Genomic DNA, 55,976 nt, shown 5'->3' on the forward strand with positions numbered 1-55,976 from the left:
CACCTTGTGCGCGATGCTTTCCGTCACGTGACGAAGAGCATCGCGCACAAGGTGCGCTCCTACACGAACACAGGACACACACATGAGCGTTTTGGTCAACAAAAACACCAAGGTGATCGTGCAGGGCTTCACCGGCCAGCAGGGCACCTTCCATGCACAGCAGTGCCTCGACTACGGCACCCAGGTGGTCGGCGGCGTCACCCCGGGTAAGGGCGGCTCCCAGCACATCGGCCTGCCGGTGTTCAACTCGGTCGATGAAGCGGTGCTCGAAACCGGCGCCGACGCGTCGGTGATCTTCGTACCGCCGCCGTTTGCGGCCGACTCGATCCTCGAAGCGATCGACGCCGGCATCAAGGTCATTGTGGCGATCACCGAAGGCATCCCGGTGCTGGACATGCTGCGCGTGAAGAACGTGCTGGCGCAGCACCCGGAAACCATCCTGATCGGGCCGAACTGCCCCGGCATCATCACCCCCGGCGAATGCAAGATCGGCATCATGCCCGGCCAGATCCACAGCAAGGGCAAGGTCGGCGTGGTCTCACGCTCCGGCACGCTCACCTATGAAGCGGTGTTCCAGACCACCAACGAAGGCCTCGGCCAGAGCACGGTGATCGGCATCGGCGGCGACCCGATCAACGGCCTGAATTTCATCGACTGCCTGAAGCTGTTCCAGGACGACGCGCAGACCGAGGGCATCATCATGGTCGGCGAGATCGGCGGCAGCGCCGAGGAAGACGCCGCCGAGTTCATCGGCGAGTACGTGACCAAGCCGGTGGTGTCGTTCATCGCTGGCGCCTCGGCTCCGGCCGGCAAGCGCATGGGTCATGCCGGTGCGATCATCTCCGGCGGCAAGGGCACCGCCGCGGCGAAGTTCGCCGCGCTGGAGAAGGCTGGCGTCACCACGGTGAAGTCGCCGGCCGACCTGGGCAAGGCGCTCGCCAAGCTGATGAAGTAGCAGTCGGTCCGGCGTAAGTCGGCTCCATAGTGCTCTAAAATGCGCAGGCCGCGACTCGTGTCGCGGCCTTCGTCATTCTGGGAGCACGCTGCATGGCAAGGCTGCGTCTGGCACTGGCCCAATACGATTTTCCGGTCGGTGCGGTGGCGGCGAATGCCGCCAAGGCCGGCGACCTGATCGCGCGGGCACGCAACGGCGGCGCCGCACTGGTGGCGTTTCCCGAACTGACCCTCTCCGGCTACCCGCCAGAGGACCTGCTGCTGCGGCCGAGCTTCCTGGCCGCCTGCGCCGGCGAACTGGCCGTGCTGGCGGCGGCGACCGACGGTGTCGCGGCCCTGGTCGGCCATCCGCACAGCGAGGGCGAGGTATTCAACGCGGCCAGCCTGCTGCGCGATGGCCGGGTGGATTGCACCGCGCACAAGCAGGTGTTGCCGAATTATGGCGTGTTCGACGACAAGCGCTATTTCCGCCCCGGTCACGAGTCGACCACCGCGGTGGTCGACGGGGTGCGGGTGGGGTTTCTGATCTGTGAGGACGTGTGGCAGCCGGAGCCCGCCGCGCAGGCCGCGGCCGAGGGTGCCGAGCTGCTGCTGGTGATCAACGCCTCGCCGTGGGACGGCGCGAAACAGGCCGGGCGCGAGGCCGTGCTGCAGACGCGCGCGCGGGAAACCGGTTGCGCCATCGCCTACCTCAACCTGGTCGGCGGCCAGGACGAGGTGGTCTACGACGGCGGCTCGTTGCTGGTGGACGGCGACGGCACGGTCGCCGCACGCGCGCCGGCGTTCGTCGACGCGCTGCTGTGGGCCGAGTTCGACCCGGCCACGCGCCGCTGGTCGGCGGACGGCTGGCCGGTGGCCGCCGACGCATCGCCGGAGGCGACGCTGTACGCCGCCTTGGTGCGCGGCACCCGCGACTACATCGACAAGAACGGCTTCGGCGGCGTGCTGCTGGGCCTGTCCGGCGGTATCGACTCGGCGCTGGTACTGGCGCTGGCGGTCGACGCGCTGGGTGCCGAACGAGTCACCGCCGTGATGATGCCCACGCGCTACACCTCGCAACTGTCGCTGGACGGCGCGCGAGCCCAGGCGCAGGGGCTGAGCGTGGATTACCACGTGATCGACATCGAACCGACCTACCGGTCGTTCATCGCGGCGCTGACCCCGGCGTTCGCCGGCAAGGCCGCCGACACCACCGAGGAGAACCTGCAGTCGCGCATCCGCGGCGCCCTGCTGATGGCACTGTCCAACAAGCACGGCCGGCTGCTGCTGGCGACCGGCAACAAGAGCGAGATGGCGGTCGGCTACGCCACCTTGTACGGCGACATGTGCGGCGCCTATGCACCGCTGAAGGACGTGTACAAGACGGTGGTGTACCGGCTGGCGCGCTGGCGCAATGGGGCCGGGAATCGGGATTCGGGATTCGGGATTCGGCCAAGCGCATCGGCGCGCGACGGCGGCTTTTCACGAATCCCGAATCACGAATCCCCAATCCCGGATGAGGTGATCGCCCGCCCGCCCTCGGCCGAGCTGCGTGACAACCAGACCGACCAGGATTCGCTGCCGTCGTACGAGGTACTGGATGCGATCCTGGCGCGCTTCATCGAGGGCGAGCAGTCGCAGGCGGAGATCGTCGCCGCCGGTTTCGCCGCCGACGTGGTGCATCGGGTGGTACGGCTGGTGCTGGTCAACGAGTTCAAGCGGCGGCAGGCGGCACCCGGCCCCCGCGTGACCACCCGTGCGTTCGGCCGCGAGCGCCGCTATCCCATCACTTCCGGCTGGAGATGACGGGATACGGGATACGGGATACGGAAGAGCGACGGTCGTGCAGGCTTCGGCTTTTGCGAATCCCGAATCCCGTCCCCGAATCCCGCGGGGCGCTGCGCGCCCTGCCTCAATGATGCCCCGAGAACGGCACCATCTTGCGCAGCGTGGACGGCGCGTGCGGCCATTTGGCGTCGGTCAGGTACGGATGGCCCGGGTAGTTCAGCGCCAGCACCTGCCGGCTCTGGTCGGCCAGGGTCTTCTGGTCCAGCGCCAGGTAGCTGCGGCTGAGGATGGCTAGTGCGTCGCCGGTCTGCGGCGCCTGCTGGTAGTGCTCGATCACGTACTGCGCCCGGTCGGCGGCGGCGATGTAGGCCTTGTTGCGCAGGTAGAACTCGGCCACGTTGATCTCGTACTGGGCCAGGATGTTGCGCAGGTAGATCATGCGCTGGCGCGCGTCGGCGGTGTACGCGCTGTCCGGGAAGCGCCGCGACAGCTCGGAGAAGTCGTCGAACGACTGCAGGTTGTAGCCCTGGTCGCGGCGCGCCTGCGAGCCTTTGCGGTTGATGTAGCGATCGATCATGCCGCTGGTACGATCGAAATTGATCAGGCCGCGCAGGTAATAGGCATAATCGACGTGCTTGTTGGCCGGATAGGTCTTGATGAAGCGGTTCACGGTCGACGAGGCATCATCCGGCTGGTTGTCCTTGTATTGCGCGTAGGCCATCTCCAGCTGTGCCTGCTCGTTGTACTCGCCCGACGGGAAACGCGCGATCAGGCGCTGGTAGGCCTTGGTGGCGGCCGCATAGTCGGTGTTCTGCAGCGAGGCATGCGCATTGTCGTACAGCGCGACCAGCGGCATCGTGTCGATGGTGTCCCTTTTCGACTTGAACATCGAACATGCGCTCATCGAGACGACGAGCGCGAGCACCACAAGCACTTTGAGTACAGGCAATTTGGGCATCGGCAGCGTGGGCGAGTCGATCGTTGGGCGCATAAGGAAAGAATTCGGATGTTTGAGCGAAAAGGCATGATAGCCGAAACCGGCCACAGCCCGCGGAAGCCGGCATGACCACGATCCGGCACGAAGCGGAGGTACCACTGGGCGCGGCGGGACGCAGGTTCGACCAGGCGCTGGCCGAGATGTTCCCCGACTACTCGCGCTCACGGCTCAGCGGCTGGATCAAATCCGGTGCGGTGACCCTGGACGGCGCGCCCGCGCCACCGCGGCAGCTGCTGCGCGGCGGCGAGCGGGTGCAGCTGCGGGTGGAGCTGGAAAACGAGGTGGCCAGCGCGGCGGAGGACATCGCGCTGGCCATCGTGCACGAGGACGAGCACCTGCTGGTGCTGGACAAGCCGGCCGGGCTGGTGGTCCACCCCGGCGCCGGCAACCCGGCCGGCACCCTGCTCAACGCGCTGCTGCACCACGACCCGCGGCTGGCCGAGCTGCCGCGCGCCGGCATCGTGCACCGGCTGGACAAGGACACTTCCGGCCTGATGGTGGTGGCGCGGACCCTGCCGACCTACACCGCGCTGGTCGACCTGCTGTCGCGCCACGAGGTGGAGCGCCAGTACGAGGCGGTGGTGCTGGGCACGCTGGTGGCCGGCGGCACGGTGGATACGCCGATCGGGCGCAGCCTGGGCGACCGCCTGCGCCAGGCGGTGCGCGACGAGGAAGACGGCAAGCGCGCGGTGACCCACTACCGCGTGCGCGAACGTTTCCGCGCGCACAGCCTGCTGCAGTGCCGGCTGGAAACCGGCCGCACCCACCAGATCCGCGTGCACCTGGCGCACATCGGCCACCCGCTGGTCGGCGACCCGCTGTACGGCGGCGGCCTGAAGCTGCCCAAGGGCGCCAGCGCGGAGCTGGCCGCCGCCCTGCGTGGCTTCCGTCGGCAGGCGCTGCACGCCGAGCAACTGGCGTTCATCCACCCGGCCACCGGCGAGGCGATGTCGTTCGGCGCGGAGCGGCCGGCCGACCAGCAGCGGCTGATCGAGGCGCTGCGTGCCGATCTGGCCGAACACGGTTCGGATCACTACTGAAGCAAGGGGGAACGGATGACCGGCATTGCGGGTGTGCGATGCTTCTCGAATCCCGAATCCCGAATCCCGAATCCCGAATCCCGAAAAAATGACCGATACCTGGATTTTTCCCGACTGGCCGGCTCCATCGCGCATCCACGCGGCGGTCACCACCCGTCTGGGGCCGGGCATCTCGGCGCCGCCGTTCGAGCGTTTCAATCTCGGCCTGCGCAGCGGTGACGACCCCGACGCCGTGCAAGCCAATCGCAGCGCGCTGCAGCAGGCCTTGCGGCTGCCGTCGGCGCCGCGCTGGCTGCGCCAGGTGCACGGCGTCAACGTGGCCCAGCTGGGGCCGCTGCTCGGTGCGGACGAGCCGCAGGCGGATGCGGCGGCCTCGCATGTCCCCGGCACGGTGCTGGCCATCCTCACCGCCGACTGCCTGCCGGTGCTGTTCTGCGCCGACGACGGCCGCGAGATCGGCGCGGCCCATGCCGGCTGGCGCGGCCTGGCTGCCGGCGTGCTGGAGGCCACCCTGACCCAGCTGGAAACCCCGCCGGCGCGGCTGCTGGCCTGGCTGGGGCCGTGCATCGGCGCGGCTTCCTACGAGGTGGGCGAGGAGGTGCGCAGCGCCTTCGTGGCATCCGATGCCGGCGCCGCGGACTGCTTCGCGGCCACCCGTGCCGGACACTGGCTGTGCGACCTCGCCGCCCTGGCGCGGCGCCGGCTGCAGGCCGCCGGCGTCCAGCGCATCCACGGCGGCGGCTTCGACACGCTGGCCGATCCGCGCTTCTACTCCTACCGCCGCGAAGGCGCTCGCAGCGGCCGCTTCGCCAGCCTGGTCTGGTTCGCCGACAGCTGAGTCGTGGCCGGCTGTTGACGCCACGTCGTCATGCCGTTTGCTTGAATCGCTACCCGTTGTCCGCATCTAGCTGGGCAGTGGCGACGACGTCTGCCAGAACCTCTCACCTCTTGCGGGGGATTACTCATGCGAATGGACAAACTCACCTCGCGCTTCCAGCAGGCGCTGGCCGACGCGCAGTCGCTGGCCGTGGGCCGCGACCACAACATGCTCGAACCGGTGCACGTGATGGCCGCGCTGCTCGGCCAGCAGGGCGGCTCGACCGCGCCGCTGCTGACCCAGGCCCAGGTCAACGTGCCGCTGCTGACCCAGCGCGTCAACGACCTGCTGGAACGGCTGCCGAAGGTCAGCGGGCAGGAAGGCAACATCAACCTGGGCAACGACCTCAACCGGCTGCTCAACCTCACCGACAAGCTGGCGCAGCAGCGCGGCGACCAGTTCATCGCCAGCGAGCTGTTCGTGCTGGCGGCGCTGGAGGACAAGGGCGAACTGGGCGCGGCGCTGAAGGCGGCGGGCGCGACCAAGGCGAACCTTGAGGCGGCGATCGAGAAACTGCGCGGCGGCGAGAAGGTGCAGAGCGAGAATGCCGAGGAGCAGCGCCAGGCGCTGGAGAAATACTGCATCGACCTCACCGCGCGCGCCGAGTCGGGCAAGCTCGATCCGGTGATCGGCCGCGACGAGGAGATCCGCCGCACCATCCAGGTGCTGCAGCGGCGCACCAAGAACAACCCGGTGCTGATCGGCGAACCCGGCGTGGGCAAGACCGCGATCGTCGAGGGCCTGGCCCAGCGCATCATCAAGGGCGAGGTGCCCGAAGGGTTGCGCGACCGCCGCGTGCTGGCGCTGGACATGGGCGCGCTGATCGCCGGCGCGAAGTTTCGCGGCGAGTTCGAGGAGCGCCTGAAGGCGGTGCTGAACGACCTGGCCAAGAACGAAGGCCAGATCATCCTGTTCATCGACGAGCTGCACACCATGGTCGGCGCCGGCAAGGCCGAAGGCTCGATGGACGCCGGCAACATGCTGAAGCCGGCGCTGGCGCGCGGTGAGCTGCACTGCATCGGCGCCACCACGCTGGACGAGTACCGCAAGTACATCGAGAAGGACGCCGCGCTGGAGCGCCGCTTCCAGAAGGTGTTCGTGGGCGAGCCGTCGGTGGAGGACACCATCGCGATCCTGCGCGGCCTGAAGGAGCGCTACGCGGTGCACCACGGGGTGGAGATCACCGACCCGGCGATCGTCGCCGCGGCCACGTTGTCGCACCGCTACATCGCCGACCGCCAGCTGCCGGACAAGGCGATCGACCTGATGGACGAGGCGGCTTCGCGCATCCGCATGGAGATCGACTCCAAGCCGGAGGAACTGGATCGCCTCGAGCGCCGACTGATCCAGCTGAAGATCCAGCGCGAAATGCTGAAGAAGGAGAAGGACAGCGAGTCGAAGCAGCGCCTGGCCGATCTCGAAACCGACATCGGCAAGCTCGAGCGCGAGTTCTCCGACTTGAACGAGATCTGGAAATCCGAAAAGGCCGCGCTGCAGGGCACGACCAGGGTGAAGGAGCAGATCGAGCAGGCGCGGCAGGAACTCGACGCCGCGCAGCGCCGGCAGGACTACGCCAAGATGAGCGAGATCCAGTACGGCAAGCTGCCGGCGCTGGAGAAGCAGCTGGCCGCGGCACAGGCTGCCGAAACGCAGGATTTCAAGTTGGTGCAGACCCGCGTTACCGCCGAGGAAATCGCCGAGGTGGTCAGCCGCTGGACCGGCATCCCGGTCAGCAAGATGCTGGAGGGCGAGCGCGACAAGCTGCTGCACATGGAGGACGAGCTGCACAAACGCGTGGTCGGCCAGGATGAGGCGGTGCACGCGGTGTCCGATGCGATCCGTCGTTCCCGTGCGGGCCTGTCCGACCCGAACCGGCCGAACGGCTCGTTCCTGTTCCTCGGCCCCACCGGCGTGGGCAAGACCGAGCTGTGCAAGGCGCTGGCCGAGTTCATGTTCGACACCACCGACGCGATGGTGCGCATCGACATGAGCGAGTTCATGGAGAAGCACTCCGTCTCGCGCCTGGTCGGTGCCCCGCCGGGCTACGTCGGCTACGAAGAGGGCGGCTACCTCACCGAGGCGGTGCGCCGCCGGCCGTACAGCGTGATCCTGCTGGACGAGGTGGAGAAGGCGCACCCGGACGTGTTCAACATCCTGCTGCAGGTGCTCGACGACGGCCGCCTCACCGACGGTCAGGGCCGCACGGTGGATTTCCGCAACACGGTGATCGTGATGACCTCGAACCTCGGTTCGCAGATGATCCAGGACGAGGTCGAGAGCAACGGCAGCGACGACGCCGAGGCGCAGTACACGCGCATGAAGGCGTCGGTGCTGGGCGTGGTGCAGGCGCACTTCCGCCCGGAGTTCATCAACCGGCTCGACGAGATCGTGGTGTTCCGCCCGCTGGACAAGAGCCAGATCCGCGCGATCGCGAAGATCCAGCTCGAATACCTGGAGAAGCGCCTGGCCGAGCGCCAGCTGAAGCTGGACGTCGGCGACGACGCACTGGCCTTGCTCGGCAACGTCGGCTTCGATCCGGTGTACGGCGCGCGGCCGCTGAAGCGGGCGATCCAGCAGCAGCTGGAGAATCCGCTGGCGAAGCAGATCCTCGAAGGCCGCTTCCAGTCGGGCGACACGGTGAAGGTCGCCGCCGAGGGCAGGCAGCTGGTGTTCCGCAAGGCATGAGTCGGGCCGCGGGCATGCCCGCGGCAGCGTGCGGCGGCCGGGAAGGTCCGGCCTGCCGCACAGTGCGCCCGGCGGTCAGTCGAGGTCCAGCGTCTTCTTGCCGTCGTCGCGGCGGCGCCGTTCCTTCTGCCGATAGCGGGCTTCGCCACCGTCACGCTTGACCATGGTGCAGTCCAGGTAGTCGGTGGCTTCGATCAGCGCTGCGCGCACCGCCTTGCTGGCCGGGGTCTTCTTCGCATGGGCGAAGTCGCCGCCGACGCCGCTGACGTAGCCGTGCAGGTCGACGCCGCCACTGCAGCTGCGTCCTTCGACCAGGCTGACCCAGCTGCCACCGTGTTGTGCCGCCAAGGTCTGCAAGGCGACCAGGGTGCTCTGCTTGTCGCCGTTGAGGCTGGCGCCATTGACGAAGCCGCCGGATACCTTGCCCTGCCAACCGCCAGCGTGTTCCAGTCCGCCTCCTACAAATTGCCTTCCTGGTCGATGGCTATCCGTTCCGCGTCAGCACCTTCCGGCTCAGGGCATCAGAGCGCGTAATCCAGGCCGATTTTTCCGAAATGGCCTCCGGCCTGTTGCAACCGGAACGCATCGGCCATATCGCGCAGTGCGAAACTGCGGTCGATTACCGGGCGGATGCCGGTGGCCTCAATGGCGCGCACCAGTGCGATCTGGTGCTGGCGGTTCCCGACACCGATGCCGCTGACGCGCTGTTGGCGCAGCATCAGTTCGACCGTCGGCACCACATCGGCAACGCCCGTGAGAGCACCGATCAGTGCGATGTGCCCGCCGACACGCGCGGAACGCATCGACTGCGTCAGCGTGCCGGGGCCGCCCACTTCGATGACGTGATCGACGCCACGCCCGCCGGTGATCTCCAGCACCTGCTTCGACCATTCGGGGTGCTGGCGGTAGTTGATGCCGTAATCGGCACCCAGCGCAGCGGCGCGGGCAAGCTTTTCCTCTGAGGATGAGGTCACGATCACTGTCGCGCCTGCGGCCTTCGCCAGTTGCAGCGCAAAAATCGACACGCCGCCAGTGCCCAGCGCCAGCACGGTGTCGCCGACTTTCAGGCCGCCTTCGACCACCAGTGCGCGCCAGGCGGTCAGCCCGGCGGTGGTCAGCGTGGCCGCCTCCACATGGCTGTACCCGCGCGGCGCATGGGTGAAGGCCGTAGCTGGTCGCACCACCGCCTCGCGGGCATAACCGTCGATGCCGTCGCCGGGGGTTGCAGCGAAACCGGCCGCGACCGGGCCTCCGGCCAGCCATTGCGGATAGAAAGTAGAAACGACGTGATCGCCGACGGCGAACTCATGCACATCGGCACCGACTGCTTCGACCACGCCGGCACCATCGGACAAGGGGATACGACCGTCCTCTACCGGCATCCGCCCCAGCACCACGTCCAGGTCATGAAAATTGAGGGAACTGGCGTGCAGCCGCACGCGGATTTTACCGGCACCAGGTGCGCCGGGATCCGCGCTGTCGGTGTATTCGAGATGCTCCAACCCGAAAGGGCGACGAAGATGGATGGCTTTCATGTGCGGACGGACTTCCGGATCGACTAGCATGCAGAGCATGAAATGTATGACCGTTCTTGCGAATGTGGAAGTACGCACCTTCAGGTTAGTGATATGAGCCGCTCTGTGAGTGAAAAGGCACCTGTCCCGGTCGACCAGGCGAACGAATCGAGTGGCAACCTCACACTGACTGCGCGTGTCAGACGCGGAGATCTGTTCACCGGAAATTGCGAGTCGCGCGAGGTGTTCGCCCACATCACCAGCCTGTGGGGCGTGCTGTGCCTGATCGCCTTGCGCGAGGGCACCCTGCGTTACGGCGAACTGCGCCGAAAGGCCTCTGGGATCAGTGAAAAAATGCTGGCCCAGACCCTTCAGCGCCTTGAGGGGGATGGATTGGTTCGCCGCACGTCCTATCCGGTCATTCCTCCGCATGTCGAATATGACCTCACCCCATTGGGCGAGGAAGCGGCTGCGCATGTGGCCGCGCTGGCGGACTGGCTCGAAGTCAATTTTCCCCGCATACGGGAAGCGACTGGGCAAAACAAGAATCCAGATTGATTTTCTGCTGGAGCGCCCCCGATCACCGCAGCGTGGGTCATTACCCTACTGATGACCCACACCGCCGCTGCACATCGTCGCGGCGGGTTGCTGGCCTAACCGCTGTTCGATCACCGGCCGCCACGGCACTGGGCTGAATCCATGCCATCATCGAGCAGCGCATAGCGCCCGCTGGTGAGCATCACGGAACGCCGGTAGATGCCGGCCACGCGCTGCCCGCGCCGTTGCGTGTCGGGCGTGTTGCGCAGCTTGGAGCAGTCCTCCATGGACTTCGTGCATAGCTCCTTGACCGTGGGAGCTTTGCGCGATGCCGCCTGGTCAGCGGATGGGTCGCCACCCCGGCGAACCTGAGCCAGCCGAGCTTCGGTGTAGTCCAGCAAAGTTCGGTGCTGGAGTCATGGCGAAATGAAAAAGCCCCGGACTTGCCGGGGCTCTGTTCCGCCTGCGTGGCACAGGCCTACCAGCGGTACGCTACCTTGCCGTAGACGTAGGCGCCGTTGAAGCCGAACGGCGAGCTCGAGCTGTACGGCAGGATGCCCGAGATGCTGTTGGCGGCGATCACCTTGTCCGGGTATTCGTTGAACACGTTGTCCGCGCCGAGGGTGAAGGTCCACTGGTCCAGCGTGTAGTCGCCGGCCAGGTCCAGCACCCACTTCGCGGCGAAGGTCTGGTCGTTGGCCGGCTTGTTGTTCAGCACGGTGAACTTGCCGTAGCGCGACAGCGTGGAGCGCAGGCCCCAGTGGCCGAGTGTCCAGTCGCCGCCGAGGGTCAGCTTGTCGCGGGGCGCGCCGACCGTGATGCGGCCTTTCTCCGTGCGTCCGATGCGCTGCAGGTTCAGCCCGTTCTGCGCCAGGATCGCCGGGTTCGGCCGCGTGTTGAGGATGTCGGTCTTGTTGTAGTTGTAGCCCAGCGTGAGGTTGAGCCCGCCGCCGGCCAGCTCGGTGCGCCAGCTGCCCACGATGTCCACGCCGCGGGTACGCGTGTCCACCGCATTGGTGAAGTAGCGCCCGCCGGTGACGCCGGGGAAGCCGTGCGCGGTGAGGTAGTTGGTGACGGCGGTGCCGGTGAGGTTTTCCGACAGCACGATGCGGTCGCCGATGCGGATCTGGTAGGCATCGACGGTCAGCGCGGTGCGGTCGGTGGGCTGCAGCACCAGGCCCAGGCTGTAGTTCACCGACTTCTCCGCCTTCAGCGGTTCGGCGCCGAAGGCGCGCCCGACCGGGCTGTTCACCGGGAACGTGCGCACCTCGTAGGGCACGCTGCTGATGAACACGGTCGAGGTGGTGGAGTAGTCCTGCTGGGCCAGCGATGGCGCGCGGAAGCCGTTCGAGGCGGTGGCGCGCAGCGCGACCTTGTCGGTGAACGCGTAGCGGGCCGACAGCTTGCCCGAGGTGGTGTTGCCGAAGTCGCTGTATTTCTCGTGGCGTACGGCCAGCGAGCCGCTCAGCTGCTGGGTGAGGTCTGCGTCCAGCTCGCCGTACACGGCGTAGCTGTGACGGCTGTTGGAGTTGGCGTCGGACGGACGGAAGCCGGGGAATACCTGCGAGCCGCCGCCGAAATACGAGCTGGGGTCGCCGGCGTCGATGGTGTAGTTCTCGTGGCGGTATTCCCCGCCGAACGCCAGGGTCAGCGGGCCGGCCAGACCGCCCACCTCGAAGTCGCGCGAGAAATCCGCGTTGAGCAGTTTCTCGGTGTTGTTCAGCCGGCCGGCGTAGAAATGGGTGGGGCTGGTGGGGCCGAGCTGGGTGTTGAGGCTGTGGTTGACGTCGAACTGCAGGCTGTTCTTGCCGTAGTTGCCGCTGAGGTCCCAGTGCCAGTAGTTCGCCGTGGTGCCGCGGATGCCGGCGACGAAGGCGCGGTCCTTGGAGGTGGTGGCGATCAGCGGCAGGAAGCCGTCGGGGTAGATCGCGCGGATGTTGCGGCGGTCCAGGCCCGGACGGTAGAAGCCGGCGGATTCCGCGTCGCGGTTGTTGGCGTTGGCGAACGCGTAGACGTTGACGTTCGGCGACAGGTCGTACTGGCTGTTGAGGAACACCGACTGGTGGGTGACCTCGGGATCGCCGAAGCGCTGGTTGACGCGGGCGTAGCTGGGGTCGGCCGGGTTGCGCAGGTCCGGCCCGGCACGGTCGGTGTAGCCGTCCTTGCCCACCGCGGCGGCCACGCGCAGCCAGCCGTTCTGGCCGAGGTGGAAGCCGATGTCGCCGCTGCCTTCGCGCTGCAGGCCGTCGCCGGCGCTGTACTGGCCCACGCTGGCAGCCACGCTGCCGCCGTCGGCGCCGTCCTTCAGCATGATGTTGATCACCCCGGCGATCGCGTCGGAACCATACTGCGCGGCGGCGCCGTCGCGCAGCACCTCGATGCGCTTCACCGCGGTGATCGGGATCGCGTTGAGGTCCACCGGCGAGGAGCCGCGGCCCTGGGTGCCGTTGAGGTTCACGATGGCGCCGGTATGGCGGCGCTTGCCGTTCACCAGCACCAGCACCTGGTCGGGCGACAGGCCGCGCAGCTGCGCCGGGCGCGAGCCGTCGGTGCCGTCGGTGAGCGAAGGGCGCGGGAAGTTCAGCGAGGGCAGCAGGCGCGACAGCGCGGTGGCCAGCTCGGTGGTGCCGGTGCCCTGCAGGTCGGCCGGGTTCAGCACGTCGATCGGCGCCAGCGACTCGCCGGCGGTGCGGTTGGACACGCGCGTGCCGGTGACCACCACGGCATCCAGGCTCTTGGCCTTGGTCGGGGCGGGCTGGGCGACGTCCTGTGCGGCGACGTTGCCGGCCAGGGCCAGCAGCACCGCGGCGGGCAGCCACGCCAGGGCGATCGGGTTGGAACGTTTGCTCATGGAAACTCTCCGGTTCGTGATTTGCCGCGGCGCAGCAAATGCAGACTAGTGACGCACCATCGCTTCGTCAATAGACGTATAGACGTCTATCAGTCCAAATGCCTCAACGACCCCTTCGCATGCAATCGGGCGAACCCGCAGCGGCAGGCTGCCGCCGGCGCTCGGCACGGATCTGCAGGCTACTCCGGTGCGCAGAACGCCCGCCATGTGCCGCCTGCTGCATTGAAATCCGGCCGCACACCCCGATAATGGTCCATTGCCGGCCGCGCGATGGCCGGCGTGCCCGGAGTTCCCATGCCCATCTACGAGTTCGAATGCAGCCATTGCGGTCACCGTTTCGACCGGCTGCAGAAGTTGTCCGACGCCGATCCCACCATCTGCCCCGCCTGCGATGCGCCGCACTTGCGGCGGATGGTCAGCGCGCCGTCGTTCCGTCTTGCCGGCAGCGGCTGGTACGAGACCGACTTCAAGAAGAACGGCGAGAAGAAACACAACCTCGCCGGCGACGCCGGCCAGCCCAGCACGGCGGCGGCCCCTGCCGCGGCGCCGGCGACGGCCTCCAGCGACACCGCCGGCAGCGCCAGCTGAACCGGCGAAACCTCCGCCCGGTTGGCGTATTCCGACGCGGGATATGCTGATTCCGCAAGACCCCGGCGGGGTGCCGGCGTCGGAGCGGGCGAGGAGGCGGCAATGCGTGCAATCGGCGGGTGGATGGTCGGGGTCGTCGCGGCTGCGCTGACGGGTGGACTGCTGGGCATGGCGACGCCGGTCCGGGCGCACTCGGACGCACCGGTGCGCTGCGTGAGCAACGACGGCCACTACGCGCGCTGCGCCGTGCCATGGCGATACGTCGAGCTGTACAGGCAGGAGTCGAAGGCCGCCTGCATTCGCGGCGAGAGCTGGGGCATGGACTACGACACGCTGTGGGTCGACCGCGGCTGCCGCGGCCTGTTCGGTCCGGCCGACCGCGGTGGCTACGGCTACGGCGACCGAGGCCGCTACAACGATCCTGATGATCATTACGCCCCGGGCGATCGCTACGACGACCGCTACGACGACGACCGTGGCGGCTGGCGTCCCGGTCCCGGCTGGGATCGCCGGATCAGCCTGCAGTGCGACAGCAACCAGAAGAAGTACCAGCTGTGCCAGGTCGACGTGGGCTACGGCCGCGTGCGGCTGGGGCGGCAGCTTTCCGACGCGAATTGCGTGGAGGGCTACAGCTGGGGCTGGAACCGCGCCGGGGTGTGGGTGGCGCACGGCTGCCGCGGCCAGTTTCTGGTCGACCGGCGCTGGTAGCGCGGCGCGCCGCATTGCGCGGCAGTGGTAGACTTCGCGGTCTTTTCCCTCTGCCTGAAGTCGCCGCGGCGACGCCGGAGTTCCAACGCATGCGCACGCATTACTGCGGCCTCATCGACGAGGCGCTGATCGGCCAGACCGTCACCCTGTGCGGCTGGGTCAACAAGATCCGCCTGCAGGCGCATGTGGCGTTCGTCGACCTGCGCGACCACGAGGGGCTGGCGCAGGTGGTGGTCGATCGCGACAACGCCGCGGCGTTCGCCGTCGCCGGCGAGCTGGGCTACGAGTACTGCCTGCGTGTCACCGGCACGATCCGTCCGCGGGTGTCGATCAACGACAAGCTGAAGACCGGTACGGTCGAGCTGCTGGCCGACAGCGTCGAGGTGCTCAATGCCGCCAAGGACCTGCCGTTCGCGCTGCACGAGAGCCCGAACGAGGACCTGCGGATGACCTACCGCTACCTCGACCTGCGCCGCCCCGAGATGCAGGCGATGATGCGCAAGCGGATCAAGCTGGTGCAGGCGCTGCGCCGCTACCTCGACGCACGCGGCTTCCAGGACATCGAGACGCCGATCCTGACCAAGGCCACGCCCGAGGGCGCACGCGACTACCTGGTGCCCAGCCGCGTGCATCCGGGCCAGTTCTACGCTTTGCCGCAGTCGCCGCAGCTGTTCAAGCAGATCCTGATGGTGGCCGGCTTCGACCGCTACTACCAGATCGCCCGCTGCTTCCGCGACGAGGACTTGCGCGCCGACCGCCAGCCGGAGTTCACCCAGCTCGACCTGGAGTTCGCCTTCGTCGAAGAGAAGGACGTGCAGGATTTCGTGGAGGAGCTGATCCGCCACGTGTTCAAGGAAGTGCAGGGCGTCGAACTCGATGCCGCGTTCCCGCGCATGACCTGGGCCGAGGCGATGCGTCGCTTCGGCTCGGACAAGCCGGACCTGCGCATCGCGCTGGAGCTGGTCGACGTGGCCGACGTGCTGAAGCACGTCGAGTTCAAGGTGTTCGCCGAGCCGGCCAACGATCCCGCCGGCCGTGTCGCCGCGTTGCGCGTGCCCGGCGGCAGCACGTTGTCGCGCAAGGACATTGACGGTCTGGCCGAATACGCCGCGCGCTACGGCGCGAAGGGGCTGGCCTGGCTCAAGGTCGAGGATCTGGCCAAGGGCCGCGAGGGGATCAATTCGCCGGTGGCGAAGTTCCTCGACGACGCGGCGCTGGACGGCGTGCTGAAAGCCACCGGCGCGCAGAGCGGCGACATCGTGTTCTTCGGCGCCGGTGCGTGGAAGACCGTCAGCGACTTCATGGGCGCGCTGCGGCTGAAGCTAGGCAAGGACCGCAGCCTGGTCGAGGACAGCTGGAAGCCGCTGTGGGTCACCGACTTCCCGATGTTCGAGTACGACGCCGAGGAGCAGCGCTTCGTGGCCCTGCATCATCCGTTCACCGCGCCGAAGGTGGATGACGCCGCCCAGCTGCGCGCCGATCCGCACAACGCGGTGAGCCGCGGTTACGACATGGTGTTGAACGGCAATGAGATCGGCGGCGGCTCGATCCGCATCCACCGGCCGGAGATGCAAAGCACGGTGTTCGAGTTGCTCGGCATCGGCGCGGAGGAGGCCGAGATGAAGTTCGGCTTCCTGCTCAAGGCGCTGAAGTTCGGCGCGCCGCCGCATGGTGGTCTGGCGTTCGGCATCGACCGCATCGCCGCGCTGATGGCCGGCACCGAGTCGATCCGCGACGTGATCGCGTTCCCCAAGACCACCAGCGCCCAGGACCTGATGACCGACGCGCCGTCGCCAGTATCCGACGCGCAACTGAAGGAGCTGTCGATAGCGACCGTCGAGAACAAGCCCTGAGGCTGGGGGCGCGCATCCTTGTCGGCGGCCGATGGTGGCGAGGCGCGTGATGACCGAATCCCGAATCCCGTATCCCGAATCCCGGCTCCCCGCGCACGTGATCCTGCTGCACGGCCTGTGGATGCGCGGCTTCGCGCTGTCCATGCTGCACCGGCGGCTGATCGAGGCGGGCTTCCGCGTGCACCGCTTCGATTACCTGAGCGTGGCGGCCACCCAGCAGCGCATCCTGGACCGGTTGCAGGCGCGTATGGCCGCGCTGGCGGGGGAGGCCGACGCGGTGCACCTGGTCGGTCACAGTCTCGGCGGCCTGCTGGCCCTGCGCGCGTGCCTGGACGGCAACCCGCCGCCCGGCCGCATCGTCTGCCTGGGCTCGCCGCTGAAGGGCAGCGCCGCCGCGCGCGGTTTCGCTGCCTGGGGCCGCGGTGGCGAGGTGCTGCTGGGGCACAACCGCGAACTGCTGCAACAGGGCTTCGAACGCTGGGACGGGCCACGTGAGGTCGGCGTGATCGCTGGGCGCCTGCCGCTGGGCCTGGGCGCCATGCTCGGCCACTTCGCTGGCGCGCACGACGGCACGGTGGCAGTGGAGGAAACCCGCCTGGCGGGGGTGACCGCGCACCGCGTGGTCGAGGCGAATCATATCGGCCTGCTGTTCTCGCAGGAGGTGGCGCGGCTGGTGGCGGAGTTCCTCCGGGATGGGCGGTTCACGGCGGTTCCCGGCTGAGGCGTCATGTCGCGGCACGGCGCGGCGGCGCGGCCGGCACGCGGGCCGAATTCGGGTAAAATTGGCCGCTTGTCCAATCGCTTCGTGCAGGAATCGCCATGGGTAGGGGACCGTCCATCGAAGGCCGCAAGAACGCCGAGGATGCCAGGCGCGCCAAGGTGTTCACCAAGCTGATCCGCGAAATTACCGTCGCCACCCGTTCCGGCGTGGCCGACCCTGGCGGCAACCCGCGCCTGCGTGCGGCGATCGACAAGGCCCTGTCGGCGAACATGACCAAGGACACCATCGAGCGCGCGGTCAAGCGTGGCTCCGGCGCCGAGGGCGGCGCCGACATGCAGGAGCTGCGCTACGAAGGCTACGGCCCGGCCGGCATCGCGCTGATCATCGAGAGCTTCACCGACAACCCCACCCGCACCGTGGCCGACGTGCGCTACGCGCTGACCAAGCACGGCGGCAACCTCGGCACCTCCGGTTCGGTGGCGTTCCAGTTCACCCGCTGCGGCGAGCTGGTGTTCGCCACCGGCGGCGACGCGGCGGCCGAGGAAAAGGTGCTGGAGGCGGCGCTGGAAGCTGGCGCCGACGACGTGCTCAACGAGCACGGCGAGAGCATCGTGCTGTGCACGCCGGAGCATTTCGAGGCGGTACAGCAGGGGCTGATTGCTGCCGGACTGAACGCCCAGCACGCCGGCGTGGTGATGCGCCCGAACAACCGCGTCGAAGTGCCGGAGGAAGCGCTGGAACAGCTGCTCGACCTGCTGGAGAGGCTCGACGCGTTGGACGACGTGAGCGAGGTGTCGCACAACGCCGCCTTGCCGGCGGCGTCGTGACGGGAACCGTGAACTGGGTTCCGGGGTTCGGTGCGAGCAAAGAGTCGACGGGTTCCGCTCGGCTCCGTTCACCATAGAAGTGAAGGCGCCAGCTGTGGCTTTTCCCGAATCCCGAATCCCGAATCCCGAATCCCGGCATGTGCGGATCATCGGCATCGACCCCGGCAGCCAGCGTACCGGCGTAGGCATCATCGACGTCGATGACGCCGGCCGGCTCGCGCACGTCTTTCACGGCGCGCTGGCCGTGGCCGGCGAGGCCACGTTTCCGCTGCGCCTGAAACGCATCTTTGACGAACTGTGTGACATCATCGCCGCCCATCGACCGACCGAGTGCGGGATCGAGCGCGTGTTCATGGCGCGCAATCCGGACTCGGCACTGAAGCTGGGGCAGGCACGCGGCGCCGCCATTTGCGCGGTGGTCAGCCAGGGGATCGTGGTGCACGAATACGCAGCAACCGAAGTGAAGCAGTCCGTGGTCGGCAGCGGCCGCGGCGACAAGACTCAGGTACAGCACATGATCGGCGTGCTGCTCGGCCTCAAGGGGCCGCTGCAGGCCGATGCCGCCGATGCGCTGGCGGTCGCGGTGGCGCATGCGCATACCCGCGCCAGCCTGGCCCGCGTCGGCATTCCGCGCACGGCCTGGAGGCGGCGCCGGTGAAGGCGACACCGAACCGGGCAGGGAGACGGCGCCGATGATCGGGCGTCTGCGCGGCATCCTGATAAGCAAGCAGCCACCCTCCCTGCTGGTCGAGGTGGGCGGCGTCGGCTACGAGGTCGAGGCGCCGATGTCGACGATCTACGACCTGCCTGGCCTCGGCAAGGAAGTGGTGCTGCTGATCCATCATGCGGTGAAGGAGGACAGCATCACGCTGTACGGCTTCCTGCACGAGGCCGAGCGCGTGCTGTTCCGCAACCTGCTGAAGGTCAGCGGGATCGGTGCGAAGATCGCGCTGGCGGTGCTGTCGGGCGTGTCCACCGACCACTTTGCGCGGCTGGTGCAGGCCGGCGACGTGGTCGCGCTGACCAAGATCCCCGGCATCGGCAAGAAGACCGCCGAGCGCATCGTGGTGGAGTTGCGCGACCGCGTGGACGGCCTGTCCGGCATGCCGGGCGCCGCGCTGCGCACGGCTGGTGCGCCGCTGGACGCCGCGGGCGAAGCCGCCGTGGCCTTGCAGCAGCTGGGTTACAAGCCGGCCGAGGTGGCGCGGCTGGTGCAGAAGGTTGCTGCCGATGGCGACGGCGCCGAGGCCATCATCCGCAAGGCGCTGCGCGCCGCGCTCGGAGCTTGATCGTGAGCCATCACCATCAGACTGTTCAACTCCTCACCCCCGCGGAGAACCGGCGCCGATTGCGGGCGCTGGCGCTCGGCGCGATCGGCGTGGTGTTCGGCGACATCGGTACCAGCCCGCTGTACACCATGAAGGAAACCCTCGGCACGCACGGCATGACGCCGACCGAGCCGGCGGTGCTGGGCGTGCTGTCGCTGGTGTTCTGGGCACTGATCATGGTGGTGTCGCTGAAGTACGTCACCTTCGTGATGCGCGCGGACAACAAGGGCGAAGGCGGCATCATGGCGCTGATGGCGCTGGCGCAGCGCTCGATGAGCGGCTCGGCGCGAGCACGCTGGGTGCTGGCCGGCATCGGCATCTTCGGCGCGGCGCTGTTCTATGGCGACGGCGTGATCACTCCGGCGATCTCGGTGCTCGGCGCGGTCGAGGGGCTGCAGGTCGCCGCGCCCGGTCTGGGCAGGTACGTGGTGTGGATCGCACTGGCGATTCTGCTGGGCATGTTTGCGGTGCAGCGGTATGGCACGCACAAGGTCGGCAAGGCGTTCGCGCCGGTGATGACGCTGTGGTTCGTGGTGCTGGCGGTGCTCGGCGGGCGCCAGATCATCGCCAATCCGCAGGTGCTGTACGCGGTCAATCCGCTGCATGCGGTGCGCTTCTTCCTCAGCCACGGCGATACCTCGTTCATCGCGCTCGGCGGCGTGGTGCTGGCGCTGACCGGCGCTGAGGCGTTGTACGCGGACATGGGCCACTTCGGCAAGAAGCCCATCCGGCTGGCCTGGTTCGGCTTCGTGCTGCCGGCGCTGCTGCTCAACTATTTCGGCCAGGGTGCGCTGCTGCTGGGCGACCCGCTGGCGATCTCCAGCCCGTTCTACCTGATGGTGCCCGAGTCGCTGCTGTACCCGATGATCGTGCTGTCGGCCGCCGCGGCGGTGATCGCGTCGCAGGCGGTGATCTCCGGCGCGTTCTCGATGACCCGCGAGGCGATGTCGCTGGGCTATTCGCCGCGGCTGGCGGTAGTGCATACCTCGCGCGAGATGTCCGGGCAAATTTTTGTACCGTGGGTCAACCGCATGCTGATGGTGCTGGTGATCCTGGCGGTGCTCGGCTTCCGCAGCTCCGACAACCTGGGCGCGGCCTATGGCATCGCGGTGACTGGCACGATGACCGTGACCACGGCGCTGGCGCTGGTAGTGGCGCGCAAGCGCTGGCACTGGAGCTGGTTCACGGTGGTGCTGGTCGGCGTGCTGTTCCTGATCATCGACCTGGCGTTCTTCGGCGCCAACCTGCTGAAGGTGGCGCACGGCGGCTGGTTTCCGCTGGTGCTGGGTGTGGTGGTGTTCAGCGTGATGACCACCTGGCGCCGCGGCCGCGAGCTGGTGGTGCGCGAGATCAAGCAGGGCGGCCTGGCGCTGGCGCCGTTCATCGAGAACATCGCCGAGTACCCGCCGTTGCGCGTGCCGGGCACGGCGATCTTCCTCACTGCGAACCAGCATGCCGTGCCGCATGCGCTGCTGCACAACCTCAAGCACAACAAGGTGCTGCACGAACGCAACGTGCTGCTGACGGTGGATACGCTGGAAACGCCGGTGGCCGAGGCCCACGAGCGCATCGCGATTACCCCGATGGGCGGCAACTTCTTCGGGCTGGAGCTGCGTTTCGGCTTCGCCGAGGACCCGAACATCCCGCTGGCGCTGACCCAGTGCTCGCGCGAGGGGCTTGGCTTCGACATGATGGACACCACCTTCTTCCTGTCGCGCGAAACCATCGTGGCCGACGCGCGCCGCCCCGGCATGGCGCTGTGGCGCGACAAACTGTTCGCGTTCCTGTCGCGCAACGCGATGCCGGCCACCGCGTTCTTCCAGATCCCCGGCAACCGGCTGATCGAGCTGGGGGCGCAGGTGGAGATCTGATTCGCGAAGCGAATCAGATCTCCACCGCGGCCCACGGATGGGCCGCACGCAGGCCGATCGCGGATGCGATCGACCTGCGGAGCCCCGGTCGGGCGTAGCCCGACCGGGGCGAGCCAAAGAAGTGCAGGAAAGCACTTCTTTGGCTCATGGGAACGGCTGCTCCTGCTCTTGATTCCCACTCCATTTCACCCACGCAAGTCGCCATAATGCCGGCATGACCGACCACCGCATCATCACCGCCGCCGCCCAGCTCGACGACGAGGCGCTGGAAGCCACCATCCGGCCGAAGCGGCTGGCCGAGTACCTGGGCCAGCAGGCGGTGCGCGAGCAGCTGTCGATCTACATCGAGGCGGCGAAGAAGCGCGGCGGGGCGCTGGACCACGTGTTGGTGTTCGGCCCGCCGGGACTGGGCAAGACCACGCTCAGCCATGTGATCGCGAACGAACTGGGCGTCAACCTGCGCTCCACCTCCGGCCCGGTGCTGGAACGCGCGGGCGACCTGGCCGCGCTGCTGACCAACCTGGAGGCGAACGACGTGCTGTTCGTCGACGAAATCCATCGCCTGTCGCCGCTGGTCGAGGAGGTGCTGTACCCGGCGATGGAGGATTTCCAGATCGACATCATGATCGGCGAAGGACCGGCCGCGCGCTCGATCAAGCTGGACCTGCCGCCGTTCACCCTGATCGGCGCCACCACCCGCGCCGGCATGCTGACCGCGCCGCTGCGCGACCGCTTCGGCATCGTGCAGCGGCTGGAGTTCTATACCGCCGACGAGCTCACCGCGATCGTGCGCCGTGCCGCGCGCATCCTGGGCATCGTCTGCGCGCCGGAAGGGGCGCAGGAGATCGCCCGCCGCTCGCGCGGCACGCCGCGCATCGCAAACCGCCTGCTGCGCCGGGTGCGCGACTATGCCGAGGTACGCGCCGGCGGCGAAATCACCCTGGCCGCGGCGCAGGCCGCGCTGGACATGCTGAAGATCGACCCGCAGGGTTTCGACGAACTGGACCGGCGCCTGCTCGGCCTGATCATCGAGAACTTCGACGGCGGCCCGGTCGGGGTGGAGTCGCTGGCCGCCGCGCTGAGCGAGGACCGCGGCACGCTGGAGGACGTGGTCGAGCCGTACCTGATCCAGCAGGGCTACCTGATCCGCACCGCCCGCGGCCGCATGGTCAGCGCCAGGGGCTGGCGCCACCTGGGGCTGGTTCCGCCGCCGCGGCAGGCGCAGCCCGCCGACCTGTTCGAGAGCGGAGCCGACGATGCCTGAGCTTGCCGCGAAGCCGTCCTTCCGCTGGAACGTACGGGTCTACTGGGAAGACACCGACGCCGGCGGAGTGGTCTATCACGCCGGCTACCTGCGTTTCATGGAGCGCGCCCGCAGCGAGTGGATGCGCGCGCTCGGTGTCGACCAGATGGCCTTCAAGCAGGCCACCGGGCTGGCCTTCATGGTGCGCGACATGCACATCGACTTCCTCAAGCCCGCCCTGCTGGATGATGAACTGTCGGTAACGGTCGACGTCGAAGAACGGCGCGCAGCCAGTATCCTGTTCGCCCAGACGATTACGGGAAAGGACGGCAGCTGCCTGGTCCGCGCCAGCGTGCGGGTGGCCTGCGTCGACCTCCAGCGCATGCGGCCGGCGCCGATTCCTGCCGACCTGATCCCGCAAGCCGCACCTCAAGACAACCCAAGCCGATAGGCGGAGCACCTGCAAGCAATGAACAGTGGACTGAATGTTTTCACGCTGATCGCGGATTCGAGCGTGCCAGTAAAACTGGTGCTGCTGATCCTGCTGGTGTTCTCGTTCCTGTCCTGGGTCATCATCATCCGCAAGTATTCGCAGACCAAGGCGGCGATGGAGAACGCCGAGGAATTCGAGGAGCGCTTCTGGTCCGGCGGTGACCTGGCCCAGCTGTTCCGCGAGGTCAGCAACCGCAACGGCGGCACCGGCGGCATCGAGAACATCTTCGAGTCGGGCTTCCGCGAATTTGCCCGCCAGCGCCAGCGCAAGACCCACGATTCGCGCAGCGCGATCGAGGGCTCCGAGCGCGCCATGCAGGTGGCCGGCACGCGCGAGATCGGCCGGCTCGAGCGCAACCTGGAATTCCTCGCCAACGTCGGCTCGATCAGCCCGTACGTGGGCCTGTTCGGCACCGTGTGGGGCATCATGGGTGCGTTCCAGGGCCTGGGCGACATGAAGGACGTGACCATCGCGGTGGTTGCGCCGCACATCTCCGAGGCCCTGATCGCCACCGCGATGGGCCTGTTCGCGGCGATCCCGGCGCAGTGGGCGTACAACCGCTACGCCACCAAGGTCGAGCGTATCGCTTCGCGCTACGACGTATTCCAGGAAGAGTTCTCCTCGGTGCTGCAGCGGCAGATCCAGACCGACGACGTCGCCTGAGCGGAGAGCGGCCATGCGAACCTCCGGGCGCCAGCGGCGCTACAAGCTCAAATCCGAGATCAACGTGGTGCCGTACATCGACGTGATGCTGGTGCTGCTGATCATCTTCATGGTCACCACGCCGATGATGAACTCCAGCGTCGACGTGCAGTTGCCGCAAGCCAACGCCAAGTCGCTGCAGCAGAAGAAGGACCCGGTGCTGGTCTCGGTGCTGCAGGACGGCCAGCTCTACCTGACCCTGAGCGGGGCGAAGAAGGAGCTGGTTGACGCCGACACGCTCAAGCTCAAGGTGGGCGCGTTCGTGCGCGAGAACCCCGAAGTCAGCGTGCTGGTCGGCGGCGACGAGCGCGGCAGCTACGGCGGCGTGTTCAAGGTGCTGGCCGACCTGCAGCAGGCTGGCGTGGCCAAGGTCGGCCTGATGGGTCAGCCGGGTCAGCCGGGCGGCCAGGGCAAGAGCGCCTCCGATGGACGAAAGTAAGGCGACGCCGAAGGCGGTCGTACTTTCCGCCGTCCTGCACATCGGCATCGTGGGGTTCCTGTTCCTCGCGGTGCTGCCGTGTTCCACCTACGAGAACGTGTTCGACGCGCTGCACCTGCCGACGTGGATGAACCCGATCACCTGCTCGAAGCCGCTGGAGCTGCAGGGGCCGATCATCGAGGCCACCCTGATCGGCCCCACCGGCAGCCCGCCGCCGAATGCGGTCAAGGTCAAGCCGGTACCCGATTCGACGCCGCCGCCACCGACGGTGCCGCCGCCGACCCCGCCCAAGATCGAGGCGCCGGAGGTGAAGACCCTGCCGCCGCCGCCCAAGCAGCCGGACCTCAAGGACCAGGAGCGGGTAGTGGAGGAGGCGGCGCTGAAGGCCGAGGAAGCCAAGCAGCTGCAGGAGGAAAAGCAGCGCCAGCGCCAGGCCGAGCTGGATGCGCAGGCGGCCAAGCAGAAACAGCAGAAACAGAAGCAGATCGACGACCTGATCGCCAAGATGGATGCCGCCGCGCAGCAGACCCGCAAGCTCGACAACCGGGCCAAGCAGGCCAAGCAGCAGCTGGAGGATCTGAAGAACGCCCAGGACAACGGCGCTCCCGACCTGCCCAACGCGGCACAGCGCCAGACCGGCAACAACAGCCTGAACAGCAACCTCGCCGACGAATATGCAGCGGCCATTCAGAATGCGGTCACGCCGAACTGGTTAAGGCCGGATAACATACCGTCTGTTCCGTGTCAGGTTCATATCGTGCAGTCGCCCGGCGGTGACGTGATGAGCGCCACCGTGGATTCCAGCTGCCCGTACGACGATGCTGGCCGGCGTTCGGTCGAGAATGCGGTGCTGCGTACCAAGACCTTGCCCTACAAGGGCTTTGAAAGCGTGTTCCAGCGCAACCTCACCTTCACCTTCAGGCCGCAATGATCAAGCCCATGCGCAAATCCAGCCCCAGCTTCGCCGCCATCCTGCTGGCCGTGGTGGCGTTGTTCGTTGCCGGCCCGGCCGCCGCCCAGTCGCTGAATGTCGACATCGTCGGCGGCGTCAAGACCGCCACCCCGATCGTGGTGGTGCCGTTCGCCCAGGCCGGCGGCGCGCCGCTGTCGACCGACGTGGCCGACGTGATGCGCAACGACTTCAACCGCTCCGGCAAGTTCCGCTCGCTGGCCAAGAGTGACATCGTGGAGTTCCCGTCCAAGGGCTCGGACATCAAGTTCGCCACCTGGCGGTTGCTCAAGCAGGACTACATCGTGGTCGGCAACGTCGCCGACGTCGGCAACGGCATGGTCCAGGTCGAGTACGAGCTGTGGGACGTCAACAAGCAGCAGAGCCTGCTGCACCAGCAGATGCCGCCGGCCCCGGCGGGCGACCTGCGTGGCGTGGCGCACCAGATCGCGGACATCATCTACCAGAAGATCACCGGCGTGCGCGGCGCGTTCTGGACCCGCATCGCCTACATCACCGCGGTGGGCCTGGGCAACCACACCACCTATTCGCTGATCGTGGCCGATTCGGACGGCTACAACCCGCAGGTGGTGGCGCGCTCGAAGGAGTCGCTGCTGACGCCGGCGTGGTCGCCCGACGGGCGCAAGCTTGCCTACGTCTCGTTCGAGAGCGGCAATTCGTCGATCTACGTGCAGGACATCACCACCGGCTCGCGCCAGCTGGTGGAATCCCACCCGCGGGGGATCAACGGCGCGCCGGCCTGGTCGCCCGACGGCAGCAAGCTGGCGGTGGCGCTGTCCTATGTCGGCAACCTGGAATTGTTCGTGCTGGATCTGGCCAGCCGGCGCGAAACCCGCCTGACCAACAGCCTGTCGATCGACACCGAGCCGGTCTGGGCGCCCGACGGCCAGAGCATCTATTTCACCTCCGATCGTTCCGGCCGGCCGCAGATCTACCAGGTGCCGGCCAGCGGCGGTACGCCGCAGCGGATCAGCTTCCAGGGCCAGAGCAATCTGAATGCCGATGTGAGCTACGACGGCAAGCAGATCGCCATGGTGCAGGGCAACGGGAACGTGTATCGTATTACCATCATGGATCGCAGCCTGGGTGACCAGGTGCGTTTCCTCTCGCCGGGTCCGATCGACGAGTCCCCGAGTTTTGCTCCGAATGCCAGCATGCTGCTTTACGCCGCTACCGAAGGACGTCGCGGCGTGTTGTATGCCGTATCGGCTGACGGTCTGGTTCGCCAGCGCCTCGTGCTTTCCGATGGCGACGTGCGCGAGCCCGCCTGGGGGCCCTTCCGGCAACGTTGATTTTCCAGGCTGCCGCGCGCGAGTGCGGCGGCCTGATGCCCAGGGAGTGGGCCCGAACGGCGCTGCGAGGCGCGTTTCGGTTTCCGGCCATGGCGCTTTGCCGCGCCAGCAGCCAGTCAGGGCGACCGTGCAGAACCATGCACAATCGACCTCTCAAGTGTCAAAATAACAGCCGGACAACCGGCGTCAGCTGTCCCGTAACCCAGTCGTCATCGTTTGTCGGAACTCAACCCGTAAGGAACGTCACCATGAATAAGACCGTTCGCGTCGCCCTGGTCGCCCTGCTCTGCGTGGGCGCGGCCGCTTGCTCCAAAAAGCAGGAAGTCAAACCCCAGCCCGCCCCGGAGCAGGCTGCTCCGGTTCAGGCTCCCGTCTCCGACGGCAAGTACACCCCCGCCGACCTCGATACCGATGCCTGCCTGCGTCAGCGCGTCGTGTACTTCGATTTCGACAAGACCGAGATCAAGCCGGAGTTCCAGCAGATCATGGCTTGCCACGCCAAGTACCTGCAGGATCGCCCGACCTCGCACGTCCGTCTCGAAGGCAATGCCGACGAGCGCGGTTCGCGCGAGTACAACCTCGGCCTCGGCGAGCGTCGCGGCAATGCCGTCTCCGACGCGCTGCAGGCCAACGGTGGCTCGGCCAGCCAGCTGGAAGTGATCAGCTACGGCAAAGAAAAGCCGGTGTGCCGTGAGCACAACGAGGATTGCTGGAGCAAGAACCGCCGCGTCGAGATCGTCTACACGGCGCGGTAATGACGAAGCGACTGGCTAACAGCTTTGCAGCCAGGTTCAGCATGGCGGGCGCGGTCGCGTCCGCCATGCTGTTCGCGTTCCCGGCATTCGCGCAGGATTCGCGGTTGAGTCTCGCCGATCGCGTCGCGCGGCTGGAACAGCAGGCACAGAACAAGGACCAGTCCGGCACCGGCATGGTCAACCAGATGCAGCAGTTGCAAGCACAGGTGCAGCAGTTGCAGGGGCAGGTCGAGGAGCTGCAGCACCAGCTGCAGACGCTCGACGACAAGAACAAGGCCCAGTACACCGATCTCGACGCCCGCTTCGGGAGGCTCGAGGGCGGGGCGACGGGCGCTGCCGCGGCGGCGGGCAACAACCCGCAGGCGCAGGCGCAGGCGCAGGCCGGCGGCCAGGCTGCGGCGGCGACTGCCGCTGCCACCGGCAACCCCGCGGCCGCCCAGCCCGCCGCGAAGGCCGGCAACAATGGCGCCGCCGCCGCCGATCCGGCAGCGGCCCAGGCCGCCTACGACGTGGCCTTCAAGGCGATTCGTGCGGGCAATTACGTGGAAGCCTCGCGCGAGTTCCGCAGCTTCATCCAGCAGTATCCGAACCATGCGCTGGCGCCGAACGCCTGGTACTGGCTCGGCGAGTCGTACTACGCCACCACCAATTATCCGGTCGCGCTGGAATCGTTCCAGCAGTTGCTCAGCCAGTTTCCGCAGAGCGACAAGGCGGCCGACGCGCTGCTCAAGGTCGGCTACAGCCAGCTGGAACTCAAGCAGACCGCGGCGGCGAAGGCCACGCTGGCTCAGGTCACCGCCAAATATCCGGGCTCCAAGGCGGCCAGCCTGGCCCAGGAGCGCCTGCAGCGCCTGCAACTGCAGTCGGGCAACTGAGCGGGTAACGATATGAGCGGCCATGACGCGCGCGAGGCGTCCGGCACGCCTGCCGCGGTGGTTGCCGAGCGCCTGCGCATCACCGAGATCTTCCACTCGATCCAGGGCGAAGCCGACGCGATCGGCTGGCGTACCGTGTTTGTGCGTCTCACCGGCTGCCCGTTGCGTTGCGTCTGGTGCGATACCGAGTATGCGTTCCACGGCGGCAACTGGCGCGCGATCGACGACATCCTCGCCGAGGTCGCCACGCATGGTGCAAAGCATGTGTGCGTGAGCGGCGGCGAGCCGCTGGCGCAGAAGCGCTGCCTGATCCTGCTGCGCAAGCTGTGCGATGCCGGTTACCAGGTCTCGCTGGAAACGTCCGGCGCGCTGGATGTTTCCGCAGTCGATCCGCGCGTGCACAAGGTGATGGACCTGAAGGCGCCGGGCTCGGGCGAGAGCGCGCGCAACCTGTGGTCGAACCTCGACCACCTGCTGCCGCACGACCAGGTCAAGATCGTCATCGCCAGTCGCGCCGACTACGAGTGGGCGTGCGCGGTGCTGGCCGAGCGTACGCTGGCGGCTCGCTGCATGGTGTTGTTCTCGCCGGTGTGGGGCAAGGTCGAGCCGCGCGAACTGGCCGAATGGATCATCGCCGACAAGTTGCCCGTGCGTTTCCAGCTGCAGCTGCACAAGCTGCTGTGGAACGACGCGCGAGGAAAATAGGCGAGTGGAGAGGAGTGGGAAGGGAGGTGCGCAGCGCACTTTCCACTCACTTTTCGTTCCTCTTCACGCACTCCTGTTCTACGCGCTGTGGCCTGTGTCGCCGCGTGCGCTTTCCGGCCGGTGACCGGCCGTACCCCAATGGATGAAACCCATGTCTGAAACACTTCCCCGCAAGGCCGTCGTGCTCGTCTCCGGCGGCATGGATTCGGCCGTCACCATCGCCATCGCGCGCGAGCAGGGTTACCAGGTGCATGCGCTCAGCGTGGCCTATGGCCAGCGCCACAGCTCGGAGCTGGCGGCGTCCGACCGCGTGGCGACGATGCTGGGCGCGGTCGAGCACAAGACGGTCGGCATCGACCTGCGCAGCATCGGCGGCTCTGCGCTCACCGCCGACATCGACGTGCCGCTGGATGCTGCCGACAGCAGCGCCATCCCGGTGACCTACGTGCCGGCGCGCAACACCATCATGCTGTCGATCGCGCTGGGCTGGGCCGAGGTGCTCGGCTCAAGCGACATCTGGTGCGGAGTCAATGCGGTCGACTACTCCGGCTATCCGGATTGCCGCCCCGCCTTCATCGAGGCCTTCGAGAAATTGGCCAACGTCGCCACCAAGGCCGGCGTGGAAGGCGCCGGCATCCGCATCCATGCGCCGCTGATGCGCATGAGCAAGGCCGACATCGCGCGCGAGGGCCAGCGCCTCGGTGTGGATTTCTCGGCCACGGTCAGTTGCTACCAGGCCGACCAGGAAGGCCGTGCCTGTGGCCATTGCGATGCCTGCCGATTGCGCGCACAAGGCTTCCGCGAAGCGGGGCTGGCCGATCCCACCCGCTACGTCTGAAGCGGGTCGATGCGTTTGCTTGTACGGCTGTCGCCCAGCCCGTAAAATTGCCCGCTTGAGTTTTGCAATGATGGGTCGTTAGCTCAGTTGGTAGAGCAGTAGACTTTTAATCTATTGGTCCCGGGTTCGAGTCCCGGACGACCCACCAGTTTCCAGAGCGTCCGGACGGGCGCTCTTTTTTTGTTCGTGCGTTAGCCGGCATGGCTTCGAATGCTCGTGTCGCCGTCCGCGATCAGCAGGTGTTTGCCCTTGGGCTCGGTGGCCAGTTGCCGTCGAGCCCGGGCAAATCCGTGTGTGCCTTGGTGCAGGCGCGGCGTGGCGGCCGCGCCTGCAAGGTTTATTTCAGACCTTCGGTGAACCAGTAGGTACGCTTGCGCTTGCCGGTATTGGGCGGAGTGACCCTCTGGGCGCCCAACGCCGAGCTGTTGTTGCCGCCGCCAGTGCCGGTCTGGTTGCCGCCGCCGATGAGTACCGGGGTGTAGATGCCGCTGCCGGGATTGACTTCGACCAGGCCGAATACCGGCGAGGGCGGCAGGCCGCCGCCGTCGAACACGATGTAGCCGTTGCTGTTCTGGCCCTCACCGGTCCGGAAGTTGATGGCGTAGCCGCGCGCAATGCCCAGGTTCGGGTAGCACATGCCGGGGTTCAGCTTGGGATCGGCCGGGGTGTTGGTGCCGAAGTAGGTGTAGCCAGCCACCGTCAGCGGCGCATTCACCGCCTTCTCGCCCGAGTGGGTCAGGGTGACATAGAACCCCGACGTGGTGCTGGTGGAGGAGTAAGGCGGGGTCGTTCCCGCGGCGGCGCCGGTTTCGTCGGTGAGCATGGATTGGGTGATCGTGGTCCAGCTGGTGGCTACGCTGGTGCCGGTGTTGGTGTCCTTCAGCATGTAGAAGCGGTTGACCACGCAGGAGGATGCGTTCGACGCCAGAGGATGCTCGCGATCGCCGCTGGCCGCGACCACGGCGTCGAAGCTGGTGGTCGGCGTGACGTCGGGCGGGTAGAAGAACTTGCGCGCGCCAGTGGGGTTGGTGGCGCAGCTGGCGCCGGTACCGGTACCGGTGGTGCCCAGGCTGGCAAGCTTGGTCACCTTCCAGTTGGCAGGGGAGCTGTCGTCGACGTCGACGCGCCAGATGTTGCCGCCGAGGTCGCCGGTGTAGAGGCGGTCGGCGTAGCCGTCGCCGTTGCGGTCGAGCAGGGTGATGTCGGACGGGATCGCATAGGTCATCCCGGAAACCGACGCTGTGCAACCGGAAGCACAGGCGGTCCACACCGTGCTGCCATTGAAGGCATCCAGCACCACGATCGCGCGGCCCATGGTATCGGCGGTGGCGACCGGGTCCGTATCCTCGGCGGGATCGTAGCCGCCGCCCATGACCAGCACGGGAATGGGATTGCCGCTGAGGTCGGTGTGGCCCTTGACCAGGGCCAGCTTGGGTTGCGACCAGGTCTGACCGAGTTCGGGGATGTTGGCGTTGGTCTTGCTCCACAGGAAGAGCGGCGGCTTGGTTGGATCGCTCACGTCGAACGCATAGATCAACCGGCCGCCGCGGCGCGCCGTGACGTAGATGTAGGTCTTCGGACTGCCGGCCACGCGCAGATCCTGGTAGACCGTGGTGGTGCCATCAAAGAAGTAGGGCTTGCCGCTGCCGCTGGTGGAGCCCAGCGTCAGCAGCGGGCTGTTGTTGTACAGGCGCTGGAACCTGTTGAAGAAATCAGGTGCGATGAACGACCACAGTTCGCCACCGGGGCGTACCAGTCGCCCGCTGGCCATCGAGATGACGCCGGGAGAGGTGGCATTCTTGTTGCCGTTGACAGCACGGAGGAGGCCGTCGTTGGAGCCGTAGAACGCCACGATGCCGATGGAACCGCCATAGTTGACCACCGCTGGCCGCGAATGCAGCACGTCGCCATGGATGGAGGGGCGTACGGTGACCGGAGTGCCGGGCCCTGCCGGGCTTTCGGCGCCGGGGGTGGTGGTGTTGTTGTCGGTGCCGCGGATCCAGTTGATGAGGTTGGTGGTGGTGGGCGTGGTGGTCGAGCTGGTGCCGAACAGGCTGCTGCCGGCCAACGTGGTGTCATCGAAGGTGGGCAGCGTGCCGGAGCTGGGGCAGCCGCCGACGCTGGTGCAGGTGTAGATCACCCGCTTCGACTGGTCGGTGAGGTAGTCCGCGCGGATCATTTCGGCCACGCCACCCTTGTCGACCACCTCGCCGTCGGGGGCATCGAAGGCGCCACCGGAACCGGTCGGGCGATTGACCCAGAAGCCGCTGGCCGGCCAGTTGGCGACGATGCTGCTGCTGTAGCCGCTGGCGGTGACGGTGAACGGGCCGTCGCCCGGGGTGCCGGTCTGGTGGTCCGCGGTCCAGTAGCTGAGTGCGGTGGGCGAAATGAAGCCGGTGCCCGCGTTGCTGATCGCCGGGTTGCCCAGCGAGTCATCCAGCACCACGTTGTTGCTGGAGTCATAGCCGATCTGATACTGCTTGAGGTTGCCCGCCCAGCGCGGCGCGGCGGTGGCATCCGGGCGGAACATGCCCACGTAGACCTGGTTGAGCGAGGTACCTTGGGCGTTCACGCTGACCGGCAGGCTCACCGAGGCGAACACGCTGTTGGTCGCCTGCACTTCGGTGAGGATCGTGATCAGCGCCTTGACCAGGGCGCTCACGTCGCCCGCCCTGACGTAGAAGTACTTGCCGCCGCCATTGGCGGCCATGCTCTTGACCAGGTTGATGTGATCGACGCATTTCTGCTGCGTGGCGTCGCAGCCATCCGAAACGGCGATGGTGTAGGTGATGATGTTCTGCGGGTTGTGCGCGACCGAGGCGGGGATGCCGGACAGGTCGGACTGATACATGAACTTCGCCCATTCGTCGCCCCAGTTCTGCTGGTAGCCCGCGGGGTTCAGCGGGATCATCGGCGGCGACATGGGTTTGGTACTGGCGGGGACGCCCATGGCCGTGGCCAGGGTCGATTGCGGCAGCGTGACGCTGTTGGAGGTCTTTGGCGCGTTGCTGCCGCTGACATTGGCCAGGTAGATGATGAAGTTCTTCTGGCACGTGTCGTTGATCGGCGTGGTGTAGGTGGTCCCGGACAGGCCCTTGGTACCGCTGAAGAAAGCCCAGGCCTCCTCCATCGAATCGTCGAGATTGTTCGAGTTGGTGCTGACGGCCGCCGTGCCGGGGCCGGTTCCGCCGCCGGGTGTGCCCGCGATCGCGCTCTGGAACGTGGTAGCGCCCGCGGTATTCAGCAAAGGCAGGGGGCCGGGCGGGGTCGGCGAGGGGTTCGGGTAGAAGAACAAGCCGCCATCGGCCGGATTGAACATCATCAGGCCCATCTTGACCTGGCCGTTCAGCGAGCTGCTTGGTGCCCCGATGGAACCGATCATGTTGTAGAGCGCGCATGCCTCGAAGTCATGCGACTTGGGGTTGGAGGTGATCCAGGTGGGGCAGTTGCTGCCGGGAAGGATCGACGTGGCCGAGTTGCCGTTCGACGCGTTGTCCATGATCAGCAGCACGTTCGGCTGCCCGCCATTGACCGGGTTGCCGGTGTACAGGTCGATGTCCTCGCCGCTGGCCATGCCTGGCAGCGTCAGCGCCGCGGCGATCAGGGCGAGGATGCGCAGCCGGTGATTCAGGTGGGTGCGTGGGTGTGACATGGCGGCTACTCCGCGGCGACGGATGCAAGGTTATTAGGGGCAGGGCGTGCCGATCGGCACCTGCACGGAGGCACCCTGGTGCATGGTGACCGCGACGGCGGTGTTGCTTGGATCGGTGACGGTGGACTGGATGTCCCAATCCGTCGCCGAGCACATCGAAGGCGCAGTCGGCGGCGGGGATACCGAGGAAGACGGGCCGGGCAGGATCAGGTTGCCGTTGGGGTTGTTCGGCACCTTGCAGACGTCGCCCACCGGCAGGGACGCGTTTGGGATGATCTTGCTGTCGAGGCAGGCCGGGGGCGCGACTTGTGCAGTGAAATCGGTGGTGCCATCGCCGTTGACGTCGACCGGCACGGGGGTGATGGCGGTGATCGGCACCCGGATGAACGGCTGGCTCATCACCTGCTCGATACCCTTCTGCGCCACGGTGCCGGCTTCCAGCCGGTACTGCTGGTTGGCGGCGACCCGGGTGTTGATCATGCTCGAGCTGACCATGGAGATGGCGAACAGCATGAAGATGACCAGGAAGATCAGCGTCATCACCAGGGTGAAACCGCGTTGCGGTGCGCGGGACGGGGAGGTCTTCATCACTGGTTCTCCCTCTGGCCGCCGGTGTTCCAGACGCGGGCGACGGTGCCGTAGACATGCCGCTTGTAGTGGTCGCCGTACGGGCCGTTCACTGCGGTGCGGCCCAGGTCGTAGCTGCGGGTGTCGGTCCAGCCGGCGGTGTTGTCCAGGTTGCGCGAAAGCAGGTTGACGCGTACGGCGGTGACGTTGGCCCAGTTGGCGGTGGCCGACGCGGTCCATGGGTAGGCGGCAGCCGTCACCGCGGTGGCGCAGGTTGCCGGCACGGCGCTGGTGTCGGATGGATTGTCGACGTAGCAGTCGGGCGAGCCGTTGTTGTCGAGATCCACGCCATAGCTGTAGTGCACGTCCTCGATGCCGGTGACCAGCGACGAGACATTGATCGCTCCGTTCACGAACTCGGCTATCTTCAGCGTCGGCGTGGTGTCGGCACCGGTGCCGCTGCATACGTCGCAGGTGGCCACGTAGTAGCTGCGCTCGACGTACTTGCGCAGCTCGGCGCTGCTGCTGGTGCTGCAGGTGCCGCCGGCAACGGCTGCCTTGTTGTGCAGCGTGAAGGCGCTGGCGGTGTTGCTGTAGACCATCGGCACGGTGTCGGTTTCGCAACCGGAACGCTGCAGGTAGTATTCCGCGCCGCTCGGCGTGGCGGTGACGCTGCCGGAGACGTAGCTGACGGTCATGACTTCCGCGCCCGTCCGCATGTTCGGAAGCGTGGTCGCCAGGCAGGGGAGAACGGTGGTGGCCAGCGATGGCGCATAAACCGGGAGCGGGAAAGTGAGCGCCGGAGTGGTGCTGAAACCCATCGAGGCCGGCGCCGTGGCGCAGGGATCGGGCAGCGCGTAGCTGGAGGTAGTGAGCGGTTGGCTGGTGCGGCCGTAGAAGCCGGCCATTTCGATGTCGCGGGTGATGGACTGCAGGGCGAAGCGGCCGTTCTCGACCTGTTCGGAAGTCTTGTTGAACTCCGCCCGCGCCTTGCTGGTGGAGACGTACAGCGAACTGAGCCCGGCCAGCAGCGCCAGGCCGATGGCGATGGCGATCATCAGCTCGATCAGGGACATGCCCGCCTGCAGGCGGGCATGCGACAGGGGCTGGCCGTGGGCGCGAGGAGTCATCATGTCGTCGTGAGGTTGGCGATCTGGATCTGGACGCTGATCACGCGTCGCAGGTTGGTGTTGCCGATCGAGGCCTGCCCGCACGTCAGGACGGGCGCCGCGGTGGGCATCAGGCCCTGCCAGGCGACGCTCACGCGATAGATCTGGTTGGCCGCGTCGATCTGGTCGATGCAGCCCACGGCGCCGATCATGGCGCCGACCTTGGAGGTGCCGGAAACTTCGCTGGAGCCGAGCAGCGCGTTCTTCCACGCGGCGAGATCGGCGTTGGCGTTGGCGATCTGGACGGCCGAGCCGGTGGCGCAGACCGGCAGCGGGGCGGTGGTTGTGCTGAGCCCGGTGGCGCCGTTCGAGTAGCACGAGGCCACCTGCCGGTTGGCGTTGATGCGCGAGGCCATGTCCTGCACCAGGGTCAGCGCCTGCACCCGCTGGTAGGACTCCATCTCGCTGCGCGTGGATTTCGCCATCAGGGTGACGGTGCCAAGCAGGGCGATGGCCGCGATGACCAGCGACACCAGCGCTTCGATCAACATCATGCCGGTCTGGTTTTTCATGGGCAGCTGACCTTGGTGGACTCGGTGCGGCCGGTGGCGCCCACGATGACGCTGAGGCACAGCGGCTGCGAGCCGGTCTTGTTGACCGGCGCGATGGCGAACGTGGCCCCCGTGCTGGTCATCCGGCCGTTGCCGTCGAAGCTGAAACTCCCAGTGGACGGCGTGATGGCGATGTTGCCGAGGGAGCCCTGCTTGCGGATCACGTTGGTGCCCTGGCTGATCACCCAACCCAAGCTCCAGTCGGCGACGTTGGTGGCCTTCACGTCGACCGTGGTATTGCGTTTGATCGCCTCGCTGCGCGCCAGCGCCACCGTGGAGACCAGGTCCATCGAGGCGTTCTTGACGCTTTGCGATTGCAGGAACGGTCGCATCGAGGGAATGGCGATCATCAGCAGCACGGCGAAGATGGCCAGGGTGACCAGCATCTCGACCAGCGTGAAGCCGTGGCTACGCGATGTGCGCATGGTCACTTCCAGCAGTTCGTGGCACCGCCGCTGGCCAGCTTGCTGCCGTCGCCGTTGAGGGTGAGGGCGGCGCAAGCGGTATCGCGGACCTGGCTGCCTTTCGGCGTGGCGGTGATGGTGTAGCCCGGTGGGGTGCCGCCGGAGGCGGAGGCGGCGGTGGCCACCATCGCGATGGTGTAGTTGGGTTCCACCGTGTTCGGCAGCGTGCCGTAGCCGAGTACTGTTCGGCTGCCGGCGAACGCCCGGCTGTCGACCATGTAGCGCTCCTGCGCGCTGGCCATTTCCTGCATGAGGCTTTCGGCCGCCGAGCGGTTGGAACGCAGGGTGTACTGGAAGTAGCTGGGCACGGCGATGGCGGCCAGGATGGCGATGACCGCCACTGTGATCATCAGCTCGATCAGGGTGAAACCCCGCATGCGCGATACGTCGTGCGCCTGACGCAGATAACTGCGCCGCGGTGCCGCAAGCCGTCGGCCGGTGTGGATCGCAACTGGCATATTTCCCCCTAGGGTCACCAGTATTGTTTCAGTTGGTCGACAGGCACATCCGTGTACTGGGTCACGACCTGGCGCCATGCCTGGATGGGAATATGAAGTGCTGCTAAATCAAAGTTAATTTGCCCGACGCCGTGCATCCGGCGGTGCGGCAAGGCCGGCGCATGAACTTTCGGCCGACCTGGCAACGGCAGTCCCCATGCTCTCCGCCGAGCCATGCGGAGCGGGTACCTGTGGGCGACCGGGACCGGCCGTGCGCCGGGCCGGGTCGCGGTTCAGTCGCTATGCCGGGATGGCTGCCGGCGTCGCCGGGTGAGGCGTTCGAGCAGCAGCGGCAGCAGGGCGAGCAGGGCGATCGCGCCCAGCGGCAGCAGCACTTCGCGGTGCAGGAACAGGCCGATGCCGAGAGGGCCGCCATGGCTGGTGGCGATGGCGTCGCCAAGGCCGGCGCCGATCGAGGTTTCGAAGATCAGCGAGACGGTGCCGCCGAGCCAGCTGGCGCCGAGGAACAGCCACAGCGGACAGCGCAGCCAGGCCAGGCTGATGGTGACCAGGCCGAACGGCGCCACCGGCACGAAGCGCAGGAACAGGGTGTAGCTCGCCGGGTGGCGTTCGAAGCCGTGGCGCAGCCTGGCCACCATCGCTGGCGGCTGGCGGCTGCCGGCACCGAACGCGTAGCGGCTGGCCAGGTACAGCACCAGCGAGCCCAGGGTCAGGCCGATCGACGAGAACACGGTGGCGTCCACTACGCCAAAGGCGAAGCCGCCGGCCAGGATCACCACGATGGTGCCGGGGATGCCGGTGGCCACGGTCAGCGTCAGCAGCCCGATGTAGGCCAGCCGGGTCAGCCACGGGTGGCTGGCGATCTGCGCGTGCAACTCGGCCTGGTGCGCCACCAGCCGCTGCGGGGCCAGCTGGTGCAGCGAACCGGAGGCGAACAGCAAGAGGCCGGCCAGCACCAGCAGGATCAGCGGCAGCGCGGCGCGCCAGCGGCTCAATACGGCGCGCCGCCGCTGCCGTAGGCGGCCAGTACCTCGCGCGCCTGTTCGCGCAGGATGTCGCGGCGCACGGCGATGTTGCGGCGGGCCAGTTCGCCGATCCAGTCGGCCGGCAACGGGCCCTCGTCGAATTCGGTGAGTTCCTCCACGTCCTCCGAGCGCGCGCCGATCAGCAGCTCGTCGATGCCGGCCCACACGGTGGCGCCGTAGCACTGGCAGCAGGGCTGCGAGCTGGTCGCCAGCACGTAATGCCCGCCGTCCTCGTTCATCCGGTGCCGGCTCAGGCGCTGCTGCGCGATCATGACCGCCATCATCTCGGCATGCGCGACCGAGCAGCTTTGCGGTACCACCCGGTTGACGCCGACGGCGACCAGCCGGCCGCTGTGGCTGTTGAACACGGCCGCGCCGAACGGACCGCCGCCGCCGCGCTCCACGTTCTGCCGCGACAGCCCGATCGCCAGGCTCACGCGCTCCTCGTCGCTGTGGTAGCGCCGGTTGGTGTCGGCGACGTCGCCGATCCACGGCGGCAAGGTGAGGTGGATTTGCAGCGGCAGCATGCCTTCGCTCCGTGTGTGTCCGGTTTGCTTACTGGCCGGCCGGCCGGGTCCAGACGTCGCGCAGGGTCACCGTGCGGTTGAACACCGGCGCGTCGGCGCGGTGGTCGACACGGTCGGCCACGAAGTAGCCGAGCCGTTCGAACTGGAAGCGCTGCTCCGGCTCGACACTGGCGGCGGCCGGTTCCAGCCACGCCTGCACCACGCGCTTGGCCTCGGGGTTGAGGTGGTCGAGCCAGCTCTTGCCGTCCTCCTCGCTGTCCGGCGCGGGCACGCTGAACAGGCGGTCGTACAGGCGCACCTCGGCGGCCACCGCATGCCTCGCGCTGACCCAATGGATGGTGCCCTTCACCTTGCGCTCGGCGCCGGGCAGGCCGTGGCGGGTTTCCGGGTCGAGCGTGCAATGCAGCTCGACGACGTTGCCGCTGGCGTCCTTGACGACCTGCCCGCACTTCACGATGCCGACGCCGCGCAGGCGCACCTCACCGTCGGGCTTCAGCCGGTGGAAACCCTTCGGCGGCACTTCGGCGAAGTCGTCGCGCTCGATCCATACCTCGCGCGCGAACGGCACCTCGCGCGTGCCGAAACTTTCGTCCTTCGGGTGGTTCGGGAAGACCAGCGTTTCCTCGTGGTCCTCGGGCAGGTTGGTGATCACCAGCTTCAGCGGGTCGAGCACGGCCATGCGGCGCGGCGCGGTAGCGTCCAGATCCTCGCGGATGCAGTTTTCCAGCACCGCGTAGTCGATCACGCTGTTCTGCTTGGAGACGCCCACGCGCTCGATCAGCAGGCGCAGCCCGGCCGGGGTGAAGCCGCGCCGGCGCAGGCCGCGCAGGGTGTTCATGCGCGGGTCGTCCCAGCCGTCCACGAAGTGCTCGTTCACCAGCTGCGCCAGCTTGCGCTTGCTGGTAATGCAGTAGGAAAGATTCAGCCGCGAGAACTCGATCTGCCGCGGCTTGGCCGGTTTCGCCTCCAGACCCGCGGCGACCACCGACTGCCACAGCTCGGGATGGTTCGGCAGATCCACCTTGTCCACGCACCAGTCGTACAGCGGGCGGTGGTCCTCGAACTCCAGCGTGCACAGCGAATGGGTGATGCCTTCCATCGCGTCGCTGAGCGCGTGTGCGAAGTCGTACATCGGGTAGATCGGCCAGGCGTCGCCGGTGTTCTGGTGGGCGACCTTGCGGATGCGGTACAGCGCCGGGTCGCGCAGGTTGATGTTGCCGGAGGCCATGTCGATCTTCGCGCGCAACGTGCGGCTGCCGTCGGCGAACTCGCCTTCGCGCATGCGGCGGAACAGGTCGAGGTTCTCCTCCACGCTGCGCTCGCGGTACGGCGAGTGGCGACCCGACTCGGTCAGCGTGCCGCGATACTCGCGCATCTCGTCGGCGGAAAGGTCGTCCACGTAGGCCAGGCCGTCCTCGATCAGCTTGAGCGCGCCGCGATAGAACACGTCGAAGTAGTCCGAGGCGTGGCGCAGCTCATGCCAGTCGTAGCCCAGCCAGCGCACGTCGTCCTTGATGCCCTGCACGAACTCGGGGTCTTCCTTGCCCGGGTTGGTGTCGTCCAGGCGCAGGTTGCACCAGCCGCCGAACTCCTGCGCGATGCCGAAGCTCAGGCAGATCGCCTTGGCATGGCCGATGTGCAGGTAGCCGTTCGGCTCCGGCGGGAAGCGGGTGTGGATCGCGCTGTGCCTGCCCGCGGCGAGGTCGTCACGCACGATCTGCCGAATGAAGTCCTGATGTGGGGCCGCCTGCTGCACGGCGGCCGCCGGATGGGCGGGTGCGTTGGCGGGATTCTCGGTCGACATCGGCTCGGGCTCGCAAGCGGTGGCGGAAACGCGCAAGTTTACCCTGTCGCCGTCATTGCCGCCGGGCGCCTTGCCCCGCGTGCCGGGGCGGGTTAGCGTGCGAGGCATGCATACCGTCTACCGCGCCGAGAACCTGTTCGATGCCCATCTGGTCAAGGACGCGCTGGAGGCGGGCGGCATCCCGGCGTTCATCGCCGGCGAGTACCTCACCGGCGGCGTCGGCCAGTTGCCGGCGATGGATTACATCGCAGTGATGGTGCCCGCATCGAGTCTGGCCGAAGCCGGCGGCATCGTGGCCGAGGTCGAGGCGCGGCTGGTCGAGGCGCGGCAGGCCATCGGCGACGAGCTGCCGGACGATCCGCTGGCCGCGCCCTGCTGAGTCGTGCAGCTGCGTGCGCTCAAGGAAACCTCATGCAAGACCTCGCTGCACTGATCCGCGCCGTACCCGATTTCCCCCGTCCCGGCGTGATGTTTCGTGATGTCACCCCGCTGCTTGCCGACGCCGGCAGCTTCGCTCGCTGTATCGACGCACTGGCCGAGCCATGGCAGGGCAGCGGCGTGCAGGCGGTGTGCGGCATCGAGGCGCGCGGCTTCATCTTCGGTGCCGCGCTGGCGCAGAAACTGCACGCCGGCTTCGTGCCGCTGCGCAAGCCGGGCAAGCTGCCGCCGCCGGTGGCAACGGTGGACTACCAGCTGGAATACGGCAGCGACCAGTTGCAGGTGCAGCGCGATGCGTTCCGCCCCGGCGAGCGCGTGCTGCTGGCCGATGACGTGCTGGCCACCGGCGGCACGCTGGCGGCGGCCGCGGCCCTGGTCGACGGCCTGGGGGCCGAGCTGCTCGGCGCCAGCGTGGTGATCGAGCTGCCCGCCTTGCAGGGGCGCAGCCGCTGGCCCGCGGACAGGCCGCTGCACAGCCTGCTGCGCTATTGAGTCGGCCGCTCACGGCGCTGTGAGGTCGATCCGTTCGACGTAGATCAGCTCGTCCGCCCGGTGGCGTCGCGATTCACGGGGGCTTGCGCATGCTCAGCTGAAGTCCGCCGCCAGCGCGTGCAACTGTCCGGAAGTGAGATTGGCTTCAACCGCCATCGCCGGCAGCGCCGAGGCCAGCGTGACCGCCGCGCCGGCGCGCCAGTCGGCGATCGTCGCCGCGTCCAGCTCGAAGCGCAGGAAGTGCACCGCGGCGGTCTTCTCCGCGTTGCTGCGCTCCATGTCCTCGTCGGCGATGGCGGTGACCGGGAGGTGGCCGTGCACGGTCAGCGCGATCGCGTGCTCGATGAGGCGCAGGCGCACCAGTTCGCGCTTGCGCTGTTCGACGTCGGCGTATTCGATCAGCAGGGTGGCCTTGAGGTTGCTGCCGTCGGGGATCAGCGGATTGTACGCATCGAGCTCGTCCTGGATGCCGGCGGCCTCGAAGATGCGCTCGATGCGCAGCATTTCCTGCACCTGGTACTGGATGCTCAGGCGGTCCTCGAAGACCAGCGTGAGGTGCTCGCCCAGGTGCACCGTGCGCTGCCGCTTGTGCGCCATCACGCGGGTGCGAAATTCTGCGCGTTGCTGCGCGTAGTGCTCTAGGCTGAGTAGGTCGCCGCGTTCGAGCTTGTCCATAGACTTCCCTGGTTTGCTTTGACCCCTCTCCCTTTGGGAGAGGGTGCCCGTAGGGCGGGTGAGGGTGCTGGCGGAGCGTGGCGTTGCCGGTTTCGCCGAACCCTCACCCCCACCCCTCACTCCCACCCCTCTCTCCCACAAGGGGACTTCCTTCGGTCGCCAGCGGGAGAGGGGCTTCAAATGCCATAGGCCTTGCGCAGCAAGCTGAGCGGATGTTCCGCCGCCGGCTGATCGCCGAGGCCGTGGGCGATGTGGCCGCCGGCCATCGGGCAGTCGCTGGTGAAATGGTCGGGTGCGGCCTGCTGCACGCGGCTCTCCACCGGTTTGGCCAGCTTGCGCGAGAGCGCGTAGGTCTTGCGCTTCACGCCGTAGGTGCCGTCGTGGCCGGAGCAGCGCTCGATGGTGACGATTTCGGTGCCCGGCACCAATTGCAGGATCTCGCGCGTCTTCGGGCCAATCTTCTGCACGCGCTGGTGGCACGGCACCTGCCAGGCGACCTTGCCCAGCGATTGCCTGAAATCAGTCTTGAGCAGGCCGGCCCTGTGCCGTTCGGCGAGGTATTCGAACGGGTCGAAGAAGCGCTCGCGGACCAGCGCCACCTCGGGGTCATCCGGGAACATCAGCGGCAGCTCCTGCTTGAACATCAGCACGCAGGACGGGATCGCCGCGGTGAAGTCCCAGCCTTCGCGCGCCATCCTCGCCAGCACCGGGATGTTGCGTTCCTTGTACTTCGTCACCGTCTTGAGGTCGCCCAGTTCCAGCTTGGGCATGCCGCAGCAGCTTTCCTGCTCGACCAGCCGGGTCGGGATTGCGTTGTGCGTCAGCACGGCAGCGAGGTCCTCGACCACGCCGGGCGCGGAGTGGTCGCAGTAGCAGGTGGCGAACAGCGCGAGCCTGCCGCGGGTGCGGCCCGCGGGCACCGCTTCGCCGCTGCCGTCGAGATCGCGCAGGCGCTTGCGCGCGGTCGGCGCGAAGTACTCGGGCACGCGCGCGTTCGCGTCGACGCCCAGGGTCTGTTCCAGCAGCTGGCGCGCAGCCGGGTTGCGGTTGGCGGCGTTGACCACCTGCACCACCACCGGGATCGAGGCGAGCTTGCCGACGGCGCGCGTGCTGGACAGGATCTTCGACGACAGCGGCGCGCCCTCGCGTTCGAACGCCACCGCCTTGGCGCGCAGCATCAGGTGCGGGAAATCCACGTTCCACGGATGCGGCGGCGTATACGGGCACTTGGTCTGGTAGCACAGGTCGCACAGGTAGCACTGCTCGGTGACCTTCGGGTAGTCGGCCTTGTCGACGCCGTCGACCTCCATCGTCTTTGATTCGTCGACCAGGTCGAACAGGGTGGGGAAGGCGTGGCACAGGCTGACGCAGCGGCGGCAGCCGTGGCAGATGTTGAACACCCGCTCTATCTCCGCTTCCAGCGCTGCGGCGTCCCAGAAGGCCGGGTCGTGCTGGCCCAGCGGATGGCGCGTAGGCGCGTCGAGGTTGCCTTCGCGCGTTTCGTGGATGGGGTCGGCCATCGTATTTCCCCCGCGGACTGGAACAGGTCGAGTCAGCAAACCGTCGATGCACGCAATCCGTCATCCCGGCGGAAGCCGGATCCAGCGCCTTCGGATACTTGCCGAGCCGCTGGATCCCTGCTTTCGCAGGGATGACGATCAGGGTCAGGCGGCCGTGCTCAGGCCATGTCGCCCAGTGCCTTGGTGAAGCGGTTCGCGTGCGAGCGCTCGGCCTTGGCCAGCGTCTCGAACCAGTCGGCAATTTCCTCGAAGCCTTCGTCGCGCGCGGCCTTGGCCATGCCCGGGTACATGTCGGTGTACTCGTGGGTTTCGCCGGCGATGGCGCTCTTCAGGTTCAGCTGGGTGCCGCCGAACGGCAGGCCGGTGGCGGGGTCGCCCACCGCTTCGAGGTATTCCAGGTGGCCGTGGGCGTGGCCGGTTTCGCCTTCGGCGGTGGAGCGGAACACCGCGGAAACGTCGTTGTAGCCCTCGACGTCGGCCTTGGCGGCGAAGTACAGGTAGCGGCGGTTGGCCATCGACTCGCCGGCAAAGGCGTCTTTCAGGTTCTGCTCGGTGCGCGATCCTTTCAAGTTGCTCATGACATCACCTCGTGGCGTTGGGCTGGGAGGGGTTGTGACTGGCGGTCTTGACGGCTGCTCTGGCCGAGCCTAGCGCCGGCCTGGCGCGCAATGAAATTGATTGTCTGGATCGCACGGATAGCTTGCAGCTATCGGCGCGCCGCCTTGCGCGGCGCTGGCGCCGGCGTGGCGGCGGTGTGCGCATCGAGCAGGTCCGCCGGCAATTGCCGGAATACGTCCGCCAGCCGCCGCAGGAATCCGTCCATGGCCGAGCTCTTGCGCCAGACCATGGCGATGCGCCGGCTCGGTGGGTGGCCGCGGAACTCGATCAGGTGCAGGTTCTCCACCGGCGCCACCGGCGGCTTCACCGCGGTGACCGGCAGCAGGGTGATGCCCACGTTCGCCGCCACCATCTGCCGCAGCGTCTCCAGGCTGGTGGCGCGGAAGCCGCTGTGCTCGCCGGCGCCGGTCAGGTGGCAGACCTCCAGCGCCTGGTCGCGCAGGCAGTGGCCGTCTTCCAGCAGCAGCAGGTTCTGGCTGGACAGGTCGCCCAGCTTCAGCTGGCCCTGGTGCTGCGCCAGCGGGTGCGCGTCCGACACCGCCAGCAGGAACGGTTCCTCGAACAGGAACTCGCTGTGCAGGCTGTCCTCGTGCAGCGGCAGCGCGAGGATGCCGGCATCCAGCTTGCCTTCGCGCAACATGCGTAGCACCACTTCGGTCTTCTCCTCTACCAGCAACAGCTCCAGCCGGGGGAACGCCTCGCGCACCAGCGGCAGCGCGTGCGGCAGCAGGTACGGACCTAACGTCGGAAAGATGCCCAGGCGCACCGTGCCGGATTCCGGGTCCAGCGTGCGGCGGGCCACGCCGCGGATCTGCTCGATCTCGTTGAGCACGTCGCGCGCCCGCGTGGCGATGTCGCGGCCGACCTCGGTCAGCAGCACCTTGCGCGGGGTGCGTTCGACCAGCGACACGCCCAGTTCGTCCTCCAGCTTCTTGATCTGGGTGGACAGGGTGGGCTGGCTGACGAAGCAGGCTTCGGCGGCGCGACCGAAATGCCGGTGCTCGGCCAGGGCCACCAGATATTGCAGATCGCGCAGGTTCATGACGGGTCCGGCAGGCAATAGACGTACGCTATGACATGGATGGTAACAATCAATTGGAACGATGCAAGGGCGTGACCTATCCTGCATGCACGTTCTGCAACACCCCGCGCGTCGGAGTCCCCTCCCTCCAGCTCCCCCGCAGGCGCGCGGGTTTTCCCCGACCGGCGACAAGGCCTGCCTTGCCGCCGGTTTTTTTCGTCTCGTGATCCGGCCGGTGGCCGCCATGCCTTCCGGCACTGGGTCAAAGGTCATGACGGCCCTAGCTTGGGTTTCCCCTCGCAAACCAGAGATGTTTTCATGCGCCGTTTCGCCCGTCCCCTTCTGCTCACCGCGCTGGCTGCCTGCTGCGGCGCCGCGTTCGCCGCCAGCGCCGACCAGGCGCCGCAGGGCCGGCTGCCCGGCTGGGCGGTGCCGCAGTCGTACCAGCTCGCGTTCAAGGTGGATCCGGCGCAGCAGGACTTTTCCGGCACCACCACGATCAAGGTGAAGCTGAACCAGGCCTCCGACCATCTGTGGCTGGACGGTGCCGAATTGAAGGTGTCGAAGGTGACCGTCACCGACGCCGCCGGCAAGGCGCATGCCGGCAAGTACGTAGCGGTGGACCCGAAGGCCGGCGTGTCGCGGGTGGATTTCGGCAGCACGCTCAAACCGCAGCAGCTGACCTTGAAGTTCGAGTACACCGCGCCGCTCAACCAGCAGCTGCAGGGCCTGTACAAGGTCACCGCCAAGGGCCAGCCATACGCGATGACGCAGATGGAGCCGATCAGCGCGCGCTTCGCCTTCCCCGGTTTCGACGAGCCCGGCTTCAAGACCCCGTTCGACATCACCATCACCGTGCCCGAGCACGAGAACGTGGTGGCCAACACCCGTCAGGTGAAGGAGCAGCCGGCCGGCAAGGGCTGGAAAACCGTGACCTTCGCGCAGACCCAGCCGCTGCCGACCTACCTGGTGGCGTTCGCCGTGGGCCCGTGGGACATCGTCGACGGCCCGGACATCTCGCCCGACGCGTACCGCGCCGAGCCGCTCAAGCTGCGCGGCATCGCCGCCAAGGGCGAGGGGCATCGCATGCAGCACGTGCTGAGCGAGACGCCGAGCATCATCCACGCGCTGGAGAACTACTACGGCTTCGGCTATCCGTTCGGCAAGCTCGACCTGCTGGCGGCGCCGGACTTCGAGGCCGGCGCGATGGAGAACCCCGGGTTGGTGACGTTCCGCGACTGGCTGCTGCTGCTCGACAAGGATTCGCCCGCGCGCAACGTGCGCGGCTCGTTCAACGTCAACGCGCATGAGCTGGCGCACCAGTGGACCGGCGACACGGTCACCACCGAATGGTGGAACGACATCTGGCTCAACGAAGCCTTCGCCACCTGGATGCAGCAGAAGGTCACCATGCAGGTGCACCCGGAATACCGCGCCGACCTGGACCGCGTGCGTGGTGCGCAGGGCGCGATGAGCAACGACAGCCTGACCAGCGCACGCAGCATCCGCCAGCCGATCACCGGCAACGGCGACATCATGACCGCGTTCGACGGCATCACCTACCAGAAGGGCGCCAGCGTCATCGGCATGTTCGAGAACTACGTGGGCGAGCCGACCTACCAGAAGGGCATGCGCGCGTACATCCAGCAGCAGAAGTTCGGCAACGCCACCGCCGACGACCTGGTCTCGGCGATCGCCACCGCGGCCGACAAGGGTGACGCGTTCAAGCACGCGTTCAACAGCTTCCTCGACCAGTCCGGCGTGCCCTACGTGGCGACCAGGCTCGAACAGAAAAACGGCAAGACCGTGCTGCGGCTGAGCCAGAGCCGCTACCTGCCGCTCGGCAGCCACGGCGATCCACAGCGCATCTGGGGTGTGCCGGTGTGCGTGCGCTACGGCACCAGCGGCGGCAGCAAGGTGGCCTGCGAAATGCTCGACCAGGCCACCGGCTCGATGGCGCTGCCTGGCGCCAGCACGCCGACCTGGGTGATGCCGAACGCGAACGCCAGCGGCTACTACCGCTTCAGCCTCGACCAGGCCGGGCTGGACAGCCTGATCAAGCAGGTCGGCAAGCTCAGCGATGCCGAGCAGCTGGCCTACGCCGACGCGATCAACGCCAGCTTCCGCCGCGGCGATCTGGACGCGGGCCAGGTGCTGGCCGCGCTGCAGCCGCTGGCCGGCTCGAAGATCCGCGAAGTGGCCGTGGCGCCGCTGGACACGGCAAGTGGCCTCTACCAGCGCATCGCCGTCACCGACGCCCAGCGCGCGCGCCTGGCCGACTGGGCCAAGGCCGCCTACCTGCCGCGGCTGGAGCAGCTCGGCTACCAGCGCAAGGCTGGCGAAGCCGAGGATGACGCGCTGCTGCGCAGCAGCCTGGCCGGCGCGCTGGCGCTGGACTTCAAGCTGCCGGAAGTGCGCGCGGCGCTGCTCAAGCAGGGCGAGGCGGCGCTCAAGCCGAAGGCGGGTGGCCATCTGGACCTCGCTGCCGCCGACCCGGACCTGCTTGGCGACGCGCTGGGCGTGGCGGTGCAGCAGCACGGCAAGAGCGCGGTCGATGCGCTGGTTGCCGAATTGCCGAAGACCAGCGATGCGGCCCTGCGCAACGGCATCCTCGGTGGCCTCGCCAGCGTGGAAGATCCGGCGCTGGCCGAGCAGGTGCGCGACTTCGCGCTGACCAAGCCGGTCAAGGTCGGCGAGATGGCCATGTTGCTGCGCGGCGTCCGCGACACCCAGGCCCAGCGCGACGCGATGTGGTCGTGGTTCACTGCGCACTACCAGCAGATCCTCGATCGCACCGGCAGCTTCTCCGGCGGCCGCCTGCCGTCGCTGGCGGCTGCCGGCGGCTGCTCGGCAGCCGAGTACGACCGCCTGCAGGCGTTCTTCAGGACCCGCGAGCAGGACGCCGCCGGCATCGGCCGTGGCCTGGCGCAGACCGGCGAGTCGATCCAGCTGTGCAACGCGCTGAAGGCGAAACAGGACCCGGCCGCGATCCTGCGCTGAAGCAGCTGCGCAGTCCGGACGAAAGGCCCCACTACGGCGGGGCTTTTCGTTGACCGCCTGCATGCACCACAAGGCTGTTCCGTGCAAGCGGAATTTCCGGCCGTGCGTCCGGGTTTTGTCGCAGCGGCTGACGTAGCATGCGGCACGACACGCATCACCGGCATCGCATGCAGGGGGCATGATGATCGAGCTGGAAATCCAGGGCCTCTCGGAACGCCGTGAGGGCTTGCTGGTAGAGGTTGGTCGGCTGGTCCTGGCCGGCGGCTTCAGCCTGCAACGGCAGCGCCTCGTGCAGGATAACCACGGCATCCTGCTGACGATGGTGGTGCAGGGGCCGTCGCGCAAGCAGCGGGCGCTCGAGGCAGCGCTGGATGCCTGCGAGCGCTTCATCAGCGTGAAGATGTTTCCCTTCGTCGAAGGCGAGGCGCGGGCGCATTTCGCGGCATCGCGCGAACCGATGGAGCCGGTGCGCGTGGCTCCGCCAGTTACACGCCGCCCGGCAGCGGAGGCTCCCGCGGCGAAAAAAACGCCGGTCGCCGCGCCCGTGCCTGCTCCCGCTCCCGCGATGGCCGATCGTACCGGGATGGCGGGCGTCGTCGCGGCACCGGTCGCGCTGACCGATGCGGCAGCTTTGCCGACACCGACACCGACACCAGCCGTGGTGGAGGAGCCGATGTTCGAATTCATCCTGCCCACGCCGCGGGTGCCGGCCGCGCCGCCCGTGGTGGCGGCGCCATTCGTCCAGCTGGTGCCGCTGCCGGCGGATGAAGCGGCGGTCGGGCGGGCGCTGCACGAGTTGCCCTCGGAGTATCCGCGGATCGTGCCGCGGTTGCTGGCGTTGGCGCAGGCGGTTGCCGAGGGCGCGCGCGAATCCTCGCTCACGCTGGCGGGGCAGCGCACGGGCGCGTGGCTGTTCGAGCGCGAGTACGCGCTGGACGTCGGGCAGGACTTGCGCGCGGCCATCGAGCACATCGGCGCCCCCGCGCTGCGTGCGCTGGTCGAGGTCGATCAGCAGGACGGCCAGTTGCGCATCCACGCCAGCCCGCTATGCACGGAAGGCCACTCCGGCTGCGCCTTCTTCAGCGGTTTTCTGGAGGGGCTGCTCGGACCAGCGATCGCGTCGGGCAGCTTGTCGATCTTTCCCGTCTGCTGCCGCAGTTATGGCGCGGACGCATGCGTGCTGGCGATTTCGGATTGACGATGGGGCCGGGCCGCCGGGCGCAAAGCCTGGGCGCAATCGGCGGGCGGCTACTTCGCGGCGTGGTCGAACTTGCGGATGAAGTCGCGCACCTGCGGGTAGACCGTTTCGCGCCAGCGACGGCCGCTGAAGATGCCGTAGTGGCCGGCGCCTTCGATCACCTTGTGCGCACGGCGCGTGGCCGGGATGCTGCTGCACAGGTCGTGCGCCGCTTCGGTCTGGCCGAGGCCGGAGATGTCGTCCAGCTCGCCCTCGATGGTGAGCAGCGCACTGCGCGTGATCGCGGCCGGGTTCACCCGTTCGCCGGCCACGTCCCACCGGCCGCGCGGCAGCAGGAACTGCTGGAACACCTTCTCGATCGTGTCTAGGTAGAACTCGGCCGGCATGTCGAGCACGGCGTTGTACTCGTCGTAGAACTTGCGGTGCGACTCGGCGTCGTCGAGGTCGCCGCGGACAAGGTCCTGGTAAAAATCCCAATGCGAATTGAGGTGGCGTCCCGGGTTCATCGCGATGAACCCGGCGTGCTGCAGGAAGCCGGGGTAGACCTCGCGGCCGTGGCCGGGGTAGTTCGGCGGCACGGTGTGGATCACGTTGCCCTTGAACCAGGACAGCGGCTGGGTAGTGGCCAGGTTGTTGACGCTGGTGGGGTTGCGGCGCGGGTCGATCGGGCCGCCCATCATGGTCAGGCTGCGTGGGGCGGCCTCACCGCGCGCGGCCATCAGCGACACCGCCGCCAGCACCGGCACGGTCGGCTGGCAGACCGAGATCACGTGCAGGCTGGACGCGCCGATGTGGCGGATGAAGGCCTGGACATAGGCGATGTAGTCGTCCAGCCCGAACGGACCGACCGCGGCCGGCACCATGCGCGCATCGACCCAGTCGGTAACGTAGACCTTGTGGTCGCGCAGCAGCGTGCGCACGGTGTCGCGCAGCAGCGTGGCGTGGTGGCCGGACAGCGGCGCCACCACCAGCACCACCGGGTCGTTCTTCATCTTCTCGATGGTCGACGGGTCGTCGCTGAAACGCTTGAAACGCTTCAGCTGGCTGAACGGCTGGTCCAGCGCGACCCGTTCGATCACCGCGATCTCGTGTTCGTGCGCGATGGCGGTATGGATGCCGAAGGCGGGCTTCTCGTAAGCCTTGCCGATGCGATGCATCAGTTCATAGCCGGCGGCCATGCGCTGCGCGCCGGGCAACTGCGCGAACGGATTGCTGGCGTCGTTGAGCATGCGCGCGCCGGCCTGGGCGAAATGACTCAGCGGGCCGAGAAACGCGCGCTGCCACTCATGGATCTGGTAGAGCATCGGGACGATTTGTCGCAGGCGAAAGTCGCCATCTTAGCGCCGATCGGTTTCCGGAGTGTTGCGTCGCCGCCATCAGCGATGGCAGCTCGATCAGCGACTTGGCACCGAAACCGGCCGGTAGCGGCAGCGCAGCAGCAGCTCGTCGACGCCGCTGGTGTCGCCCAGCCCGGCGCGCCATCGCAGTGGTTTCTGGAAGCGCAGGCCGAGCGGCATCAGCACGCGGTTGTACCACCACATCGCGCGCTCACGGTGATGGGTGAGGTACCACTGGCCGAGTTCGAGCAGGCGCGAGGACTTCGGCTGCATGCCGTACACCGCGCTGCGTTCGATGCTGAAGCCATGCCGCGCGAGCAGGGCCACGATCCGCTCCGGCTCGTAGCGGCGGCAGTGGCCGACGAAATCGTCGAACGCCGTCCACGCCGCCGGGTGCAGCGGCACCGACAGCAGCACGGCGGCGCCCGGCGCTGCCACGCGCGCCAGTTCGGCCAGGGCGCCCTCGTCGTCGGCGACGTGTTCGAGGATGTCGAGCGCGCAGACCAGGTCGAAACTGGCGTCGCCGTATGGCAGCGCGCCGATCATGCCGTGTACCGCACTGGCGCCGCTGGCCTGCAGGCAACGCAGCGCGGCATGGCTGAGGTCGACGAAACAGCTGCCGTGCAACGGCAGCCGCGGACGCAGGCCAGGCGCCACCTCCAGCCGGCGCGGCGCGGCCGCGGCCAGTTCGTGCAGCAGCGGCCACGTGTTGAAGCACGCCGGCGCGATCAGTTTCGCCCCGGCCCACAGCGAGTCGTAGAAGCCGCGATTGGCGCGGATCAGTTCGGCGTCGCTGCGGCTTTCGGCGGGGTGCGGTGCGGGCATCGGCGGATTGGGCGACGGGGGCGCTGAGCGCAGCATGAAGTTCAGTTCAGCCGGCGGAGCTCGGTGCCGGCGGCGATGTCGTGCAGCGCGCGCCGGCGCGGGTCGACCAGGGCCACCGCGAACCAGCCGGCCCATACCGCCAGCAGCGTCCACAGCGTCGCGCGCAACCCGATCACCGGTTCCAGCAGCAGCAGCGCCAGCGGCGCGGCCGCCACCAGTACGCGGATCAACGCCTGCTGCAGCGTCGGCCTGCCGCCGTCGCCGCGGGTCAGCCGGATGCGCCACGGGCGCATGCCCAGCGTCTGCCCGCCGCGCCGCCACGAGCTGACGAAGTACGCCACCACCACCGCCCCTTGCAGCGCCTGGTACCAGACCGGCACCACCGTCCGCGCGCCGGTGCGGATCAGGTTGCCGCCGGTGGCGAGCTGACACACGAGACCCACCACCATCACGATCGCCAGCACGATCAGCAGGTCGTAGACCAGCGCCAGCAGGCGTCGCCACGGTGGGCAGGGGGTGTCGGTGGTGGCGAGGTTCGGCGGCATCGTGGCTCGGTCGCTTGCGTAGCGCGCGCGCAATGTCCAGCATCGAGCGCATGAAGAAGGACGAAAACCGCGCCAGTATCGCCGAAGCCGACCGGCGGGACATCAGCACGTTCGTGGAGCGGGTCTGGTCGGAGGACGGCCTGGCCGACCGCACGCTGGAGGCCTACCGGCGCGACCTGGAGGCGCTGGCGCTGTGGCTTGCCGCGCGCGGACGCAACCTGCGCACCGCGCGGCGCGAGGACATCTCCGCCTACCACGGCGCGCAGCCGGCGGCGGTGCGCTCGATCGCGCGACGGCAGTCGGCGTTCCGGCGCTACTACGCCTTCCTCGTCCGCAGCGAGCCCGGCTTCGCCGATCCGACCTTGCTGATCGAGCGGCCGAAGCTGCCACGCAGCCTGCCCAAGGCGCTGGCCGAACGCGAGATCGAGGGCCTGCTGACCGCGCCCGACACCGGCACTACGCTGGGCCTGCGCGACCGCGCCATGCTGGAGCTGATGTACGCCTCCGGCCTGCGCGTGTCCGAACTGGTAGAGCTGCCGCTGGCCGCGCTGAACCCGCGCCAGGGCGTGTTGCGGGTCACCGGCAAGGGTGGCAAGGACCGCCTGGTGCCGGTCGGCGAGGAAGCGCTGGTGCGCATCGGTGCCTACCTGGCTGACGCGCGGCCGGCGCTGGCGAAAGGCCGCCAGCCGGTGGCGCTGTTCCTCAGCCGGCGCGGCGAAGGCATGACCCGGCAGATGTTCTGGACCCTGGTCAAGCGCTACGCGCTGAAAGTCGGCATCAACCCGAAACGCATCTCGCCCCACGTGCTGCGCCACTCCTTCGCCACCCACCTGCTCAATCACGGCGCCGACCTGCGCGCGCTGCAGATGCTGCTCGGCCACAGCTCGCTCAGCACCACGCAGATCTACACGCTGGTGGCGAAGGAAGGCCTGAAGCGGCTGCATGCGCAGCATCATCCGCGAGGGTGAGCAAGTTCGGCTTCCTGGCCTAGGCAGCTCGCGCGGCAGTGCCGTGGAAACCACCATCGCGACCGGTTTTCTGCGGCACCGTGCACCGAATGGCGTTCAGCTGCCTGTGCGAGAATCCGTGTTTGCTGCCGGCGAGCGTGCCGGCCACGGATCAAACGAGGTTGATGATGTTGAAGAAACTGTTGCTGGCGCTGTGCATCGGCGGGCTTTCCCTGAGCGCCTGTGCGGCGGACAACGACGCGGCGCCGGTTGCCGGTTCGGCGGTGACGCCGGCGGCGCAGCAGATGGTGCGGCAGGCGATCAGGAGCCTGGCGGCGAACGTGCAGGTCGATTCGATCGAGCCGGCGCCAATGCCGGGCTTCTACCAGGTGATCGCCGCCGGCCAGTTGCTCTATGTCAGCACCGATGGCAAGTACGCGATGCACGGCGACGTGCTTGACCTGCAGAGCAAGCGCAACCTCGGCGACGACGCCTGGGCGCGCTTCCGCAAAGCCGAGCTGGCCAAGGTGCCGGCGTCCGAGCGCATCGTGTTCGCGCCGCCGAACCCGAAGTACACGATCAGCGTGTTCACCGACGTCAACTGCGGTTTCTGCCGCGCGCTGCACGAGCATGTGGCCGCGTTCAACAAGGAAGGCATCGCGGTGGAGTACCTGGCGTGGCCGCGTGAAGGCCTGGTAACCACCGCCGGCCGGCCCACGCCGACCTACACCGAGATGGTCTCGGTGTGGTGCGCCAAGGACCGCAAGGCCGCGTTCACCGCCGCAAAGGAAGGCCATGCGCCGGCGCCGGCCACCTGCACCAACCCGGTCAAGGACCAGTTCAACCTCGGCGTGAAGCTCGGCGTCAACGGCACCCCGGCGATCTACGGCCCGGATGGGCGCGTGCTGGGCGGCTATGTCACCCCAGAGCAGCTGTTGCAGGCGCTCAAGCAGGGCGGCTGACGCTGGCTTCTGTCCCCTGCGGCTGAAGGGGTTCTCTTGAGCGACAAGGCGGTGGAAAGTCGGGATGGGGTGCTCTTTGCGGGCGGGAGCAAAAGCCACCCCCTCACCTGAAGGACTCCCTTCGGTCGCCAGCCTTCCCCTGCTTTGCAGGAGGAGGCGCCAAGGCGATGCCGTATTGCAGCATAGGGTAGAATAGGCGTTTTCCTCGCACAGCTCCGTTCCCCCGCATGATCGTACTCGACGGGCAGAGCGCCCTCTCGCCGTTCCGCCTCGAACGCCTCAATGCCCGCCTGGATGCCCTGCATCACAGCGTGCGCGTGCAGGCGTCGTGGTTCGTCTATTTCGTCGACGCCGCCACGGCGCCGCAGGGCGAGTTGCGCCAGCACCTGCTGGCCGTGCTGGAGGCAAAGGACGCCGCGCCGGAGCCGGCCACGTTGTGGGTGGTGCCGCGGCTGGGCACGATCTCGCCGTGGTCGAGCAAGGCCACCGACATCCTGCATGGCGCCGGTTTCGACGCATCCGGCTTCAATCTGCGTCGGGTGGAGCGCGGCCTGGCCTGGCAGGTGGCCGGGCTGCCGCCGGCCGGGGCACCGGACCATGCGCCGATCATGGCGCTGCTGCACGACGCGATGACGCAGTCGGTGCTGCAGCGGATCGAGGACGCGCAGGGCCTGTTCCTTGGCGGCACGCCTGGCGACCTGGTGCACGTGGCGCTCGGCGTCGAGCCGCAGGCCGCGCTGGCCGCGGCGAACGTGCGGCTGGGCCTGGCGCTGGCCGACGACGAGATCGAGTACCTGGTCGACCGCTACGCCGAACTCGGCCGCGACCCCACCGATGCCGAGCTGTTCATGTTCGCGCAGGCCAATTCCGAGCACTGCCGGCACAAGGTGTTCAATGCCAGCTGGACGGTGGACGGCGCGGAACAGGACAAGACCCTGTTCGGCATGATCAAGCACACCCACCAGCGCTCGCCCGCGCATACGCTGTCCGCCTATTCGGACAACGCAGCGGTGATCGAGGGCAGCACCGGCCGGCGCTTCTTCGCCGATCCGGCCGATGGCGTGTGGCGCGCCCACGAGGAGCGCATCGACTACGCGATCAAGGTGGAAACGCACAACCACCCCACTGCGATCGCGCCGTGGCCCGGTGCGGCCACCGGCGCCGGCGGCGAGATCCGCGACGAGGGCGCCACCGGTCGCGGCGGCAAGCCGAAGGCCGGGCTCACCGGCTTCTCGGTGTCCGACCTGCGCATCCCCGGCCTGCCGCGACCGTGGGAAGTGGAGCGCCCGCTGCCGCCGCGCATGGCCAGCGCGTTCGAGATCATGCGCGACGGCCCGCTCGGCGCCGCCGCCTTCAACAACGAATTCGGCCGCGCCTGCCTGGGCGGCTATTTCCGCAGCTACGAGCACGAGACTGCCGAACCCGGCCTGCGCCGCGGCTACGACAAGCCGATCATGCTGGCCGGCGGGCTGGCCAACCTGCGCCCCGGCCACGTGCTGAAGCACGCGGTGCAGCCGGGCCACAAGGTGATCGTGCTGGGCGGCCCGGCCATGCTGATCGGCCTGGGCGGCGGTGCGGCCTCGTCGGTGTCCGGCGGTGCGTCGAGCGCGGAGCTGGATTTCGCCTCGGTGCAGCGCGACAACGCCGAGATGGAGCGGCGCTGCCAGGAAGTGATCGACGCCTGCTGGCGTCGCGGCGAGGCCAACCCGATCGTCAGCGTGCACGACGTCGGCGCCGGTGGCCTCTCCAACGCGATTCCCGAACTGCTCAACGACGCTGGCGTGGGCGGCGTGATCGACCTGTCGATGATTCCCTGCGACGACCCGTCGCTGTCGCCGATGCAGGTGTGGAGCAACGAGTCGCAGGAACGCTACGTGCTGGCGATCGCGCCGGAAAACCTCGCCGAGTTCGAGGCGATGTGCGTGCGCGAGCGCTGCCCGTATGCGGTAGTCGGCGACGCCACGGCCGAGCGCCAGCTGGTGCTGACCGACCCGCGCCGCGGACTGACCGTCATCGACCTCCCCATGGACGTGCTGTTCGGCAAGCCGCCGCGGATGCACCGCGACGCGCAGCGCGGCAAGCCGCGCGTCGACCTGCTGCCGGACCTGACCGGCATCGGCATGGACGAGGCGCTGCTGCGCGTGCTGCGCCTGCCCGGCGTGGGCAGCAAGAGTTTCCTGATCACCATCGGCGACCGCACCGTCGGCGGCCTGAACGCGCGCGACCCGATGGTCGGCCCGTGGCAGGTGCCGGTGGCCGATTGCGCGGTGACCCTCGCCGACTTCGACGGCTACGCCGGCGAGGCGATGGCGATGGCCGAACGCGCGCCGGTGGCCCTGCTCTCCAGCGCCGACGCGGCGCGGCTGACGGTGGGCGAGGCGATCACCAACCTGGCCGCCGCGCCGATCGCCAGCCTGGGCGAGATCCGGCTCTCCGCGAACTGGATGGCCGCGGTCAACCACCCGGGCGAGGATGCCGCGCTGTTCGACGCGGTGAAGGCCGTCGGCATGGAGCTGTGCCCGGAGCTGGAGATTTCGATTCCGGTCGGCAAGGACTCGCTGTCGATGCAGACCGTATGGAAGGACGGCGACACCGCGCAGCGCACGATATCGCCGGTGTCGCTGGTGGTCACCGGCTTCGCCCGGGTCACCGACGCGCGCCGCACGCTCACCCCGCAGTTGCGGCTGGACCGCGGTGCGACCGCGCTGTGGCTGATCGACCTGGGCGCGGGCCGCGACCGCCTCGGCGGCT

Annotated in this window: 52 protein-coding genes and 1 tRNA gene (1 of these 53 running past the window's edge); 32 read left to right on the forward strand and 21 right to left on the reverse strand. The window is 67.8% G+C overall.

The window, feature by feature from the left end:
* Positions 1-82 precede the first annotated feature (82 nt).
* Entirely contained in the window at positions 83-955 is an 873-nt protein-coding gene (gene sucD / locus AC3WTD_RS04130) for a succinate--CoA ligase subunit alpha (RefSeq protein WP_492612984.1), read from the forward strand.
* A 92-nt stretch (positions 956-1,047) separates the two neighbouring features.
* A complete protein-coding gene (locus tag AC3WTD_RS04135; RefSeq protein ID WP_492612985.1) occupies positions 1,048-2,739 on the forward strand; it encodes an NAD+ synthase in 1,692 nt (563 codons plus the stop codon).
* A 106-nt stretch (positions 2,740-2,845) separates the two neighbouring features.
* On the opposite strand, the gene AC3WTD_RS04140 is transcribed toward AC3WTD_RS04135, so the two are convergent.
* On the reverse strand, positions 2,846-3,712 hold the full coding sequence (locus tag AC3WTD_RS04140; RefSeq protein WP_037090069.1) for an outer membrane protein assembly factor BamD: 867 nt from the start codon (positions 3,710-3,712) through the stop codon (positions 2,846-2,848).
* A gap of 71 nt (positions 3,713-3,783) precedes the next feature.
* Between AC3WTD_RS04140 and rluD the strand changes: the two genes are divergently transcribed.
* From rluD to clpB, 3 genes are all read left to right on the forward strand, one after another.
* The gene (gene rluD / locus AC3WTD_RS04145; protein WP_492612986.1) at positions 3,784-4,758 is read left to right on the forward strand and encodes a 23S rRNA pseudouridine(1911/1915/1917) synthase RluD; all 975 of its coding nucleotides are present in this window, start codon (positions 3,784-3,786) and stop codon (positions 4,756-4,758) included.
* Between the two features lie 88 nt (positions 4,759-4,846).
* Positions 4,847-5,596: a peptidoglycan editing factor PgeF gene (gene pgeF, locus AC3WTD_RS04150; RefSeq protein WP_492612987.1), complete on the forward strand. Its 750-nt coding sequence runs from the start codon at positions 4,847-4,849 to the stop codon at positions 5,594-5,596.
* Between the two features lie 126 nt (positions 5,597-5,722).
* Entirely contained in the window at positions 5,723-8,320 is a 2,598-nt protein-coding gene (gene clpB / locus AC3WTD_RS04155) for an ATP-dependent chaperone ClpB (RefSeq protein ID WP_492612988.1), read from the forward strand.
* Positions 8,321-8,395: 75 nt separating this feature from the next.
* Here the strand turns inward: clpB and AC3WTD_RS04160 are convergent, their stop codons facing one another.
* Both AC3WTD_RS04160 and AC3WTD_RS04165 read right to left on the reverse strand, forming a co-directional pair.
* Positions 8,396-8,677, reverse strand: coding sequence for a CsgG/HfaB family protein (locus AC3WTD_RS04160; RefSeq protein WP_235642540.1), 282 nt, complete (start codon positions 8,675-8,677; stop codon positions 8,396-8,398).
* A 164-nt stretch (positions 8,678-8,841) separates the two neighbouring features.
* Positions 8,842-9,855: a zinc-dependent alcohol dehydrogenase family protein gene (locus tag AC3WTD_RS04165; RefSeq protein ID WP_492612989.1), complete on the reverse strand. Its 1,014-nt coding sequence runs from the start codon at positions 9,853-9,855 to the stop codon at positions 8,842-8,844.
* A gap of 93 nt (positions 9,856-9,948) precedes the next feature.
* On the opposite strand from AC3WTD_RS04165, the gene AC3WTD_RS04170 reads away from it, so the two are divergent.
* Positions 9,949-10,392 (forward strand): winged helix-turn-helix transcriptional regulator, encoded by a 444-nt coding sequence (locus AC3WTD_RS04170; RefSeq protein WP_492612990.1) that lies wholly within the window; start codon positions 9,949-9,951, stop codon positions 10,390-10,392.
* Between the two features lie 110 nt (positions 10,393-10,502).
* Here AC3WTD_RS04170 and AC3WTD_RS04175 read toward each other — a convergent pair whose 3' ends face one another.
* On the reverse strand, positions 10,503-10,658 hold the full coding sequence (locus tag AC3WTD_RS04175) for a hypothetical protein (protein ID WP_492612991.1): 156 nt from the start codon (positions 10,656-10,658) through the stop codon (positions 10,503-10,505).
* A 191-nt stretch (positions 10,659-10,849) separates the two neighbouring features.
* Complete coding sequence (locus AC3WTD_RS04180; protein ID WP_492612992.1) at positions 10,850-13,222, reverse strand: TonB-dependent receptor plug domain-containing protein; 2,373 nt, start codon at positions 13,220-13,222, stop codon at positions 10,850-10,852.
* 294 nt (positions 13,223-13,516) lie between these two features.
* Between AC3WTD_RS04180 and AC3WTD_RS04185 the strand changes: the two genes are divergently transcribed.
* The 19 genes from AC3WTD_RS04185 to AC3WTD_RS04275 all read left to right on the forward strand — a co-directional run bounded on the left by AC3WTD_RS04185 (position 13,517) and on the right by AC3WTD_RS04275 (position 29,578).
* On the forward strand, positions 13,517-13,810 hold the full coding sequence (locus AC3WTD_RS04185; RefSeq protein ID WP_492612993.1) for an FmdB family zinc ribbon protein: 294 nt from the start codon (positions 13,517-13,519) through the stop codon (positions 13,808-13,810).
* A gap of 102 nt (positions 13,811-13,912) precedes the next feature.
* Positions 13,913-14,518: a DUF3011 domain-containing protein gene (locus AC3WTD_RS04190; protein WP_492612994.1), complete on the forward strand. Its 606-nt coding sequence runs from the start codon at positions 13,913-13,915 to the stop codon at positions 14,516-14,518.
* An 89-nt stretch (positions 14,519-14,607) separates the two neighbouring features.
* Positions 14,608-16,371 carry an aspartate--tRNA ligase gene (gene aspS, locus AC3WTD_RS04195; RefSeq protein ID WP_492612995.1) on the forward strand — a complete coding sequence of 588 codons (1,764 nt, stop codon included), beginning with the start codon at positions 14,608-14,610 and terminating at the stop codon, positions 16,369-16,371.
* 49 nt (positions 16,372-16,420) lie between these two features.
* A complete protein-coding gene (locus tag AC3WTD_RS04200) occupies positions 16,421-17,092 on the forward strand; it encodes an alpha/beta fold hydrolase (protein ID WP_051257594.1) in 672 nt (223 codons plus the stop codon).
* A 98-nt stretch (positions 17,093-17,190) separates the two neighbouring features.
* Positions 17,191-17,919 (forward strand): YebC/PmpR family DNA-binding transcriptional regulator, encoded by a 729-nt coding sequence (locus AC3WTD_RS04205; RefSeq protein WP_027493132.1) that lies wholly within the window; start codon positions 17,191-17,193, stop codon positions 17,917-17,919.
* 139 nt (positions 17,920-18,058) lie between these two features.
* Positions 18,059-18,577, forward strand: a complete 519-nt coding sequence (ruvC, locus tag AC3WTD_RS04210; protein WP_027493131.1) for a crossover junction endodeoxyribonuclease RuvC — start codon at positions 18,059-18,061, stop codon at positions 18,575-18,577.
* A gap of 34 nt (positions 18,578-18,611) precedes the next feature.
* Complete coding sequence (gene ruvA / locus AC3WTD_RS04215) at positions 18,612-19,208, forward strand: Holliday junction branch migration protein RuvA (RefSeq protein ID WP_027493130.1); 597 nt, start codon at positions 18,612-18,614, stop codon at positions 19,206-19,208.
* 2 nt (positions 19,209-19,210) lie between these two features.
* Positions 19,211-21,118 carry a potassium transporter Kup gene (locus tag AC3WTD_RS04220; protein ID WP_037089957.1) on the forward strand — a complete coding sequence of 636 codons (1,908 nt, stop codon included), beginning with the start codon at positions 19,211-19,213 and terminating at the stop codon, positions 21,116-21,118.
* A gap of 214 nt (positions 21,119-21,332) precedes the next feature.
* Positions 21,333-22,382: a Holliday junction branch migration DNA helicase RuvB gene (gene ruvB / locus AC3WTD_RS04225; protein ID WP_492612996.1), complete on the forward strand. Its 1,050-nt coding sequence runs from the start codon at positions 21,333-21,335 to the stop codon at positions 22,380-22,382.
* Positions 22,375-22,812 (forward strand): tol-pal system-associated acyl-CoA thioesterase, encoded by a 438-nt coding sequence (ybgC, locus tag AC3WTD_RS04230; protein WP_492612997.1) that lies wholly within the window; start codon positions 22,375-22,377, stop codon positions 22,810-22,812. Before ruvB ends, ybgC begins: the two co-directional genes overlap by 8 nt.
* 18 nt (positions 22,813-22,830) lie before the next feature.
* A complete protein-coding gene (gene tolQ, locus AC3WTD_RS04235) occupies positions 22,831-23,517 on the forward strand; it encodes a protein TolQ (protein WP_027493126.1) in 687 nt (228 codons plus the stop codon).
* A 13-nt stretch (positions 23,518-23,530) separates the two neighbouring features.
* A complete protein-coding gene (gene tolR / locus AC3WTD_RS04240; protein WP_008436868.1) occupies positions 23,531-23,995 on the forward strand; it encodes a protein TolR in 465 nt (154 codons plus the stop codon).
* A complete protein-coding gene (locus AC3WTD_RS04245) occupies positions 23,982-24,926 on the forward strand; it encodes a cell envelope integrity TolA family protein (RefSeq protein ID WP_492612998.1) in 945 nt (314 codons plus the stop codon). The genes tolR and AC3WTD_RS04245 overlap by 14 nt, the downstream gene beginning before the upstream one ends.
* Before the next feature lie 8 nt (positions 24,927-24,934).
* On the forward strand, positions 24,935-26,257 hold the full coding sequence (tolB, locus tag AC3WTD_RS04250) for a Tol-Pal system beta propeller repeat protein TolB (protein WP_027493124.1): 1,323 nt from the start codon (positions 24,935-24,937) through the stop codon (positions 26,255-26,257).
* A gap of 248 nt (positions 26,258-26,505) precedes the next feature.
* Complete coding sequence (gene pal, locus AC3WTD_RS04255; protein WP_027493123.1) at positions 26,506-27,012, forward strand: peptidoglycan-associated lipoprotein Pal; 507 nt, start codon at positions 26,506-26,508, stop codon at positions 27,010-27,012.
* On the forward strand, positions 27,012-27,887 hold the full coding sequence (ybgF, locus tag AC3WTD_RS04260) for a tol-pal system protein YbgF (RefSeq protein WP_492612999.1): 876 nt from the start codon (positions 27,012-27,014) through the stop codon (positions 27,885-27,887). The genes pal and ybgF overlap by 1 nt, the downstream gene beginning before the upstream one ends.
* A 12-nt stretch (positions 27,888-27,899) precedes the next feature.
* Positions 27,900-28,592 (forward strand): 7-carboxy-7-deazaguanine synthase QueE, encoded by a 693-nt coding sequence (queE, locus tag AC3WTD_RS04265; RefSeq protein WP_027493121.1) that lies wholly within the window; start codon positions 27,900-27,902, stop codon positions 28,590-28,592.
* A gap of 151 nt (positions 28,593-28,743) precedes the next feature.
* Complete coding sequence (gene queC / locus AC3WTD_RS04270) at positions 28,744-29,430, forward strand: 7-cyano-7-deazaguanine synthase QueC (protein WP_492613000.1); 687 nt, start codon at positions 28,744-28,746, stop codon at positions 29,428-29,430.
* A 72-nt stretch (positions 29,431-29,502) separates the two neighbouring features.
* A tRNA-Lys gene (locus tag AC3WTD_RS04275) sits at positions 29,503-29,578 on the forward strand.
* A 189-nt stretch (positions 29,579-29,767) separates the two neighbouring features.
* Here AC3WTD_RS04275 and AC3WTD_RS04280 read toward each other — a convergent pair.
* The 9 genes from AC3WTD_RS04280 to AC3WTD_RS04320 form a co-directional block, all read right to left on the reverse strand.
* Positions 29,768-33,082, reverse strand: coding sequence for a pilus assembly protein (locus tag AC3WTD_RS04280; protein WP_492613001.1), 3,315 nt, complete (start codon positions 33,080-33,082; stop codon positions 29,768-29,770).
* A gap of 33 nt (positions 33,083-33,115) precedes the next feature.
* A complete protein-coding gene (locus AC3WTD_RS04285; RefSeq protein ID WP_492613002.1) occupies positions 33,116-33,670 on the reverse strand; it encodes a pilus assembly PilX family protein in 555 nt (184 codons plus the stop codon).
* Positions 33,670-34,782: a PilW family protein gene (locus AC3WTD_RS04290; protein ID WP_492613003.1), complete on the reverse strand. Its 1,113-nt coding sequence runs from the start codon at positions 34,780-34,782 to the stop codon at positions 33,670-33,672. The genes AC3WTD_RS04285 and AC3WTD_RS04290 overlap by 1 nt, the downstream gene beginning before the upstream one ends.
* Positions 34,779-35,330, reverse strand: a complete 552-nt coding sequence (gene pilV, locus AC3WTD_RS04295; RefSeq protein ID WP_492613004.1) for a type IV pilus modification protein PilV — start codon at positions 35,328-35,330, stop codon at positions 34,779-34,781. The genes AC3WTD_RS04290 and pilV overlap by 4 nt, the downstream gene beginning before the upstream one ends.
* The gene (locus AC3WTD_RS04300; protein ID WP_492613005.1) at positions 35,327-35,794 is read right to left on the reverse strand and encodes a GspH/FimT family pseudopilin; all 468 of its coding nucleotides are present in this window, start codon (positions 35,792-35,794) and stop codon (positions 35,327-35,329) included. The genes pilV and AC3WTD_RS04300 overlap by 4 nt, the downstream gene beginning before the upstream one ends.
* A gap of 2 nt (positions 35,795-35,796) precedes the next feature.
* Positions 35,797-36,210 (reverse strand): type IV pilin protein, encoded by a 414-nt coding sequence (locus tag AC3WTD_RS04305; RefSeq protein WP_235642543.1) that lies wholly within the window; start codon positions 36,208-36,210, stop codon positions 35,797-35,799.
* 353 nt (positions 36,211-36,563) lie between these two features.
* Complete coding sequence (locus AC3WTD_RS04310; protein WP_235642544.1) at positions 36,564-37,286, reverse strand: TVP38/TMEM64 family protein; 723 nt, start codon at positions 37,284-37,286, stop codon at positions 36,564-36,566.
* Entirely contained in the window at positions 37,283-37,843 is a 561-nt protein-coding gene (locus AC3WTD_RS04315; protein ID WP_492613006.1) for a nucleoside deaminase, read from the reverse strand. Before AC3WTD_RS04315 ends, AC3WTD_RS04310 begins: the two co-directional genes overlap by 4 nt.
* A gap of 28 nt (positions 37,844-37,871) precedes the next feature.
* On the reverse strand, positions 37,872-39,647 hold the full coding sequence (locus AC3WTD_RS04320; RefSeq protein WP_492613007.1) for a glutamine--tRNA ligase/YqeY domain fusion protein: 1,776 nt from the start codon (positions 39,645-39,647) through the stop codon (positions 37,872-37,874).
* 106 nt (positions 39,648-39,753) lie between these two features.
* Here AC3WTD_RS04320 and AC3WTD_RS04325 point away from each other — a divergent pair, with 106 nt between their 5' ends.
* Both AC3WTD_RS04325 and AC3WTD_RS04330 read left to right on the forward strand, forming a co-directional pair.
* On the forward strand, positions 39,754-40,026 hold the full coding sequence (locus tag AC3WTD_RS04325; RefSeq protein WP_492613008.1) for a putative signal transducing protein: 273 nt from the start codon (positions 39,754-39,756) through the stop codon (positions 40,024-40,026).
* Positions 40,027-40,058: 32 nt separating this feature from the next.
* Positions 40,059-40,577: an adenine phosphoribosyltransferase gene (locus AC3WTD_RS04330; RefSeq protein WP_492613009.1), complete on the forward strand. Its 519-nt coding sequence runs from the start codon at positions 40,059-40,061 to the stop codon at positions 40,575-40,577.
* Between the two features lie 93 nt (positions 40,578-40,670).
* Here the strand turns inward: AC3WTD_RS04330 and AC3WTD_RS04335 are convergent, their stop codons facing one another.
* From AC3WTD_RS04335 to AC3WTD_RS04350, 4 genes are all read right to left on the reverse strand, one after another.
* Positions 40,671-41,252 (reverse strand): DUF3501 family protein, encoded by a 582-nt coding sequence (locus tag AC3WTD_RS04335; RefSeq protein WP_492613010.1) that lies wholly within the window; start codon positions 41,250-41,252, stop codon positions 40,671-40,673.
* Between the two features lie 176 nt (positions 41,253-41,428).
* Positions 41,429-42,772 (reverse strand): (Fe-S)-binding protein, encoded by a 1,344-nt coding sequence (locus AC3WTD_RS04340; protein WP_492613011.1) that lies wholly within the window; start codon positions 42,770-42,772, stop codon positions 41,429-41,431.
* Positions 42,773-42,930: 158 nt separating this feature from the next.
* Positions 42,931-43,350 (reverse strand): rubrerythrin family protein, encoded by a 420-nt coding sequence (locus AC3WTD_RS04345; RefSeq protein WP_027493107.1) that lies wholly within the window; start codon positions 43,348-43,350, stop codon positions 42,931-42,933.
* 128 nt (positions 43,351-43,478) lie between these two features.
* Complete coding sequence (locus AC3WTD_RS04350) at positions 43,479-44,432, reverse strand: LysR substrate-binding domain-containing protein (protein ID WP_492613012.1); 954 nt, start codon at positions 44,430-44,432, stop codon at positions 43,479-43,481.
* A gap of 297 nt (positions 44,433-44,729) precedes the next feature.
* On the opposite strand from AC3WTD_RS04350, the gene AC3WTD_RS04355 reads away from it, so the two are divergent.
* Positions 44,730-47,411 (forward strand): M1 family metallopeptidase, encoded by a 2,682-nt coding sequence (locus AC3WTD_RS04355; protein WP_492613013.1) that lies wholly within the window; start codon positions 44,730-44,732, stop codon positions 47,409-47,411.
* A gap of 178 nt (positions 47,412-47,589) precedes the next feature.
* Complete coding sequence (locus AC3WTD_RS04360; protein WP_492613014.1) at positions 47,590-48,609, forward strand: hypothetical protein; 1,020 nt, start codon at positions 47,590-47,592, stop codon at positions 48,607-48,609.
* Positions 48,610-48,659: 50 nt separating this feature from the next.
* Here the strand turns inward: AC3WTD_RS04360 and AC3WTD_RS04365 are convergent, their stop codons facing one another.
* From AC3WTD_RS04365 to AC3WTD_RS04375, 3 genes are all read right to left on the reverse strand, one after another.
* Positions 48,660-49,913: a polyhydroxyalkanoate depolymerase gene (locus AC3WTD_RS04365; protein WP_492613015.1), complete on the reverse strand. Its 1,254-nt coding sequence runs from the start codon at positions 49,911-49,913 to the stop codon at positions 48,660-48,662.
* A gap of 90 nt (positions 49,914-50,003) precedes the next feature.
* Positions 50,004-50,771 carry a class I SAM-dependent methyltransferase gene (locus AC3WTD_RS04370; protein ID WP_492613016.1) on the reverse strand — a complete coding sequence of 256 codons (768 nt, stop codon included), beginning with the start codon at positions 50,769-50,771 and terminating at the stop codon, positions 50,004-50,006.
* Between the two features lie 41 nt (positions 50,772-50,812).
* The gene (locus tag AC3WTD_RS04375; protein ID WP_492613017.1) at positions 50,813-51,316 is read right to left on the reverse strand and encodes an RDD family protein; all 504 of its coding nucleotides are present in this window, start codon (positions 51,314-51,316) and stop codon (positions 50,813-50,815) included.
* A gap of 50 nt (positions 51,317-51,366) precedes the next feature.
* Here AC3WTD_RS04375 and xerD point away from each other — a divergent pair, with 50 nt between their 5' ends.
* The 3 genes from xerD to purL form a co-directional block, all read left to right on the forward strand.
* Positions 51,367-52,284 carry a site-specific tyrosine recombinase XerD gene (xerD, locus tag AC3WTD_RS04380; protein WP_492613018.1) on the forward strand — a complete coding sequence of 306 codons (918 nt, stop codon included), beginning with the start codon at positions 51,367-51,369 and terminating at the stop codon, positions 52,282-52,284.
* Between the two features lie 167 nt (positions 52,285-52,451).
* Positions 52,452-53,225 carry a DsbC family protein gene (locus AC3WTD_RS04385; protein ID WP_492613019.1) on the forward strand — a complete coding sequence of 258 codons (774 nt, stop codon included), beginning with the start codon at positions 52,452-52,454 and terminating at the stop codon, positions 53,223-53,225.
* Between the two features lie 227 nt (positions 53,226-53,452).
* A protein-coding gene (gene purL / locus AC3WTD_RS04390) for a phosphoribosylformylglycinamidine synthase (protein ID WP_492613020.1) crosses the window boundary here: on the forward strand, positions 53,453-55,976 show its 5' portion. 1,355 nt of this gene lie beyond the right edge of the window; 2,524 of the gene's 3,879 nt are visible here — the first part of the coding sequence; it begins with the start codon at positions 53,453-53,455; its stop codon lies off the right edge, out of view.

The organism is Rhodanobacter sp. FW106-PBR-R2A-1-15, from assembly GCF_058789735.1.

Excerpts from the sequence above, each read along its gene's own strand:
- tolB (WP_027493124.1), top strand. The coding sequence starts at position 24,935 with ATGCGCAAATCCAGCCCCAGCTTCGCCGCCATCCTGCTGGCCGTGGTG.
- AC3WTD_RS04305 (WP_235642543.1), bottom strand. The coding sequence starts at position 36,210 with ATGCGGGGTTTCACCCTGATCGAGCTGATGATCACAGTGGCGGTCATC.
- AC3WTD_RS04315 (WP_492613006.1), bottom strand. The coding sequence starts at position 37,843 with ATGCTGCCGCTGCAAATCCACCTCACCTTGCCGCCGTGGATCGGCGAC.
- pal (WP_027493123.1), top strand. The coding sequence starts at position 26,506 with ATGAATAAGACCGTTCGCGTCGCCCTGGTCGCCCTGCTCTGCGTGGGC.
- tolR (WP_008436868.1), top strand. The coding sequence starts at position 23,531 with ATGCGAACCTCCGGGCGCCAGCGGCGCTACAAGCTCAAATCCGAGATC.
- AC3WTD_RS04375 (WP_492613017.1), bottom strand. The coding sequence starts at position 51,316 with ATGCCGCCGAACCTCGCCACCACCGACACCCCCTGCCCACCGTGGCGA.
- AC3WTD_RS04365 (WP_492613015.1), bottom strand. The coding sequence starts at position 49,913 with ATGCTCTACCAGATCCATGAGTGGCAGCGCGCGTTTCTCGGCCCGCTG.
- AC3WTD_RS04245 (WP_492612998.1), top strand. The coding sequence starts at position 23,982 with ATGGACGAAAGTAAGGCGACGCCGAAGGCGGTCGTACTTTCCGCCGTC.
- AC3WTD_RS04185 (WP_492612993.1), top strand. The coding sequence starts at position 13,517 with ATGCCCATCTACGAGTTCGAATGCAGCCATTGCGGTCACCGTTTCGAC.
- AC3WTD_RS04370 (WP_492613016.1), bottom strand. The coding sequence starts at position 50,771 with ATGCCCGCACCGCACCCCGCCGAAAGCCGCAGCGACGCCGAACTGATC.
- AC3WTD_RS04285 (WP_492613002.1), bottom strand. The coding sequence starts at position 33,670 with ATGAAGACCTCCCCGTCCCGCGCACCGCAACGCGGTTTCACCCTGGTG.
- AC3WTD_RS04345 (WP_027493107.1), bottom strand. The coding sequence starts at position 43,350 with ATGAGCAACTTGAAAGGATCGCGCACCGAGCAGAACCTGAAAGACGCC.
- AC3WTD_RS04140 (WP_037090069.1), bottom strand. The coding sequence starts at position 3,712 with ATGCGCCCAACGATCGACTCGCCCACGCTGCCGATGCCCAAATTGCCT.
- AC3WTD_RS04200 (WP_051257594.1), top strand. The coding sequence starts at position 16,421 with ATGACCGAATCCCGAATCCCGTATCCCGAATCCCGGCTCCCCGCGCAC.
- AC3WTD_RS04190 (WP_492612994.1), top strand. The coding sequence starts at position 13,913 with ATGCGTGCAATCGGCGGGTGGATGGTCGGGGTCGTCGCGGCTGCGCTG.
- AC3WTD_RS04360 (WP_492613014.1), top strand. The coding sequence starts at position 47,590 with ATGATGATCGAGCTGGAAATCCAGGGCCTCTCGGAACGCCGTGAGGGC.
- rluD (WP_492612986.1), top strand. The coding sequence starts at position 3,784 with ATGACCACGATCCGGCACGAAGCGGAGGTACCACTGGGCGCGGCGGGA.
- AC3WTD_RS04385 (WP_492613019.1), top strand. The coding sequence starts at position 52,452 with ATGTTGAAGAAACTGTTGCTGGCGCTGTGCATCGGCGGGCTTTCCCTG.
- pgeF (WP_492612987.1), top strand. The coding sequence starts at position 4,847 with ATGACCGATACCTGGATTTTTCCCGACTGGCCGGCTCCATCGCGCATC.
- ruvB (WP_492612996.1), top strand. The coding sequence starts at position 21,333 with ATGACCGACCACCGCATCATCACCGCCGCCGCCCAGCTCGACGACGAG.
- AC3WTD_RS04350 (WP_492613012.1), bottom strand. The coding sequence starts at position 44,432 with ATGAACCTGCGCGATCTGCAATATCTGGTGGCCCTGGCCGAGCACCGG.
- AC3WTD_RS04175 (WP_492612991.1), bottom strand. The coding sequence starts at position 10,658 with ATGGAGGACTGCTCCAAGCTGCGCAACACGCCCGACACGCAACGGCGC.
- AC3WTD_RS04180 (WP_492612992.1), bottom strand. The coding sequence starts at position 13,222 with ATGAGCAAACGTTCCAACCCGATCGCCCTGGCGTGGCTGCCCGCCGCG.
- clpB (WP_492612988.1), top strand. The coding sequence starts at position 5,723 with ATGCGAATGGACAAACTCACCTCGCGCTTCCAGCAGGCGCTGGCCGAC.
- AC3WTD_RS04325 (WP_492613008.1), top strand. The coding sequence starts at position 39,754 with ATGCATACCGTCTACCGCGCCGAGAACCTGTTCGATGCCCATCTGGTC.
- AC3WTD_RS04165 (WP_492612989.1), bottom strand. The coding sequence starts at position 9,855 with ATGAAAGCCATCCATCTTCGTCGCCCTTTCGGGTTGGAGCATCTCGAA.
- AC3WTD_RS04135 (WP_492612985.1), top strand. The coding sequence starts at position 1,048 with ATGGCAAGGCTGCGTCTGGCACTGGCCCAATACGATTTTCCGGTCGGT.
- queE (WP_027493121.1), top strand. The coding sequence starts at position 27,900 with ATGAGCGGCCATGACGCGCGCGAGGCGTCCGGCACGCCTGCCGCGGTG.
- tolQ (WP_027493126.1), top strand. The coding sequence starts at position 22,831 with ATGAACAGTGGACTGAATGTTTTCACGCTGATCGCGGATTCGAGCGTG.
- xerD (WP_492613018.1), top strand. The coding sequence starts at position 51,367 with ATGAAGAAGGACGAAAACCGCGCCAGTATCGCCGAAGCCGACCGGCGG.
- AC3WTD_RS04320 (WP_492613007.1), bottom strand. The coding sequence starts at position 39,647 with ATGTCGACCGAGAATCCCGCCAACGCACCCGCCCATCCGGCGGCCGCC.
- ruvA (WP_027493130.1), top strand. The coding sequence starts at position 18,612 with ATGATCGGGCGTCTGCGCGGCATCCTGATAAGCAAGCAGCCACCCTCC.
- ybgF (WP_492612999.1), top strand. The coding sequence starts at position 27,012 with ATGACGAAGCGACTGGCTAACAGCTTTGCAGCCAGGTTCAGCATGGCG.
- AC3WTD_RS04340 (WP_492613011.1), bottom strand. The coding sequence starts at position 42,772 with ATGGCCGACCCCATCCACGAAACGCGCGAAGGCAACCTCGACGCGCCT.
- AC3WTD_RS04170 (WP_492612990.1), top strand. The coding sequence starts at position 9,949 with ATGAGCCGCTCTGTGAGTGAAAAGGCACCTGTCCCGGTCGACCAGGCG.
- AC3WTD_RS04355 (WP_492613013.1), top strand. The coding sequence starts at position 44,730 with ATGCGCCGTTTCGCCCGTCCCCTTCTGCTCACCGCGCTGGCTGCCTGC.
- AC3WTD_RS04205 (WP_027493132.1), top strand. The coding sequence starts at position 17,191 with ATGGGTAGGGGACCGTCCATCGAAGGCCGCAAGAACGCCGAGGATGCC.
- queC (WP_492613000.1), top strand. The coding sequence starts at position 28,744 with ATGTCTGAAACACTTCCCCGCAAGGCCGTCGTGCTCGTCTCCGGCGGC.
- AC3WTD_RS04330 (WP_492613009.1), top strand. The coding sequence starts at position 40,059 with ATGCAAGACCTCGCTGCACTGATCCGCGCCGTACCCGATTTCCCCCGT.
- AC3WTD_RS04300 (WP_492613005.1), bottom strand. The coding sequence starts at position 35,794 with ATGCGCACATCGCGTAGCCACGGCTTCACGCTGGTCGAGATGCTGGTC.
- AC3WTD_RS04290 (WP_492613003.1), bottom strand. The coding sequence starts at position 34,782 with ATGATGACTCCTCGCGCCCACGGCCAGCCCCTGTCGCATGCCCGCCTG.
- AC3WTD_RS04335 (WP_492613010.1), bottom strand. The coding sequence starts at position 41,252 with ATGGACAAGCTCGAACGCGGCGACCTACTCAGCCTAGAGCACTACGCG.
- aspS (WP_492612995.1), top strand. The coding sequence starts at position 14,608 with ATGCGCACGCATTACTGCGGCCTCATCGACGAGGCGCTGATCGGCCAG.
- ybgC (WP_492612997.1), top strand. The coding sequence starts at position 22,375 with ATGCCTGAGCTTGCCGCGAAGCCGTCCTTCCGCTGGAACGTACGGGTC.
- sucD (WP_492612984.1), top strand. The coding sequence starts at position 83 with ATGAGCGTTTTGGTCAACAAAAACACCAAGGTGATCGTGCAGGGCTTC.
- pilV (WP_492613004.1), bottom strand. The coding sequence starts at position 35,330 with ATGAAAAACCAGACCGGCATGATGTTGATCGAAGCGCTGGTGTCGCTG.
- AC3WTD_RS04280 (WP_492613001.1), bottom strand. The coding sequence starts at position 33,082 with ATGTCACACCCACGCACCCACCTGAATCACCGGCTGCGCATCCTCGCC.